This is a genomic window from Dyadobacter tibetensis Y620-1 (assembly GCF_000566685.1).
GTDB classification, from domain to species: domain Bacteria; phylum Bacteroidota; class Bacteroidia; order Cytophagales; family Spirosomataceae; genus Dyadobacter; species Dyadobacter tibetensis.
On sequence record NZ_AZQN01000009.1, the window covers coordinates 57,672 to 115,342 of the forward strand.

Annotated in this window: 49 protein-coding genes (2 of these 49 cut by a window edge); 22 read left to right on the forward strand and 27 right to left on the reverse strand. The window is 43.9% G+C overall.

Annotation, left to right across the window (positions count from 1 at the left end; all coding sequences use genetic code 11):
* Window positions 1-1,168: the 3' portion of a saccharopine dehydrogenase family protein gene (locus X939_RS0118945; RefSeq protein WP_025764857.1), read on the forward strand. Its footprint begins 44 nt before the window's first position; 1,168 of the gene's 1,212 nt are visible here — the last part of the coding sequence; its start codon lies beyond the left edge, outside the window; its stop codon occupies window positions 1,166-1,168.
* Window positions 1,169-1,249: 81 nt separating this feature from the next.
* Here X939_RS0118945 and miaA read toward each other — a convergent pair whose 3' ends face one another.
* A complete protein-coding gene (gene miaA, locus X939_RS0118950) occupies window positions 1,250-2,179 on the reverse strand; it encodes a tRNA (adenosine(37)-N6)-dimethylallyltransferase MiaA (RefSeq protein ID WP_025764858.1) in 930 nt (309 codons plus the stop codon).
* A 45-nt stretch (window positions 2,180-2,224) separates the two neighbouring features.
* On the opposite strand from miaA, the gene X939_RS0118955 reads away from it, so the two are divergent.
* On the forward strand, window positions 2,225-2,896 hold the full coding sequence (locus X939_RS0118955; RefSeq protein ID WP_025764859.1) for a DUF4230 domain-containing protein: 672 nt from the start codon (window positions 2,225-2,227) through the stop codon (window positions 2,894-2,896).
* A 116-nt stretch (window positions 2,897-3,012) separates the two neighbouring features.
* Complete coding sequence (locus X939_RS23705; protein WP_025764860.1) at window positions 3,013-3,609, forward strand: hypothetical protein; 597 nt, start codon at window positions 3,013-3,015, stop codon at window positions 3,607-3,609.
* Between the two features lie 91 nt (window positions 3,610-3,700).
* Here X939_RS23705 and ychF read toward each other — a convergent pair whose 3' ends face one another.
* Together ychF and X939_RS0118970 are read right to left on the reverse strand one after the other, a co-directional pair.
* Window positions 3,701-4,801, reverse strand: coding sequence for a redox-regulated ATPase YchF (gene ychF, locus X939_RS0118965; RefSeq protein ID WP_025764861.1), 1,101 nt, complete (start codon window positions 4,799-4,801; stop codon window positions 3,701-3,703).
* Window positions 4,802-4,980: 179 nt separating this feature from the next.
* Window positions 4,981-5,301: a DUF3276 family protein gene (locus tag X939_RS0118970; protein ID WP_374754303.1), complete on the reverse strand. Its 321-nt coding sequence runs from the start codon at window positions 5,299-5,301 to the stop codon at window positions 4,981-4,983.
* Between the two features lie 380 nt (window positions 5,302-5,681).
* Here X939_RS0118970 and X939_RS0118975 point away from each other — a divergent pair, with 380 nt between their 5' ends.
* Entirely contained in the window at window positions 5,682-6,131 is a 450-nt protein-coding gene (locus X939_RS0118975) for a septal ring lytic transglycosylase RlpA family protein (RefSeq protein ID WP_044200085.1), read from the forward strand.
* 5 nt (window positions 6,132-6,136) lie between these two features.
* A complete protein-coding gene (locus X939_RS0118980) occupies window positions 6,137-7,051 on the forward strand; it encodes a DUF58 domain-containing protein (RefSeq protein WP_025764864.1) in 915 nt (304 codons plus the stop codon).
* A 2-nt stretch (window positions 7,052-7,053) separates the two neighbouring features.
* Here X939_RS0118980 and radA read toward each other — a convergent pair whose 3' ends face one another.
* The gene (gene radA, locus X939_RS0118985) at window positions 7,054-8,421 is read right to left on the reverse strand and encodes a DNA repair protein RadA (protein ID WP_025764865.1); all 1,368 of its coding nucleotides are present in this window, start codon (window positions 8,419-8,421) and stop codon (window positions 7,054-7,056) included.
* A 156-nt stretch (window positions 8,422-8,577) separates the two neighbouring features.
* Between radA and X939_RS22650 the strand changes: the two genes are divergently transcribed.
* Window positions 8,578-9,294: a porin family protein gene (locus tag X939_RS22650; RefSeq protein ID WP_044200122.1), complete on the forward strand. Its 717-nt coding sequence runs from the start codon at window positions 8,578-8,580 to the stop codon at window positions 9,292-9,294.
* Window positions 9,295-9,390: 96 nt separating this feature from the next.
* Here the strand turns inward: X939_RS22650 and X939_RS22655 are convergent, their stop codons facing one another.
* A complete protein-coding gene (locus tag X939_RS22655) occupies window positions 9,391-9,789 on the reverse strand; it encodes a LytR/AlgR family response regulator transcription factor (RefSeq protein WP_025764867.1) in 399 nt (132 codons plus the stop codon).
* A gap of 360 nt (window positions 9,790-10,149) precedes the next feature.
* On the opposite strand from X939_RS22655, the gene pheS reads away from it, so the two are divergent.
* Window positions 10,150-11,190, forward strand: a complete 1,041-nt coding sequence (gene pheS, locus X939_RS0119000; RefSeq protein WP_044200087.1) for a phenylalanine--tRNA ligase subunit alpha — start codon at window positions 10,150-10,152, stop codon at window positions 11,188-11,190.
* Window positions 11,191-11,238: 48 nt separating this feature from the next.
* On the opposite strand, the gene X939_RS0119005 is transcribed toward pheS, so the two are convergent.
* From X939_RS0119005 to X939_RS0119020, 3 genes are all read right to left on the reverse strand, one after another.
* Window positions 11,239-11,970: an esterase family protein gene (locus X939_RS0119005; RefSeq protein WP_025764869.1), complete on the reverse strand. Its 732-nt coding sequence runs from the start codon at window positions 11,968-11,970 to the stop codon at window positions 11,239-11,241.
* Between the two features lie 33 nt (window positions 11,971-12,003).
* On the reverse strand, window positions 12,004-13,434 hold the full coding sequence (locus X939_RS0119010) for a circularly permuted type 2 ATP-grasp protein (protein WP_025764870.1): 1,431 nt from the start codon (window positions 13,432-13,434) through the stop codon (window positions 12,004-12,006).
* Window positions 13,435-13,937: 503 nt separating this feature from the next.
* Window positions 13,938-15,167 (reverse strand): metallophosphoesterase family protein, encoded by a 1,230-nt coding sequence (locus X939_RS0119020; RefSeq protein WP_025764871.1) that lies wholly within the window; start codon window positions 15,165-15,167, stop codon window positions 13,938-13,940.
* Between the two features lie 143 nt (window positions 15,168-15,310).
* Here X939_RS0119020 and X939_RS0119025 point away from each other — a divergent pair, with 143 nt between their 5' ends.
* Window positions 15,311-15,826 (forward strand): DinB family protein, encoded by a 516-nt coding sequence (locus X939_RS0119025; protein WP_025764872.1) that lies wholly within the window; start codon window positions 15,311-15,313, stop codon window positions 15,824-15,826.
* Window positions 15,827-15,880: 54 nt separating this feature from the next.
* On the opposite strand, the gene X939_RS0119030 is transcribed toward X939_RS0119025, so the two are convergent.
* Window positions 15,881-16,867 (reverse strand): glycosyltransferase family 2 protein, encoded by a 987-nt coding sequence (locus X939_RS0119030; protein ID WP_025764873.1) that lies wholly within the window; start codon window positions 16,865-16,867, stop codon window positions 15,881-15,883.
* A gap of 239 nt (window positions 16,868-17,106) precedes the next feature.
* On the opposite strand from X939_RS0119030, the gene pgeF reads away from it, so the two are divergent.
* Complete coding sequence (gene pgeF / locus X939_RS0119035) at window positions 17,107-17,871, forward strand: peptidoglycan editing factor PgeF (RefSeq protein ID WP_025764874.1); 765 nt, start codon at window positions 17,107-17,109, stop codon at window positions 17,869-17,871.
* A 3-nt stretch (window positions 17,872-17,874) separates the two neighbouring features.
* Here pgeF and X939_RS0119040 read toward each other — a convergent pair whose 3' ends face one another.
* From X939_RS0119040 to X939_RS0119055, 4 genes are all read right to left on the reverse strand, one after another.
* Complete coding sequence (locus tag X939_RS0119040) at window positions 17,875-19,575, reverse strand: lamin tail domain-containing protein (RefSeq protein WP_025764875.1); 1,701 nt, start codon at window positions 19,573-19,575, stop codon at window positions 17,875-17,877.
* Between the two features lie 108 nt (window positions 19,576-19,683).
* Entirely contained in the window at window positions 19,684-20,205 is a 522-nt protein-coding gene (locus tag X939_RS0119045) for a hypothetical protein (RefSeq protein WP_025764876.1), read from the reverse strand.
* Window positions 20,206-20,328: 123 nt separating this feature from the next.
* Window positions 20,329-20,859, reverse strand: a complete 531-nt coding sequence (locus X939_RS0119050) for an RNA methyltransferase (protein WP_025764877.1) — start codon at window positions 20,857-20,859, stop codon at window positions 20,329-20,331.
* A 131-nt stretch (window positions 20,860-20,990) separates the two neighbouring features.
* Window positions 20,991-21,611 (reverse strand): response regulator transcription factor, encoded by a 621-nt coding sequence (locus X939_RS0119055; protein WP_025764878.1) that lies wholly within the window; start codon window positions 21,609-21,611, stop codon window positions 20,991-20,993.
* A 503-nt stretch (window positions 21,612-22,114) separates the two neighbouring features.
* Here X939_RS0119055 and X939_RS0119060 point away from each other — a divergent pair.
* Window positions 22,115-22,930 (forward strand): GNAT family N-acetyltransferase, encoded by an 816-nt coding sequence (locus tag X939_RS0119060; RefSeq protein ID WP_198034460.1) that lies wholly within the window; start codon window positions 22,115-22,117, stop codon window positions 22,928-22,930.
* Between the two features lie 58 nt (window positions 22,931-22,988).
* Here the strand turns inward: X939_RS0119060 and X939_RS0119065 are convergent, their stop codons facing one another.
* Both X939_RS0119065 and wecB read right to left on the reverse strand, forming a co-directional pair.
* The gene (locus X939_RS0119065) at window positions 22,989-24,497 is read right to left on the reverse strand and encodes a lipopolysaccharide biosynthesis protein (protein ID WP_025764880.1); all 1,509 of its coding nucleotides are present in this window, start codon (window positions 24,495-24,497) and stop codon (window positions 22,989-22,991) included.
* Window positions 24,498-24,598: 101 nt separating this feature from the next.
* Window positions 24,599-25,708, reverse strand: coding sequence for a non-hydrolyzing UDP-N-acetylglucosamine 2-epimerase (gene wecB / locus X939_RS0119070; protein WP_310588079.1), 1,110 nt, complete (start codon window positions 25,706-25,708; stop codon window positions 24,599-24,601).
* Window positions 25,709-26,110: 402 nt separating this feature from the next.
* Here wecB and X939_RS0119075 point away from each other — a divergent pair, with 402 nt between their 5' ends.
* Complete coding sequence (locus tag X939_RS0119075) at window positions 26,111-26,992, forward strand: FkbM family methyltransferase (protein WP_025764882.1); 882 nt, start codon at window positions 26,111-26,113, stop codon at window positions 26,990-26,992.
* 92 nt (window positions 26,993-27,084) lie between these two features.
* Window positions 27,085-27,990: a glycosyltransferase family protein gene (locus tag X939_RS0119080; protein ID WP_044200090.1), complete on the forward strand. Its 906-nt coding sequence runs from the start codon at window positions 27,085-27,087 to the stop codon at window positions 27,988-27,990.
* A gap of 61 nt (window positions 27,991-28,051) precedes the next feature.
* Here the strand turns inward: X939_RS0119080 and X939_RS0119085 are convergent, their stop codons facing one another.
* Complete coding sequence (locus X939_RS0119085; RefSeq protein WP_025764884.1) at window positions 28,052-29,314, reverse strand: nucleotide sugar dehydrogenase; 1,263 nt, start codon at window positions 29,312-29,314, stop codon at window positions 28,052-28,054.
* A 257-nt stretch (window positions 29,315-29,571) separates the two neighbouring features.
* Between X939_RS0119085 and X939_RS0119090 the strand changes: the two genes are divergently transcribed.
* From X939_RS0119090 to X939_RS0119100, 3 genes are read left to right on the forward strand one after another with little or no spacing between them, the layout of a single operon-like run.
* On the forward strand, window positions 29,572-30,327 hold the full coding sequence (locus X939_RS0119090; RefSeq protein WP_229236110.1) for an FkbM family methyltransferase: 756 nt from the start codon (window positions 29,572-29,574) through the stop codon (window positions 30,325-30,327).
* The gene (locus X939_RS0119095) at window positions 30,324-31,568 is read left to right on the forward strand and encodes a glycosyltransferase family 4 protein (RefSeq protein WP_229236111.1); all 1,245 of its coding nucleotides are present in this window, start codon (window positions 30,324-30,326) and stop codon (window positions 31,566-31,568) included. Before X939_RS0119090 ends, X939_RS0119095 begins: the two co-directional genes overlap by 4 nt.
* Window positions 31,565-32,359, forward strand: a complete 795-nt coding sequence (locus X939_RS0119100; protein ID WP_044200094.1) for a glycosyltransferase family 2 protein — start codon at window positions 31,565-31,567, stop codon at window positions 32,357-32,359. The genes X939_RS0119095 and X939_RS0119100 overlap by 4 nt, the downstream gene beginning before the upstream one ends.
* Before the next feature lie 50 nt (window positions 32,360-32,409).
* Here the strand turns inward: X939_RS0119100 and X939_RS0119105 are convergent, their stop codons facing one another.
* The 8 genes from X939_RS0119105 to nirB all read right to left on the reverse strand — a co-directional run bounded on the left by X939_RS0119105 (window position 32,410) and on the right by nirB (window position 44,940).
* Window positions 32,410-33,720 (reverse strand): DUF4302 domain-containing protein, encoded by a 1,311-nt coding sequence (locus X939_RS0119105; RefSeq protein WP_025764888.1) that lies wholly within the window; start codon window positions 33,718-33,720, stop codon window positions 32,410-32,412.
* 27 nt (window positions 33,721-33,747) lie between these two features.
* On the reverse strand, window positions 33,748-34,680 hold the full coding sequence (locus X939_RS0119110) for a zinc-binding metallopeptidase (RefSeq protein ID WP_229236112.1): 933 nt from the start codon (window positions 34,678-34,680) through the stop codon (window positions 33,748-33,750).
* Window positions 34,681-34,710: 30 nt separating this feature from the next.
* Window positions 34,711-36,213 (reverse strand): RagB/SusD family nutrient uptake outer membrane protein, encoded by a 1,503-nt coding sequence (locus X939_RS0119115; RefSeq protein WP_229236113.1) that lies wholly within the window; start codon window positions 36,211-36,213, stop codon window positions 34,711-34,713.
* Window positions 36,214-36,216: 3 nt separating this feature from the next.
* The gene (locus X939_RS0119120; RefSeq protein WP_025764891.1) at window positions 36,217-39,591 is read right to left on the reverse strand and encodes a SusC/RagA family TonB-linked outer membrane protein; all 3,375 of its coding nucleotides are present in this window, start codon (window positions 39,589-39,591) and stop codon (window positions 36,217-36,219) included.
* A 204-nt stretch (window positions 39,592-39,795) separates the two neighbouring features.
* Complete coding sequence (locus X939_RS0119125) at window positions 39,796-40,464, reverse strand: response regulator transcription factor (protein ID WP_025764892.1); 669 nt, start codon at window positions 40,462-40,464, stop codon at window positions 39,796-39,798.
* A gap of 71 nt (window positions 40,465-40,535) precedes the next feature.
* Window positions 40,536-41,957 (reverse strand): ATP-binding protein, encoded by a 1,422-nt coding sequence (locus X939_RS0119130; RefSeq protein ID WP_025764893.1) that lies wholly within the window; start codon window positions 41,955-41,957, stop codon window positions 40,536-40,538.
* 55 nt (window positions 41,958-42,012) lie between these two features.
* Window positions 42,013-42,372: a nitrite reductase small subunit NirD gene (nirD, locus tag X939_RS0119135; RefSeq protein WP_025764894.1), complete on the reverse strand. Its 360-nt coding sequence runs from the start codon at window positions 42,370-42,372 to the stop codon at window positions 42,013-42,015.
* Between the two features lie 54 nt (window positions 42,373-42,426).
* Window positions 42,427-44,940 carry a nitrite reductase large subunit NirB gene (nirB, locus tag X939_RS0119140; protein WP_025764895.1) on the reverse strand — a complete coding sequence of 838 codons (2,514 nt, stop codon included), beginning with the start codon at window positions 44,938-44,940 and terminating at the stop codon, window positions 42,427-42,429.
* Between the two features lie 278 nt (window positions 44,941-45,218).
* Here nirB and cobA point away from each other — a divergent pair, with 278 nt between their 5' ends.
* The 7 genes from cobA (at window position 45,219) to X939_RS0119175 (ending at window position 54,782) form a co-directional block, all read left to right on the forward strand.
* Complete coding sequence (gene cobA / locus X939_RS0119145; RefSeq protein WP_025764896.1) at window positions 45,219-45,977, forward strand: uroporphyrinogen-III C-methyltransferase; 759 nt, start codon at window positions 45,219-45,221, stop codon at window positions 45,975-45,977.
* 107 nt (window positions 45,978-46,084) lie between these two features.
* Window positions 46,085-47,419 carry an alginate export family protein gene (locus tag X939_RS0119150; protein WP_025764897.1) on the forward strand — a complete coding sequence of 445 codons (1,335 nt, stop codon included), beginning with the start codon at window positions 46,085-46,087 and terminating at the stop codon, window positions 47,417-47,419.
* Window positions 47,420-47,467: 48 nt separating this feature from the next.
* Window positions 47,468-48,778, forward strand: coding sequence for a NarK family nitrate/nitrite MFS transporter (locus tag X939_RS0119155; protein ID WP_025764898.1), 1,311 nt, complete (start codon window positions 47,468-47,470; stop codon window positions 48,776-48,778).
* Between the two features lie 41 nt (window positions 48,779-48,819).
* Complete coding sequence (locus X939_RS0119160; protein WP_025764899.1) at window positions 48,820-52,362, forward strand: nitrate reductase; 3,543 nt, start codon at window positions 48,820-48,822, stop codon at window positions 52,360-52,362.
* Between the two features lie 11 nt (window positions 52,363-52,373).
* On the forward strand, window positions 52,374-53,840 hold the full coding sequence (locus X939_RS0119165; protein ID WP_025764900.1) for a rubredoxin: 1,467 nt from the start codon (window positions 52,374-52,376) through the stop codon (window positions 53,838-53,840).
* 40 nt (window positions 53,841-53,880) lie between these two features.
* Window positions 53,881-54,345: a nitrate reductase associated protein gene (locus tag X939_RS0119170; RefSeq protein WP_052353502.1), complete on the forward strand. Its 465-nt coding sequence runs from the start codon at window positions 53,881-53,883 to the stop codon at window positions 54,343-54,345.
* A gap of 251 nt (window positions 54,346-54,596) precedes the next feature.
* A complete protein-coding gene (locus tag X939_RS0119175; RefSeq protein WP_025764902.1) occupies window positions 54,597-54,782 on the forward strand; it encodes a hypothetical protein in 186 nt (61 codons plus the stop codon).
* 86 nt (window positions 54,783-54,868) lie between these two features.
* Here the strand turns inward: X939_RS0119175 and X939_RS0119180 are convergent, their stop codons facing one another.
* The 3 genes from X939_RS0119180 to X939_RS0119190 form a co-directional block, all read right to left on the reverse strand.
* Entirely contained in the window at window positions 54,869-55,888 is a 1,020-nt protein-coding gene (locus X939_RS0119180; protein WP_025764903.1) for an endonuclease/exonuclease/phosphatase family protein, read from the reverse strand.
* 73 nt (window positions 55,889-55,961) lie between these two features.
* On the reverse strand, window positions 55,962-57,428 hold the full coding sequence (locus tag X939_RS0119185) for a SusD/RagB family nutrient-binding outer membrane lipoprotein (RefSeq protein WP_025764904.1): 1,467 nt from the start codon (window positions 57,426-57,428) through the stop codon (window positions 55,962-55,964).
* Window positions 57,429-57,438: 10 nt separating this feature from the next.
* Window positions 57,439-57,671, reverse strand: partial view of a SusC/RagA family TonB-linked outer membrane protein gene (locus X939_RS0119190; RefSeq protein ID WP_025764905.1) — the 3' portion only. Its footprint extends 3,334 nt past the window's final position; only the last 233 of its 3,567 coding nucleotides appear in the window; its start codon lies beyond the right edge, outside the window; the stop codon is at window positions 57,439-57,441.

Consider the following 57,671-nt stretch of genomic DNA (forward strand, 5'->3'; position numbering starts at 1 on the left):
GGTAGCCCATAAATGTGCGATGAATAGCCAGGTTTTTACCGAAATTATGCTGGCGAGCCGTACCCAATCAAAGTGTGATAAAATTGCCGCGGAAATCAAGGAGATGCATGGAATTAGCATCCAGACTGGGCAGGTAGATGCTGATATTGTTGCGGAGACGGTTCAGCTGATCGAGAAGTTTCGCCCGGCGTTGCTCATCAATGTAGCTCTTCCGTACCAAGATCTCACCCTCATGGAGGCCTGCCTGGCTACTGGCATTCACTACATGGATACCGCCAACTATGAACCCAAAGACGTAGCTAAATTTGAATATAGCTGGCAGTGGGCATACCAGCAGCGCTTTCAGGAAGCTGGACTGATGGCTCTTCTAGGTTGTGGCTTCGATCCGGGCGTTACTCAGGTCTTTACCGCCTATGCCAATAAACATCATTTTGATGAAATGCACTATCTGGATATCATTGATTGTAATGCTGGGGATCATGGAAAAGCTTTTGCTACCAATTTCAACCCCGAGATAAATATCCGAGAAATTACTCAGCCAGGCAGGTATTGGGAAAATGGAGAGTGGGTAGAAATTCCCGCTATGTCAATTCATAAACCCATTGATTATCCTAATATCGGACCCAAGGAAAGCTATGTTTTGTACCATGAAGAACTCGAGTCTCTGGTAAAACATTTCCCGACCTTAAAACGTGCTCGCTTTTGGATGACTTTTGGACAGCAGTACATCACCCACCTCAATGTTTTAGAAAATGTGGGAATGACTAGTATTAAGCCTATCAAATTCCAAGGGATGGACATCGTCCCCCTGGAGTTTCTTAAAGCCGTATTACCCGCTCCGGATAGCTTAGGTGAAAACTATTCCGGCCAGACTTCCATCGGTTGTCAGATTAAAGGCATAGCCAATTCTGAGGAAAAAACATATTATGTATGGAATAATTGCCACCATGCCGACTGCTACAAAGAGGTACGCGCTCAGGCAGTTAGCTATACTACAGGGGTACCGGCTATGATTGGTGCCATGTTGATGCTGACCAATTCCGAATGGATGAAACCCGGAGTTTGGAACTGCGAGCAACTTAATCCAGATCCATTTATGGAACAACTTAATGTTCAAGGACTGCCCTGGAACGAAGTTATAAATGGCACCCTGCCTCACGAATACTAGAATTTTTTTATTATAAAAAAAACCTTTCCATCAGCACGACGCAAGTCTGTATGGAAAGGTTTTTTTTGTTGAAGCCAAAGTCTACCTGTCTCTCCCATCAGTCATGGCCGACTCAACAAAAGATTGTATTCCTTTCCAGTCATCGGGGTTGAAAAAGGTGAATGCCCCCTGATGTCTAAACCAGGTAAGTTGGCGTTTGGCGTAACGACGACTATTTTGTTTGAGTAACCGCACCATTTCAGAATAATCGTAGGCACCATCCAAATACTCATATACCTCCTTATAGCCCACCGTTTGGAGGGCATGCTGCGAGCGGTAAGCTTCCAGTGCCTTGGCTTCATCGACTAAACCGTTTTGAAGCATAATATCCATTCTTTGATCAATGCGTTGATATAATTCTGCCCTGTCTCGATCCAACGCTAGACAAATGGGGATAAAAGGACGTTTTTTATTAATTTTCTGTTGAAAAAAAGAAATAGGCTGCCCCACGGTATGGTATACCTCCAATGCACGAATTACCCTCTGCGGGTTATGAAATTCCTTAGTAAGGGCAAAGACCGGATCTATACTGCTAATTTCTTTTTGTAGAACTTCAAGACCTTCATCTCGCAGTCGTAAAGTTAATGCTTCCCGCAGTCCTACTGCAGGAGAGGGAAGTTCGTCAAGGCCTTCCAAAATTGCTTTGATATAAAAGCCAGAGCCTCCTACCATTACCACCGAATCGTATACAGCGAAAAGTTGCTCAAGTTTCTCCAGAGCCCCCCGTTCAAAATCTCCGGCACTATATTGATCCCAAATATGATGAGAGTTAATAAAATGATGAGGTACCGCAGCTAATTCCCCGGCTTCCGGTTTGGCAGTACCTATTTCTAACTCTTTAAAGAATTGTCGGGAGTCTGCCGATATTATCTCCGTTTGCAGGTGTTGGGCTAGCTTTATGGCCAATGTCGTTTTCCCCACTGCCGTTGGGCCCGCAATGGTGATCAGGTATTTTCCTTTTCTATTTGGCATTTTGCACTTTTTATTTCAACTTTATTCAACACAAAAATAAATATCATGGATGCTAATTCATTATTTTTTTTCATTCTCGCACTATTTATCGGTGCGGGAGGGGGTATATTATTGTACAACCGGATATTCGGGGCTAATTCTACCAAAGAAGTCTCTACAACGGAGTCCACGGTTTTGCTAGAAAGTATAGAAAAGGTCTTTAAAGTGGTAATGGCAGAAGGCTATTTTACCGAAATCTATAATTACCAACACGACAAGAATATCTGGAATCTGATAAAGGACAAGAAAAAAGCGCTGATAATTGCCAAAGCTAAGGTTTTAGTGGGCTATGATTTCGCTAAAATGCGATTCCATTTTTCGGAGGAGGATCGTAAAATGATCATCGATTACTTTCCTGACCCAGAAATACTATCTATGGATACCGATTACAAATTTTACGATATAGAACAAGGTTGGCTCAACCGTTTTCAGTCCGACGACTACACGGCCATCCTAAATGAGGCAAAACAAACGATGAACGAAAAAGCACTGGAAAGTGACCTTCCCCGTATTGCAACCAACCAGGTTCATCTGATGATGTTTCAGCTGGCAGCCACTATGAACTGGAAAATAGACCTCGAACTTCCTGAGGGTAATGAATCGCGACTCGGTGAGATAGGGAAATACCATCCTACTGATGCACGCATCAATAATTTAAAAATAGAGGACAATACCTGATCTTTTTATCTATTTTTAGTATAAATTGTAAAGCAGTCAACCTTTTGCCAGCGATTGGCGTATAATAATTCGACGAGTACACCTTATCACCTTTTTAAACCTAAATCAAAAACAGCATGTTAAAAAAATTATCGTATTTTCTCGCACTAGCATTTTTAATCAGCTTTATGGCCTGCAAGGGTGACCAGGGAGACGTTGGACCTCAAGGTGAACAAGGAGTTGCAGGGCCCGCCGGCCCAGCAGGTCCAGCAGGCCCTGCTGGGGAGGACGGCAGTGGCTCTATTCCCTTACTCCTGTCTACCGGAGTCGATTCCACCTTCGAGGATGGAAATTATTATCTGGAATTACAGGATCTGAACGCCGAAGCCATTAGTGTGCTGGACAAATCCGCCGTATTGGTATACATTAAAAGCGGAGGGGCTTATTGGCCTCTACCTGGCATCGTTCAGTTTGGTCAAAGCCTTAGCGACTTCAAATTCGTTTATGGAATCCAGAATACTACCTTCTTCGTTGACTTGTACCAGTATGACTGGTCCGAGCAACAGGAAACGCCTCCATTCCGGAAATTTCAGGATGTCCGCGTTATCATCATGCCTACTCAGGAACTAGCACGCCAGAATTTGGAAATAGACTTTAAGAATTACGAAGAGGTAGTGGAAAAACTCGGTTTAAATACTACTAATATCGGACGGTTGACCCGGAAGGTTAAATAAATACTGCGTAATAGCACCATAAAAAAGCTGGTCGGAAGAAATATCTTCCGACCAGCTTTTTATATATAACAGATATACCTAAAAATCCCCTTTATACATTAAAACGGAAATGCATGATATCCCCATCGGCAACTACGTATTCCTTACCTTCTACCGACATTTTACCAGCTTCTTTTACGCCGGCTTCATTTTTATACTTCTCAAAGTCGGCCAGTTTAATTACTTCTGCCCTAATAAATCCTTTTTCAAAATCAGAGTGAATAACACCAGCCGCCTTAGGGGCTTTCCAGCCTTTTTCGATGGTCCAGGCGCGAACTTCCTTCACCCCTGCAGTGAAATAGGTGATTAGGTTCAGCAGGCTGTAAGACGCTCTGATGAGTTTGCTCAAGCCCGACTCTTTTAGCCCATATTCAGATAAAAACATTTCATGTTCCTCTTCGTCTTCAATCTCAGCGATTTGAGATTCGATTGCGGCACAAAGAACAATCACTTCGGCCCCCTCATGCTTCACGGCTTCGCGTAGCTTCTCCGAATATTCATTTCCAGTAAGCATTGCCGATTCATCTACATTCGCAACATAGAGTACGGGCTTGGCAGTAAGTAACTGAATATCACCTATAGCAGCCTCTTTAAGCTCTGCATCTACCTCGAGACTTCGTGCATTTTGTCCCGATTCTAATACAGCTTTATATTGTTTAAGGACTTCGAGCTCCGATTTGGACTTTGCATCTCCCGTACGGGCTGCTTTTTCCAGTTTTTGCATTTTTTTCTCTACCGATTCCAAGTCTTTCAATTGAAGTTCGGCGTCGATAATTTCTTTGTCAAAAACTGGGTCCACCCGCCCTTCTACATGGACAACATTCTCATCCTGAAAACAGCGTACTACATGAACGATGGCATCTACTTCTCGAATATTGGCAAGAAATTTATTTCCTAATCCCGCACCCTGACTAGCACCTTTAACCAATCCAGCGATATCTACGAATTCCATTATGGTTGGAATGACTTTCTGAGGCTTTACCAGGGTCGTCAAAATTTCTAAACGTTCATCCGGAACGGTTACCACCCCTACGTTAGGCTCGATGGTACAAAAAGGATAGTTAGCAGCTTCGGCTATACCCGTTGAAATCGCATTAAATAGTGTTGACTTACCTACATTGGGTAGTCCAACAATCCCACATTGAAGACTCATTTATTGAAGCAAAAGATATTACAATTTATTTTATTGGTATGAAATACCATACCGAAAGGCAAAATTAATCAAAGTCGGGCAGTAATCCCCAGAATAATAAAGCTAAATGCAGGGGCAAAACCAAAAGCCTTCGGAGACTCTTCCAAAGGCCAATATTAGTCCGTAATTAAGCTAAATGATTAGTCCCATTTAAGGTCGGACTCTCCAATTATATTATATTCTTCCGGCTTCGATTCGAACTGAGTAAAGTCTACTTCCGGCATGAGCTCAGTCTTAACATGATCTACAGCATCCTTTAAAGCCTCTGCAAACTTATCGAAGTCCTCTTTATACAAAAACATTTTATGCTTTTCGTAAGTGAAGCCGTCTCCCTGAGGATGGCGTCGACTTTCGGTTATCGTCAAATAGTAATCATTTGACCTTGTCGACCGAACGTCAAAGAAGTAGGTCCGTTTTCCTGCCCTTACTCTTTTGGAGTAGATTTGCTCTCTGTCTTCCACTATTCTGGTTTTTTAAATAGGTTTTCGAACGCTAAAATATAAAGTTTATTGCTTTGAACAAAAAAAGCCTTGGATATTAGGCATATAAATTACCGAATGGAGCCTAAAGATGATAAGCGGTTGAGCACCCATTAAAAAACTGGATTTCTATCTCCTAAGCTCCATCATGCATAGCGGAGGCAGGGCTACTGAGGTCGGACACACCAGGTATTTACATTAAAATAGTACCAAATCAAGAATTATATAATAAATTTGCAGGATAGCCAATAATTTAAAGTGTTTTAGAGTTATTCTGTTTCCATTATAGCAAGTACCTATTTGAGCCGTACCAATGTATAAGCTCAAAGCATTTTAAAGATGTTTCACATAAATAGAACGCTATGTTTAAATTTCGCTTGTTTCTCTGTGTAGGTATCCTTACGATCTGGTCGTTACAGGAATCATCGGCACAGGTAATGCTTGGAGCCATCCAGAAAGGCAGAGCCTCTTATTATGCTCCATCATTTCACGGCAAAAAAACCGCCTTTGGCGAAACCTTTAAAACAACGGAGCTTTCAGCAGCTCACCCCACCTATCCTCTCAATACCATGTTGGAAGTCACCAACTTGGACAATAATGAAAAAGTAGTCGTACGGGTTAATGATCGAGGTCCATTTGCTAAAAGCAGAATCATTGACTTAAGTAAAGAAGCCGCAAAGTTACTCGGTATCGTATCCAAAGGCGTGGCCAACGTGGCGGTTCGAGTAGTAGGTATGGAAGGCATGATTTTCTTAGGCATGCACGAAGATGCTGATGTAAAGACCGGCAAAATAATCTCCTTAGCTCCCTAAAATATATGAAGCAGTTTAAGATGGATCTTAGCCAGATCAGAGCCTTTGGCAATCTGGAATTTCTGGCCCGACAGCTTGTCGAAGGATTCATCACGGGGTTGCACAAATCCCCTTTTCATGGATTTTCTGTGGAGTTTGCTGAGCATAAGCTATATAATGCAGGAGAGTCGACAAGATACATCGATTGGAAGGTATTGGCCAAAACGGACCGCTTGTATGTGAAGCGATACGAAGAGGAAACCAACTTGCGCTGTAACATTCTACTCGATGTTTCTTCGTCCATGTATTACCCTTTGGCCACCCACGGAAAATTAACCTTCAGTGTGATGGCAGCAGCAAGTCTTACCTACTTGCTTCAACGACAAAAGGATGCCGTGGGACTATGTACCTTCGCCGAAGATATACGGCTTCAAACTCCGGTGAAGTCTACTCCCTCCCATGCGCATACCCTGATGATGACCCTTGAAGAGCTGCTTAAAAATGAACCTGAACAACAAAAGACCTCAGTTGCAGCGGTCCTGCATCAGATTGCAGCAAAAATACATAAACGCTCGCTGGTAGTGATATTCAGTGATATGTTCGCCGATCCCAGCCAACAGGATGAGCTCTTTCCTGCCCTTCAGCACCTGCGTCACAAGCTTCATGAAGTACTACTGTTTCATGTAACGGACCGACGGACGGAGCGGAGCTTTGACTTTGAAAACCGCCCCTATGAGTTTGTAGATCTAGAAACCGGTGAGAAACTCAAACTACAGCCTCAGCAGATTCGACAACAATATCAGGAAACGGCCGATCGTTTTTATAACAACCTAAAACTCCGCTGTGGCCAATTTAAAATTGATTTTATAGAGGCGGACATCGCCGACGGCTTCGAACCGATCTTATCGGCCTACTTGGCGAAGCATGCCAAAATGCGCTAGTTTCAGCGAAATATCTCCATAAACAGCTGATCCAGATGAGCCACAGGTACGATTTCAATCTTGGCTCTTTTCAGATCTATCCCCTTGCTGTTGTATTTTGAAATGTACATTTTTTCGAAGCCCAGCTTTTCCGCTTCCGATACCCTACTCTCAATACGACTTACGGCTCTCACCTCCCCCCCGAGCCCCACTTCAGCAGCAAAACATACCGATGATGGCAAAAAACGATCTTCGTAAGAAGACACCAGTGATGCCACCACGGCCAGATCAATCGCTGGATCCTCTACCTTTAGTCCTCCGGCCACATTTAAGAATACATCTTGCATTCCCAAACGGAATCCCCCGCGCTTCTCCAGGACTGCCAGCAGCATCTGAAGCCGTTTGGCATCGAAACCAGTGCTGCTCCGCTGCGGTGTTCCATAATTGGCTACTGAAACAAGGGACTGGATTTCGATAAGCAGGGGACGGTTACCTTCCATCATAGACCCGATGGTAATGCCACTGACAGGCTCATCGCGCTGAGAAATCAAGATTTCCGAAGGATTACTTACCTGCCGAAGCCCGTCGCTGTTCATCTCATAAATTCCCAGTTCTGAGGTGCTACCAAACCTATTTTTCATAGTTCGTAAAATCCGGTAGGTCGTATGCCTATCCCCTTCAAATTGCAATACTGTATCGACCATATGCTCCAGCACTTTGGGTCCGGCCAGGGAGCCCTCCTTGGTAATATGGCCAATCAGAAATACAGGAATCCCTGTCTCTTTGGCAAATTTCATGAATTCGGCGGTACATTCCCTCACCTGAGAGACCGATCCTGCTCCCGATTCAATATAGGCCGATTGCATAGTTTGAATAGAATCTACAACCAGTACATCGGGTTTGAATTCTTCTATCTGTTTAAAAATGGACGCAGTCTGAGTTTCTGTGAGTATATAACAGTGATCGCTCTTAGAGGTCATTCTTTCGGCCCGCATCTTAATCTGTTGTTCGGACTCCTCTCCGGAAACATACAAAACACGCTTTTGCCCCAGGGTAAGTGCGATCTGCAACATCAGGGTAGACTTCCCAATACCGGGCTCCCCGCCTATAAGCACCAAAGAACCTTGCACTATACCTCCGCCCAAAACCCTATTTAACTCCTGATCAACGGTGATAATTCTTGGCTCATTTTCATAAATAATCTCGGCAATAGCCTTAGGCCTCCCCCCAAAACTGATGGACTTCCATGATACAGAAGTCAACTTATCTTCCTTTTCAATAACCTCCTGGACGAAGGTATTCCATTCGCTGCAGGAAGGGCAACGCCCTATCCATTTGGGTGAGTTATAGCCACATTCTTGGCAAAAATAGGCAGTTTTGGCTTTAGCCATAAGGGGTATTTGGTTTTGAGTTGTCTGAATAAAAGCGTGGATATCAAAAAAATGTTCAAATATGGAAAGCTTTTCGACGTTAACTCAATAAATATAGCCTTTTGGAATAATTTTAGTAGGCTATCTATGCCAGCATATCACCATTATCTATTAGCCATGAAAAAAAAACGTATTAACTTAACTGCTCTCCTACTTTTTCTGGCCCTTGCCCCGATGGCACAGGCACAAATGAAAGGATTTGCCTTTGGGATTAAAGGCGGTGTCAATCTGTCGCGGCTTACCATGGGCGATGTATTTACCACCAGATACGACGACAACGGGAATCCTTATCTTGGCTTTGACGGAAAAGAAGTAAAAGATAATTTAAAACAAAGTTTCGATACCCGAACCGGAGGAGTAGGTGGAATTTACGTCCGTTTTGGTAAAACATTATTCGTTCAGCCGGAGCTTCTCGTTTCTACCAAAGGGGGAAGTTTCGATATTATTAGAAATGATAACGACAACCCTACCACACAAAAGGTAAATATTAAATACAGCAATATTGATGTCCCATTACTTATAGGACTTAAAGGAGGCCCCTTTCGGGTATTGGCTGGACCCGTTACTTCCTTTCGTATTGGCGATAACCAAAAACTCTCTGAGGCTCTTCGGGAGTACTCTTCCAATTTTAATGATGCCCTCGCAGAGGCCACCTTTGGCTATCAGGTTGGAGTTGGGCTGGATATAGGTAATTTTAGCCTCGACGTCCGTAACGAAGGGTCCTTTACCAACCTTGCTTCATTTCAGGTAAATGGCGCCCCGGTCAATGGAGGCACCACTGTTAGGCAGAAGATCAATTCATGGCAGGTCACCTTAGGCATCAAACTATTGTAAAATACCGGGTTAAAAACGAAACAAGCAGCCTTCGATCCAAGCGATGGCTGCTGTTTTAATTAAATAACCCACTAATTTAATTTCACCCAAAAAAAATTATGCACTAATCCGCCACACTTTCCGGTCGAGCCAAGATGCAATTTCCTTGACTTTCCGACGGGCGACAATTACCTCCTTCCCCTCCACCAGTTTTAAGATGCGGTCATCGTCGGTGCGGCCAGTGATAAAGTTAGCGTTGACCACATATGATTTATGTACTCTCAAAAAATTGATTGCTAAGTTCTCGGAAAGGGCTTTCAATGTTTTGGAAACCAGAAACCGTTTCCCTCCGGTAGTATAGATAAACGAATAATTACCTTCTCCCTGAATAAAAATTATTGCCTCAGGAGAAATATACTGTGTATGCCCCATGATTTGAACCGCAATCGGTAACGAAGACTTACGGGAAGCTCTTGGAGCGACACGTCTATAAGCAGAAGTAGTATAATTTTCCATAACGTAATAAGGTTTATATTAGGAAGTTCGACATGTCAAATTTAATCAGGTTTCTGCTCGAATAAAAGCTGCAGCAGAGACTACAAAAATCACAACTCCTTTACAATCAACATTTTAACGATTTATTGGGAAGCAAATGAGGTAAGCACACCCAGTAAATCACGTAATTTTACGTATATCTATTTTGGCTAATTCTCTACCTGATTTTCATATTTGGCCGGAGATACCACCAATATTTTCCTTGGCATCACTGAAGTTTATTTATCTTTGCCAGTAAAAATTACTCCTTATTTGCCCCTAACGGAAAGAACTATAGGGTCAACATTTCAAAGTCGCTAAAAGAAATTAAATATAATTACCATGATTGCCGATCGCGTAAGAGAATACATCGTCGAAATAGAAAAGAGTAGTGTAAGTAATAAGGAAGAGCTCGAAGCTTTCCGGATGCGATTTATAAGCAAGAAAGGGGTTTTAACTGAACTATTTGATGGACTGAAATCGGCTCCTGCTGAAGACCGCCGTGCCTTGGGGCAGGAATTAAATGCCCTGAAAAACTTAGCGCAGGATAGGTTTAAGGAATTCAATGAGACCATCGAAAATGGTTCGGAAAAAGAATTAAGTGCAACCGTCGATTTATCTCTGCCAGTTACACCCGGAGAACAGGGGGCCCTTCACCCGCTTTCGATTGTTAAACGACGGATCATCGAAATATTCGAGCGCATGGGCTTTAATGTCTCTTATGGGCCAGAAATTGAAAAGGATTGGTATAACTTCAGCGCATTGAATTTTGCCGACAACCACCCTGCCAGAGAAATGCAGGATACTTTTTTTATATCCAAAAGCGAGGTGGCTACCAGAGAGGACGTGCTCCTTCGAACACATACCTCTAACGTACAGGTCAGACTTATGGAAAGGCAGAAACCACCAATCCGCTCCATTATGCCAGGAAGAGTGTTTCGAAATGAAGCAATCTCGGCCCGGGCCCATTGCGTTTTTCACCAGGTGGAAGGCCTATATATCGATCGTTCCGTTTCTTTTAAGGACCTAAAGGACACCCTTTATCATTTTGCCAAGGAAATGTTTGGAAAGGATACAAAGATAAGGCTGCGCCCCTCCTATTTTCCCTTCACGGAGCCTAGTGCGGAAATAGACGTATCCTGTTTCATTTGCGGGGGTTCTGGCTGTAATATCTGTAAGCATAGCGGTTGGGTAGAAATTGGTGGCTCGGGAATGGTAGATCCTAATGTACTGGAAAATTGCGGCATAGACAGCAATGAATATACAGGCTTCGCCTTTGGAATGGGTGTAGAACGTATCACCATGCTACGCTATGGCATTAATGACCTAAGGCTATTCACGGAAAATGATATCCGATTTATAAGACAGTTTCAGGGAGCCTGATCTAAAAACAAAAAACGTTTCAGATAACCTGAAGCGTTTTTTGTTTTTTTAAAATCTGGTACTTAAATAATGGTTTAAGATTCTATGCCAAGCGCCCCATTCATGGGCAAAATCGGGACCCCAATCATCCATTTCATGTCCTACCATCTTACCATTTAATACCTCCGATAAGGCTCGGGTATACTCCGGATGCTCGTGAGCACCGGAGCCTGTTATCAGGTGAATATGTCGGCTACTGCGATATAAGTTAAGGTGCGATTCAACCTTCAAATTGGGTAGGTAATGTATGGGTGAATTGAAATAGACATTAGTGTCATAGTATCCGTTAGTATACAGACTTAGATCATAACAACCACTCATCCCAATCACTCCTCCAAAGATATCTGGATGTTTGAAATAGAGGTTAGCAGCATGTAAAGCTCCGAAGGCAGCGCCTCCCGTTACAATCAAATTCTGAGGACTGGTCGTGTTCCTAATAAATGGCACCACCTCCTGGTAAATATAATCGTTGAAGGCCTGATGCCTTACCCCTTGCTCCTCGCCACTCATGTATGGGTTAAGCCAGCTTTCGCCATTAATACTATTCACGCAATAAACCTTCACCTTTCCCTGGTCAATATGCTGGCTGATACTATTGATAAGCCCCATCTGCTCATATTCCAGAAAGTGTGACTGCGCCGTAGGAATCAGCAAAAGCGCAAAACCATAATGACCATAAGTGGCAACTTCCATGTCCTTGTTCAGCAAGGGGCTAAACCAACTCGTTACCGTTTTTTCCATACTGTGTGTATATTTTTACATATTATTTAGCTCTTAGTACAAGACCCACGTATCCTTTCCTCCCCCTCCTTGTGATGAGTTCACCACTAGCGAACCCTTGGTCAGGGCCACACGGGTAAGTCCCCCCGGGATTACACTAATATTATCGCCATACAAAATATATGGACGCAAATCCACATGTCTGCCCTCGGCATGCCCATCGATCATACAAGGCACCCTAGAAAGGGAAATGGTGGGTTGAGCAATGTAGTTTCTAGGATTATTTTTTATCTTTTCCCTAAACAGATTATGCTCCTCCGTTGACGCTTTCGGCCCGATTAACATGCCATAGCCTCCCGCTTCATTTGCTTCTTTTACCACCAGCTGGTCAATATTTTCAAGAACGTAGTTAAGATCATCCTGTTCTCCACAAATGAATGTTTCCACATTCGGAATAATTGCCTCTTCTCCAAGATAATACTTGATTATTCTGGGGACATAAGCGTACACCACCTTATCATCTGCAACTCCCGTGCCAGGCGCATTTGCCAAAGCCACTCTCCCCTTTTTATAAACTTCAAATATACCTGGGATACCGATTAAGGAGTCAGGATTGAAGGCATTTTTATCGAGAAAGGTATCGTCGATCCGTCGATATATTACATCCACAATCTGTAAGCCTTTCGTTGTTTTCATTTTTACATATCCGTCAGAAACGACCAGGTCCCGGGCATCAACGAGTTCTACACCCATTTGTTGGGCCAGATAAGAATGTTCGAAATAGGCCGAATTGTATATACCCGGAGTCAGTACTGCTATTGTGGGGTTTGGGCGATCGGCTAAACTTTGCAACATTTGCAAAAGCCGTGTCGCATAGTCAGATACGGGTCTGACCCCAGTACGCGCAAGTACATCAGGGAATATCTGCTTGGAAAGCTCTCTGTTTTCCAGCATATAAGAAACCCCCGATGGGCAGCGCAAATTATCTTCCAGTACCATAAAGGTGCCATCGTTACCCTTAATCAGATCGGTACCGGTAATGTGACACCAGATTCCTTTTGGGGGCTTCAGCCCGACACAGGGCTTGAGAAAACACTTACTGGACTCAATTAAATCGCGAGGTACTATCCCGTCGTTAAGAATATTTTGGTCATTATAAACGTCATGGATAAACATATTCAGCGCTTTAATTCGCTGTTTGAGTCCTTTCTCTAGCCACTGCCACTCTGCATTAGCCAAAATACGCGGGATGATATCGATGGGCATAATGCGTTCGGTTCCCTCCCCTTCCGAATATACATTGAAGGTAATGCCCATAGACAAGAGCGCACGCTCAGTAGCCAGATGGCGGTTCGACAAATCTTCATGAGAAAGACTTTCGAACTTTTGCTTCAGATGTTCATAGCCTGGCCGGATGGCACCAGTTTCTGAAAACATTTCATCGTAAAAGCTGTCGGTATTATAGTCGCTAAATGAAAAATTCATACTATACAAAATTATTTTAATTATTAAGCTTAAACCTACAGAACAATATATGGCCAAAGTTTCGGAATACAAAATAAATTTACAGAACCCTGTAAAGACATTATTAATCCTATATAATATATAACAAAATTTAGCAAATAAAAAGTAGCTAGAATATTTAACAGGATCTCATTCCTTACAAACATCCTGAATAGGGGGAATCGATAAAATTTCCGTTTATTACCATGCTAATTTTGAAGGTATTTGTTATTTTCGCAATTAAAATATAAAAGATAGCAATATCATCATCGATTTATTAACGACTTTTACAACAAGCCCCATGAAATTACCTAGTTTCGCATATATCTTAACTTTTCTAATTCTGTTCCTTGTCCTAGTCGTATTTGCAGATACTTTTCTGTTTGTCCTAGGCACAATAGGGTTAATTGTAACTTTCGCAGCTCATTACAGAGAGGATGCACATGCTGCAGGGCATCACTGATACTGTGTCCTATTAAGATATATTAATCGGCCAGACTGGATAGGGATTCAATAAATTCCCATTCGAGCTGGCCGTTTTGTGCATTCAACACCCATTGCTCTTTAGCTACTAACTTATCATCTAAGTCGATGTATTGGGCCTCAAGTTGAGAACCTTGCAGGTTCAATAATACAAAGCCATTATAGCCTAGTCGGTGGCGCTTCACTACCGTTCGCACCCGGGTATCGTAGAATTGTATTTTCTCCCTTTCCGCCTCTTTGCCAGGCCATTCGATCTCTACTGGCATACCTCCATGACCAATACAGCGTCCATAGACTTCCGGGCCATTTTCTTGCTGGGTCTTATTATAGATAACCAACCGATGATCGTGCCCCCAAAACCAAATCAGCGGCCGGGCAGCATCACCCATCAATTCCTTAATTTGTTGGGCCGGTACAGGGTAAGCCTCCCTGAATGCGCTAAAGTATGGATGGTGGCTCAAAAGGACAATTCCCCGCCGGTCGGAAGCATCTCCTATACGCACTACATCTCTCAACCAATCTATCTGTTCCTTTCGCAAGTGGCAGTCTGGAGGTCTGATGATCTCAACGAAGGGGCGCTCAACGGAGGTATAGCCCGTGTCCAGACCTATGATACGCCAATACTGGTTTTCCAGACAGAAAAACCCGGCTTTTTGCGTATGCTTTACTTTTCCATCAGAAGCATACATCGCAGGCAATAGATGGCGAAAATAGGCCTTGCCATTGGAATACATCTCGTGATTACCAGGCAAAGCTAAACTTCCCGAACCCCCATAATACCAGGATGCATAGGGCGCTGTAAAATTTTCATACACCTCCTTCTCCGTCCCCACAAAATACACATCACCCAGGTGAATAGAATAATCGGGGCGTCGTTGGGCAACCAATTCAGCCACCCTATCCGACTCAATTGTGTCACTGGCCCAATCAGAAAGAAGAGCCAAAGTTACCAGTTCCGTTTTTGGTAGGGCCGGCAAGAGTGGATAGCATCCATTATCATCTCCTTTTGGATAACAAAGATAGGGGTGCCTTTGCCCGAATCGGCTGCGTAAATAATGCCAGGCAAAGCCGATAACATTAGTCTTAAAAAATTCTGATAATTTTCGGGTTACCGTACTCTCTTCTGAGGTTTTGCGGTCATAAATTTTTTGCTGGGCCTTTGCATGGTTTTCTACCTGATTGTGCCCTAGATCCAAATATGTTTCAACCTTCTCCTTAGCGTTTTTTTTCATAAAAGTTTTTATAATAAACAGAATCTACGACAGGTATCTACTCTTGTGAGGAATATACAGCTTTGTCTTTAATTCAACCATAGAACCTATTTTTTGACCCAGTTTTTCTGTAAATTAGCCTACCACACTAAAATCAAACCATCATGAAAAGTATAACCCTTATTTTACTTGCTGTGCTTTGGACTGGAACAAATATGGCCCAAAGTACTAAAGAGGCCCAAATAGCGAATTGGGAAAGAGCCAAAGCCTATACCATGGAATACCTTCAAGCTATGCCGGAGGCGGGTTATGCGCTTAAACCGACTCCAGAAATAAGGTCTTTTGGGGAACAAATGGCGCATCTGGCCGACGCAAACTATGCCTTCGCTTCTGGCGCTTCAGGTATGCAAAACCCTTCAAAAACCTCTTTAGAGAAGCAGGGGGAACTCTCAAAGGCTGCCTTAACCCAAAGCGTAGCAGAAAGTTATGACTTTGTATTAAAGGCTATTGAAAGTATGAATGATGCCGATTTTGACAAAAGCATCAAGTTGTTCGGAATGGATATTAATGCTGGATCGGCACTGGATAAGGCCTTCGAGCATCAGTCTCATCACCGTGGACAGTGTACCGTATACTTACGCCTTAACGGCACAAAACCTCCGCAGGAGAAGTTATTTTAATATTTAATAAGTGTCACGGGGGGGCAAATGTAAGTTACGCCCCCTCTTGACACATTATTTGCTGGCCTTCTCTCGAAGTTGATATACTCCTATGGCCAAAAAGCTATAAAACTTCATTAAGAAAGGGGGTACGATATGATCTCTAATGATTTCCCGACGAACCTTGGAAGTAGGCTTTGCCAATTGAATATATTTGAGCGCATATTTAACCTTCGGCCAGTAGCGATCCTTATATTCTTTTGAAAAAAGCAATTTATAATAGTAAGTAGCAATATTTTTCTTCAAACGGTCATCAAAGCGGTAGTCCAATTCCTTATTAATATTGGAATACATCTGAATACGATTAAAAAGAAAGTCAGCACCATAATGATTATCGGCAAAGCTTGCCCCTCCTCTGTTCTTTCGGTAAACTGACATCACTTCGTCGATATAACCTATTGGCCCTCGCTTAGCGAACATAATATTTCTGGGAATATCTCCACTCGTGGATAAATTAGTCCATTCAGGATCTGGATGTTTAGCAAAATCCTCCCGTCTGAACATCACACTTGAAGTGGCTATAAAACACAGTTCATCTTCTCCAACCAGGTCATCTACATTAAACTCGGATTTTTGAATCCAGTTGACCAGATGATTCGGAGCCGAAAAGTCGTCATATATTACTTCCGCATTATGAAAACAGGCTGAATAATGCGGATGGGCATCGAGCAGCTCTACTTGCTTCTGTAATTTATGTGGGGAAGTGAGGTAGTCATCACCATCAAATTGGGCTATATATTCCCCTTTCGCAGCAGCAAAAGTGGCTAAGGCGTTAAATTTGCCATTGAGCCCTAAATTCCTGTCATGAAGCAGCAGTCTAATCTTATCAGGATGTCGCTGCTGATACGCTATCAAAACCTCTCTTGTATTATCCTGAGACAGATCGTCCCCTACAATAATTTCAAAATCAAATGTAGTCTCCTGCATCAGGATTGAATCCAGTGTTTTGGCAATAAATTTACCGTGGTTATAAGTAACTACACATACACTTACCTTTAACATATTTTATAATTCGATGGTATTTTTTTTATTAAAAAGTATCTCTTTTCAATAACCAGCATTAATTTTGAGGTTGCTAGAAAAGGGAATACAACTTTTCAATATTTCGTGCTGCAAAGATACCGTATTTTAATAATTTGGCAGCTCCATTCCAAAGATCAACTTCGCTTTTCTGATGCCTGAAGTCAAGGTCTGCGATTGGAATAAATAAAATATCCCATCAAAAATTCTGAAAATATCAAATGAGCCCACAGGAACGCCCCATGTACCGAATTCCTAAAATTTTTCAGAATCAACCTGGGCTCATTGCGGCGGAGAGCACGCGGCATGGAGGTGTTAGCACCACTCCCTATAAGAGTCTGAACCTGGGAGGGCAGGGCGCCGACACCACCGAAAATATAATTGAGAACAACCTTCGCTTTTTTGGGGCATTAGAAGTTCCATTCAAGCAGGTGGCCAAGACACACCAGGTACACGGAAATCTCGTACTTTCTGTTAATGAGCCAGGAAGATATGAAGGTTATGACGCTTTAATCACCAATTGTCCGGAGATTCAATTGGCAGTTACCATAGCCGATTGCACACCCATTCTCCTATACGATCCGGCAAGCCGGTCTGTAGCGGCCATTCATGCCGGATGGCGTGGCACAGTGGGCAATATAGCTCTTCATACTATTGAAAATATGAAACAGCTATTTGGAACCCAACCAGATACTTGTCTGGCTTATATTGGAACCTGTATAGACTTTGATTCTTTCGAAGTAGGCCCGGAAGTAGCGCAACATTTTGACTCTGCCTTCCAGAAACCTGCAGATATGGAGGGAAAGTTTCTTGTTGATTTGAAGGAAGCCAACCGGGCTCAATTGATGCAAGCCGGGCTTCATTCGTCCCATATTGAAATCTCCCCCTACTCCACAGCAAAGCATCTTTTCGACTATTTTAGCTATCGTTTCGAAAAGGGCCAAACGGGCAGGATGTTGGCCACGATTGGTATGCGGACTTTGTAATCTCTAACGCCCCAAGACGAGCTTGCATTTGAAAGTCTGCCGATAGCCCGAAGCATTCCATACCTCAGAGACAATAAAATAGTAGCCGCCCGCCACTAGGTTACCCTGTTGATCGGTACCGTCCCAAACTAGGGTATCCTGACCACCTACCGAAAGGTTACTCGCTAAAATCTTGATTAATCTACCGTTTTGATTAAAAATTGAGACGTTTGCAAAATGACCTGGTCTCGTAAAACTAAAGCGTACCAGAGCAATATCATCGATCCCATCGCCATTGGGGCTGAATCCCTCGGGTTCTACCACGACCAGGTCCAGGGCTTCGGCCAGATAACGCTGACTATTAGCGTAACCTGGCGTACCAAATCCACTAGCACCGGAAGCAGACTGCCAGTTCCCGGGGGCGTTCGATGGTTTTTGTAGGTTTACTCTTTCCAGGGATACTCCCTTTTGTTTTGCCAGCAATGGATCATGCATAGACTGGGAATACAAGAGCCGATCTACAACTTTTCCCTGATCATTGAATAACACCACTCCTCCCGTATCGAGGGCATATGCAGGCAGCTGCGAAACATTCACATATCGCCTTCCCCCGACAAGGGGTTTTTCATCATAAGGATACTGCCGAAAAACCTTCAATCCATCGATACTGACGACCAGATAACCATAGGGAGGTATCAATAATGGATGACTTGTAATTAGCTTTTCATTTTCATTCCTTCCATTTCTAACGTTCCCTAACTTCCATCCCGACAGATTAACAAAATTGTTGGAATGATTGACCAGCTCCACATAATCGACTCCTTCAGCCAGAGAATTGAATAAAACCTCACTGATCAAGACCGCTCCTGAATCAACGATGACCGGCAATCCCAGACGAATGCTGGTCTCTGGCATCAGGTTACCAGCACAATCGGAAACATTACGGATCCTGAATTCTTCACCGATGCCTATCTGCAATTCCTTTGGCAGGCTAGCCTGCACAACTGAAAATTCAGGTCTTTGCAGGAGTATCGACCGTGCTGGCGATCCATCCATAACAAAAGAGCCATCAAATGATAGCTTTAGACTATCCAGCCTTTCGCTAAATACCATACGAACCGACTGCTGGTTGTAAAGGCCATAATATGCGAGCTGAGGCGATTGCCTATCGGAAAGCGAAACGACAATACTATTGATTTTTGAAGGAGTACCACCCAAAGGATCTACTGATGCCTGCCAATTCTCCCGATCAGTACAGGGGGCATGAATATCCTTAATTTCTAATGCATATCCACCCTGCCTCTTAGAAGGCTCCCACCAAGACGAAGAGTAGCTCACGGCGTATACCAGCTGATTTGTAGAAGAATATAATGCCAAGGAAGCCCCATCATTGGGAAGAGTCAGAGAAGACAATCCGCAAAGACGACCATAAGGAGTAAATAGAGACAAATTGTTTTTATGGCATAGTAGTATATAAGAACCAGCCGGCAACAGTGTATCGGGGAGAAGGATTTGCGTCTGCCCTATGGTTAACTTCCAGTTTTTTAGAGAAAGATCCGTCGAGCCCGTATTCAGCAGTTCCAGGTATTCGGCATTAGGTAGTCCGACAGGAGGAGATGGATCGGACATTATCTCAGTGATAAGAATCTGCCCATAGTAGTTCTGAAAGGTCCGGCCTGGAACAGCCTGGAGAACTAGCCAATAAATTAGCAAAAGATGCGTCATACCCTATAAGCTTTACGCCTAGCATACGCAGAAGTCCGCTAATAGGTAACGAAAAACCAGATATAGTTTACTGAAAGAGCCAGTGAGCTATATCTGGTTGTATCATATTTATGCTTGTCCTTCCTGCGCCTGATCGACAGTGGGTTCAGCAGGTGCCTGAGTCTCGGTAGCAGGAGTTTCTACTGGCTTGCGCACCGTACGAGGACGACCCACCCGCTTTTTGGCTACGGTTGTAGAGGCAGAAGTCGATCTCGGAGCACGGGGCTTACGGGGAGCTCTAGGCTTGGGAGCTGCTGCTGGCTTATCAGCCGTAATGCCCGTTTCCTGAGTCTTGGTTTCAGGAGCGGTTTGGACAGCCGGCGCTTTGTCCTTTACTGGCTGTTTGTCAGCTTTTTTTGCCTTTTCCTTTTTGGCTTTTACCTTTGACTTTACCGGCTTTACTTTTTTTTTTGATTTGGATTCCTTCTTTTTAACCTCATCCTTCTCAAGCTTGGCCACCTTTTTAGCCAATTTTTCTGCGGCTTTTTCTACAGACTTTTTAATCTTTTTAGAAGAAGTAGTGGCAGCAGATATTTTTTCAGATATCGAAGAAGCAATTTCGCTGGATAGTTTTTTAATTTTGGATTTCATAGGATTTTTATTGGTGAACGTACACAAGATACACAACTAAAGCTTGCCGGAAAACTTGAGTCCTTAGTTTAACCCACAAATTCCCGTCATTATTTCCAATATACCAAATATCTTGTATTATATTTATGTTATATTTTTTGAAACAAAACTCCACAAGACTATTCCTGCGCTAACTGAAACATTCAGAGAATGTTTGGTTCCAAATTGAGGAATTTCGAGACAACCATCACAGAGATCCATGATCTCATCCCTAACTCCTTCGACTTCATTTCCAAAAATGAAGGCGTATCGGTCACCAGGCCTGGGGTCGAATTGCTCCAGGGACAGACTGCCTTCTGCTTGTTCAATAGCGAATACGCGATATCCGGCATCCTTCAATTCCAAAATATATGGGGTAATATCGTTAATTTTTTCCCAATTTACGGCGTTTTCGGCCCCCAAGGCACTCCGGGTAATCTCGCGGTGAGGCGGATGCGGCGTATACCCACCCAGGATCAACTTCTCAGTACGAAAAGCATCACCAGTTCTAAAGAATGACCCCACATTGTTGAAACTGCGGATATTGTCTAATATTATCTGAAAAGGAAATTTAGTAACATCCTTAAAGTCCTCGACCGTAAGTCGATTCATCTCCTCCACCATCAATTTCCGCATATTAATAATATTTAAGCTAGTACTGCGATCAAGTATTTCCTTCCATATCAAAATGAAACGAAAGTATATAAAGATACCTGGCATGCGAACATAGCAAGCCAGGTATAAACTAAGTACCGAAATGGTTTCGGTTATTTGATTTTCGTAATCAATTCTACAATATTCTTTACTCCTAATTTTTCGAAAATTCGAGCTTTATAAGTACTTACTGTTGACAATTGAAGATTCAGTTTTTCCGCAATTTTGGCAGTTCCCAATCCTTCTTTAAGAAGATTCATCACATCTGTTTCGCGAGGCGATAAGGATACCACGGGGTCGGGCTGAAACTCCTTCGGATTGATAAGCCGATTGATGTTGATCTGCTGCATCTCTTCGCTCATATATTTCCGATTGGCCAGAACGCTTAGAACAGCCGCCTTAAATTCTTCCTCCGGAGCATCTTTGGACAGATAACCATCTGCACCGGCCTGAAGATACAGTAAGCCATATAATTGCTCGTCATAACTAGAGAACATCAAGATTTTTGTCTCTGGAGATTTTTGGCGTATGACTTCTACCATCTTGGTATTATTTCCGCCAGGGATATTAATATCCAAAATTAATAGATCGTAGAATCGACCTTCCATTGCTTGAAGGATGCCATCAAAATCGTTTACTCCTGTAATTTCGGCGTCTGGTATAAGAGACTGTAATAAGTGTTTGGTGCCGATGCGAACAACCGCATGATCTTCGGCAATTATAATGTGTTTCATGAAGTACTATTTAGTCCAAAATTAGGGAATACGGCAAATATCAAGTCAGATTCTTATTCTTCAGTTTTAAGAGCTAATTTAAAATAGCCCTGTATTCAAATTTCATTTTATAAAATTTCTGCCATATAATAATATCTTTCCCGACATTATTATTTAATATTCGCAAATATAACGATCAAAGTATGAATTGTAATTAGTCTGAGCGAATAAGTTCTAACGTGATCAAGAAATATACAAAAAACTTTCTGACGAAAAAACTCGTACAAAATCCAGAAATACCATTTTTATCTACCTGGTACCATAGACGAAAAAAATCATACTAAAGTAACTAATTAGCTATTAAAACCATTAAAAAAAAACTATACAATCCTGAGAAATGGAAAATTCATTATAAAAATGAGTTGGAGAAAGAACGTTTGCCTGCAAGTTTTGAACCTATCTTCTATCAGGAGTCCTATAAAATCCCCCAACAATTTAAGCACAAATTGTTTACTATTTCTCTTTTGCACCGAATAACCAATCGTATCCATGCGCGTATAAAGATCCAGGAAATGGAAGATGGAATATGGATATCTTTACCCGGTTTACCGTTTGGGGGACTAGAGAGCCAGTCAGTAGTCCCTTCGGAGGCCTTAAATTTTCTTATGGTTTCAGTTGAAAAATGGATTAAAGGTCAAGGTGGAAAAGCCATCGTTATTCGAATGCCCTCAAAGATTTATCCTACGGCCCCTTCTTTGAGACGAGTTGACTGGCCCATACTGGGATATGAAGCATCAGCACGGCTGGTTAATATACACATTCCCTTATCCAATTTTCCTTTCGAAGCAAGACTACACAAATCCGAACGGAGGAGGTTGCGTAAATGTTTAGCCTCAGGCTTTACTGCAAATATTCTACAGGATGTAGACATTGAATCCTGGTACAATTGGCTGGCTAAGCAGTGGGAAATCAAAGGGTATGCTCCTTCTGTTTCCTGTCAAAAACTCTGTAGTATCCTTAGCGAAGACCCAGATCGTTATTATTTTCACGAGATTGTACATAATAAGCAGCGCATCGCAACCGGACTACTGGTAAAAGCGCATGCCCAGGTATTTTACACCTTTCTTATGGCCGATCGAGCCGACTACCGGTCCTATAGCCCAATGGTAATGTTGTATGCCAGTATGTTTGAAACGGCTCGATTAGCGGGTGCAGCTTTTCTGGATTTAGGAACGAGTCTCGATCAGACTGGCCAATTCAAGGAATCTCTAGGGCATTTCAAAATGAACCTTGGAGGCCAGGTAACCCATAAAATAGAATGGAGAAAAATGCTGCTATAAATCAGAAAGTAGGTCCATACTATTTTGGAGCAACTAAAATCAGCATCCTATTAGCGGCTTATCGGAACCGTTTCGCCCATTTGTCTTGCACCACACCGACCAGCCCATTGATCTCCTCAGAAACTTGTAAGAGAATAATCAGAGTTGCGAAAACCAAGAGTATGATTATCGATTTCAAAAAAAGCACCAGCATGGCTAATCCTATGCTTTTTTCATAACTAGGTATCAACTGAGTCAGCCCAAACAGTACCAGCAAAATAACCAGAACCTGCATGGTCTTCCATGAAAAGGGTAGCACCTGAAATTTAAACCATACAAAACTCATTCTGGACAGGGAGTAAATTAGTGTGGTAACAGCGGTGGCTATGGCGGCACCGGTAAATCCATGTAATGGTATCAACCACAGGTTCAGGCCAAACCCGATCAAAGCAGAAATCACGATAAATAGGGTGGCAAATTTGTAATGCTTAGAATACAGAATGATTTCCGTATTAAGCCCAGTAGCAATATCGAATACTTTTACCAATGCTATGAACAGCACCACAAACTTCCCCTCTCCATAGGTATCTCCTTTGGGTATCAGGTAGAATATTTCATCGATACTGCTCCAGATCAAAAGAAAAAACAGCCCTCCTGCTATGAGCTGGTTTAAAGCGGATTTCCTGTTCATAATCCGCACCTGACCATAATCCCCTTTGAGCAGGGCTGAGGACAATAAGGGTATAGAGATTTGAGCAATTGCCTTCCTAGGTATTTCTATTACCCCTGCCATATATGTTGCAATGATAAATATCCCGGTGCTTATTAATCCTCTTTCCCCTGCTAACATGGAGCGATCGATAAATAGCATTAGATTAACGCCTAGTCCCCCTAGCAGTGTAAAGCTGCCATATCCTAATATTTGCTTTATCAGGGTTGAATTAAGGATTTTTCTGTCGGGGAAACGCCAATACCATTTACCCAATTTTTTAATATAAATACAAAGGAACACCACCGCAGCCCCATAGGAGGCTACCATTAAGTACATGAGTATATCAAAACTTAACCATCCCAAGCCGAAAATAAGGATCAGTAGCATATTAGCCATACGTAGATATACCTCCCGAATAAAACCTGGAACGGCAATCCTGGCATTATTTCTGCAATATGCCTCAAGGACGGCAATGTAGATCCAGAAGAAAGTCAGTGGAATCACCAGGATATGATACTTCAAAATCATTGGAGAACGGGCGGCATAATATGCCTGTATGGCATCCGAACATGCCAGGTAAATCCCCGCAAACAGAAATGCACCCACAAAGGGCAGGAATAATAACAGCGGTAGTATCCCGTGATGCTCCTGCTCATCATCCCGGAACAGCCCAAAAAATTTATCTGCGATGAAGGGAGTTCCTAAATGGGCAAACGCGGAAAAGAGAAGACTATTTTCGAAAAGTAGTCTGGACAAGGCCAATTGCTCAACCGATAAATACTTAGTGGAAACATACATCTGATTGATGATGCCTATACCAACGCCAATATAGGAACCCAACCCTGCCTTTAAACTTTGACGTACAACTATACCCACTATCGAGAAAAACTTTAAAAAAATATTATCGAATTCAGAAGCCCAAGCCCCTCTTATACTTAATTAATTCAGCAAATGTAATCTACATTAGCGGCATTCCCCTAATCTTTGTGATAGTGTTCAACAAGAATAGCTGCAATACGACCCGCTGCCTTCCCATCCCATAGAGGTGGTATACCTCCCTGTTTCACTTTACCAGACAAAATTTCACCCAGCAAAAAATCTAATGAATGCGGATCTAAATCTTCTAACAAATGATTGGTTCCCAACAAAATGGTAGCTGGCCGTTCTGTGTTGGACCTAAAAGTAATGCATGGAATTTTCAGATAGGTGGTTTCCTCCTGGATTCCTCCTGAATCAGTAATCACTGCCGCAGCATGATACATCAAATTCAGGCATTGCAGGTAGCCCTGAGGCTCCAGTATAACAAGGTCGGGAAGCGACTCTAATACTTCTAACAACCCAAATCTATTCAGATTCCCCCTCGTTCGTGGATGAATGGAGAAGATCACTGGTCTATGGCGAAGGGCCGTCTTTATGACTTCGATCAGGAGCAATAAGCTTTTGTAAATATCAACGTTTCCTGGCCGATGCATGGTGCAAAAAATATAGCCTTTGCTTTTGAGATCATATTGATCTATTAAATTCAGTTTAAGCGCCTGCTCCTGATAATGCATTAAGGTATCAATCATTACATTACCTACAAAATGTATTTTGTCTTTAGATATGCCTTCTACAGTCAAATTCGCTATAGCAGAGGTTTCGGATACGAATAGATGCTCCGCTACTCGATCGGTAAGGATTCTATTGATCTCTTCAGGCATCTTCCGATCTCCACTTCGTAACCCGGCTTCCACATGCACCACTGCAATTTGCTCCTTGGCTGCTACCAGAGCGCATGCTAAGGTAGAATTCACATCCCCTACCACGACCACAACGTCTGGCTTTTCGGCAAGCAAAACGCCCTCAAAGGCTATCATGATATTGGCGGTTTGAACTGCGTGGGAAGGACCTGAGACACCTAAATAATGGTCGGGACTGGGTAGGTCGAGCTGGTCAAAAAACACCTCCGACATCTGAACATCACTATGTTGCCCGGTATGTACGATTCTTGACTCCACGTGCTTATTTTGCAGAAAGGCCTTATGCAAAGGCGCTACCTTCATAAAATTAGGACGTGCCCCTATTACGGTTAAAATTTTCAATGTCATAGACCTTAAACCCTCATGCGGCAGTTCACATTATCCCGTAAACCAAAGCAACAGGTATGGTTGAATATGAAATATAGATTAAATATAAGAAACTAAGGTCATAATGCTACACTCTTCTTGTGGTTGACCTCCCCAAAGATTTATGGAAATAGCTTCGGACAGAATGTCTAGGAATAATTTATTCCTGATTTTTCCAGAATTAAAACAAACAACTTAGTGATGACTGAACTACTTTTGTAGCGAGCACAAAAAGTTGGATCCTTCTTGGAAAGATAACTAAATCGTCACCTACGTTTAGGCCTATTTTTCCATACTTCCCTGAAGGAAACTTAAAACCTAACCTGCTTAAAGGTAGGCTTCGGTTTCCGGGTGCTGGTAATTATAATTAAACGATTAATACCAATGAAATTAAAGACGATCAAAACGATTCTGAGCCACCCCTTTAATAGGAATCGAAAAATCCATGCACTGTTTACCTTTTTTAAAAGAGGAGTAGCGATCCGTCTTCATCAGGATGCTATGGTGTATCCCTTTATTTCAGGAACCAGATTAGTCGTTGAAAAGGGTATGTCCAGTGCCGAACTACAAATATACACCGGTCTCTATGACCACGAAGAAATGCTTTTTCTTATGCATTTTTTAAGGCCTGAAGACACATTTGTCGATATAGGAGCCAATGTTGGGGTTTATTCCGTGCTCGCTGCTGGTGTCGCAGGAGCTCATGTCATCTCCTTCGAGCCTATTCCTTCTACTTTCGCAAACCTAAAACGGAATATAGTTTATAACCAATTGCAGGACCGCTCGCAGTTGTTTAATATGGGAGTAGGTGATAAACCAGAAACTTTGGTTTTTTCCAATGCCCTAGATGCCGTCAATCACGTGATCACCGACAGTAACTATTCAGGCCCTGTGTCCAGGATTCCTGTTGATTCCTTAGATAATATGATGGTTACAGAATCTCCCAACTTCCTTAAGATTGATGTAGAAGGTTTTGAGGCAAACGTGATAAATGGAGCCATTCAAACGCTTCAGCGTCCAGAATTGCGGGTGATAATTATGGAGACCAACGGGCTTTCTGACCAGTACGAATACGGCCAAAACTATATTCATAACAAATTATTATCCTATGGTTTCAGACCATTTAATTATAATCCGTCCACAAGGGATATTATTCCTATAGAAACCCCCAACCCGGCTAACACCATCTATATTAAAGATCTTGATTTTGCTAAAGAACGTATTAAAACGGCTGTAAAAATCCCTGTAATAGGTAAAATGTTTTAAATAAATGCAAGCCGTCAATCCGGCAATAAACTATCGGCAGCATATGCCTCCATTTCCTGAGGGTGCTGTTGGATATTTCTAAATTCTTATTCATGACTATAGCATCAGATCTTGCCCCCATCCTACTATTCTGCTATAACCGTCCGCTGCATCTGGAAAAGACTCTGGAATCCTTGCAACAGAACACACTCGCTACCGGCTCTGATCTTATCATTTATTCGGACGGGCCAAAGCATGAAAAGGATAAGCCTCTGGTTGAGCAGGTAAGGCAAATACTCAGGCAGATCTCAGGTTTTAAGACGGTCGTGATTCATGAATCACCCGGCAATAACGGATTAGCGAATTCTGTGGTTCAGGGTGTTAGTGACACCATCTATCGATACAAAAAAGTAATCGTACTTGAAGACGATCTGATACTTTCTTCTGATTTCTTAAGTTTCATGAATCAAGCACTAAAGATCTACCAAGGAAGAAATGACATCTTCTCCGTAACGGGGTACTGCCCGCCCCTATCGCTTCCTTCCAGGTATAGTGCCGACCTGTTTATGGCCCCCCGAGCCAGCTCCTGGGGATGGGGAACCTGGCTCAACAGATGGGAAAAAGCCGACTGGAAGATGTCTGACTTTTCAAATTTTAAAAAAGACAAAAAAGCCATTAACAGATTTATCCAAGGTGGCGATGACCTCTGGCCCATGCTGATTAAGCAACAGAGCGGAGTAATTGATTCCTGGGCTATCCGGTGGACCTATGCCCAGTTTAAAAATGAGGCCTATGGCCTTTACCCTGTAAAATCAAAATTAAAAAACATTGGGACGGACGGTAGCGGAACCAACTTTAGTTATAAAACGGACTATTATGACAGTGAAATTAATCCGGAGCCGATCGGAATAGACCCTTTCCTGCTACCTGATCCTAGCGTAATTAAGGCCTTTAAAAAATATTACCAAGTGCCACTTTTACTCAAAATAAAGAATTTTATAAAATACAGAATTCTCTAGCCAAAACTCATTTGGAATATATATAGGCAATTCTCAATTAATTTTAATACCTAGATACCCCTTACAGCCTTGAGTCTACCATTTCTTTTGGAAGAATCGATTTAAGGTCAAATATTACAGAATTCGGATTGGTAAAAAGGGGGATTTCTAACTCCTGAAAAGCCTGATGAGATACGGCAAGGACAACGGCTTCATATTTCCCTTCTGGTCTTTCAATAAGCGAAAACCCGTATTCCTTCTGAACCTGTTCGGTGGACGCCCACGGATCATAGACTACCGCCTTCATTCCAAAATCTGTAAGTTCCCTGTATACGTCAACCACCCGCGTATTCCGAATGTCCGGGCAATTTTCTTTAAAGGTTATTCCCAGAATCAACACCCTGCTGCCTTCAATTCTATGGCCCTTTTTAATGAGGAGCTTCACAAGTTTATTGGCAACAAATACACCCATCAGGTCATTCACTCTACGCCCCGAAAGTATTACCTGGGGCGAATAGCCTAAAGACTCGGCCTTATAGGCCAGATAGTAGGGATCCACCCCTATGCAATGCCCCCCCACAAGGCCCGGCTTATATTTAAGAAAGTTCCATTTGGTAGCGGCTGCTTCCAATACTTCTGTAGTATCGATACCCATTCTATCGAAAATGAGCGCTAGTTCATTCATAAATGATATATTGACATCGCGCTGGGCATTTTCAATGGCTTTTGAGGCTTCAGCAACTTTGATGCTGGAAGCTAAATGAGTACCAGCCGTAATAATACTACCATAGAGGGCATCGACAAACAGTGCAATTTCTGGAGTGGAACCGGAGGTGACTTTTTTAATTTTGGTAAGGGTGTTGATCTTATCACCCGGGTTGATCCGTTCCGGAGAATATCCACAATAAAAATCTACATTAAAGCGCAAGCCACTATGATTCTCTAAAACCGGCACACAGTCTTCTTCTGTGCAGCCTGGGTATACGGTAGATTCATAAATCACTACATCGCCCTTCTTTAATACCAGCCCAATGGTCTGGCTCGCCTTAAGCAAGGGACCCAAATCTGGCTTTTTGTAGTTATCAATTGGGGTAGGCACGGTAACTATATAGACGTTACAAGCCTGCAAATCCCGAAGTTGACAGGTAAAGTGGAGCCGCGAAGCCGCAAGGTCTTCGGAAAGCACCTCCTGGGTCCTATCGTAATGACCACGGAGTTCCTCAACTCGTTCCTTATTGATGTCGAACCCAATAACGGGATAATATTTACTAAAGGCTACGGCAAGGGGGAGCCCCACATAGCCTAGTCCGATAATGGCTATTTTGGCTGATTCGGTTTCCGGCATGAATTTATTTTTTTCGGGCCTTAAAGCTAGACATATTAATTAGCAAGACAAAAATGCGCGTGAGTGAAGACCCTAGCCCGGCAGTAACTAAACCCGGCAAATGTATTAAATGCCTCTATTATCCAATAATTATGTCACATAAGAATTACCTTTGACCTCGGAAATTTATCTTGATGTAAAAATAAATTATGTATTGGCTGCGCTATTTACTCAAAGAACCATTTTATACCCTACAATCCAAAACTCACAGGCAGTTTTTGAAGCTCTGTTGGGCCTATGGAGACAAACCACGGTTTGCCGAAACGGAAGTAAAATTCGGTAGCTACAGCCTAAAGGTACCAGATACCATGTCCTTTTTATGGCAGTATAAGGAGATATTTGCAGATGAAAGTTATCGTTTTGATTCTGGGAACAAGCATCCTGTAATAATTGACTGTGGTGCCAATATAGGCATGAGTCTGTTATACTACCAGCGTCAGTTTCCCGATGCGGTGGTTACGGCTTTCGAGGCTTCACCCGCCATAGCGCAGTTACTTCGGGGCAACCTGGAACGTAACGGCATAAAAAATGTAAACCTGATTGAAAAGGCGGTCTGGACCGACACCGATGGGATTTGGTTCGCGAATGAGGCGGCCGATTCATCTTCCATGTTTTTAGGTGGCAATAAAATCCTGGTTCCCTCTCTTCGTCTAGCGGATTTTCTGAGCAGCCAGGAAAGAGTGGATTTCCTTAAAATGGATATTGAAGGCGCTGAGACTGAGGTCCTGAAAGATTGCCGATTCCAGCTGGGAAAGGTGGAGAATATTTTCGTGGAATTTCATTCCTATATCGGACAGACACAGTCCTTATCTACCATATTACAAATATTAGAAGAAAACGGATTTCGTTACCATATCGATACTGAACAGCACCGTAAAAGCCCCTTCGTCAATCACCGATACCGTAATAACGAGGTTATGGACTTACAGCTGAATATCTTTGGTTACAAGCCTAAATCATCCAGAAAAAATTGATAAATGTAGTTCATATAAGTACATTCCACCGGGAAGGTGGGGCAGCCATTGCCGCCTTAAGACTTAACCATGCCTTGGCCAAATTGGGCGTTAAATCTGATATGCTCGTTCACCAGTCCGATAAGGAGGAAGAGGGAGTGACTCCTTTTGCCCAGACAAATTTGGAAAAAAAATGGCGCTGGCTGCACTTTGTAGGGGAGCGACTGGCATACTTGCCCCACGAAAAAGACAAGACTGTGCGCTTTGCTTTTTCCCCTGCCCTCATCGGCACCGATATTAGCCAGCATCCCCTCATCCAAACTGCCGACATCATCCATCTGCACTGGTTCAATTTTGGTTTTCTGAGCCTGAATGGCATGAAAAAATTATTTGAACTGAACAAGCCTATCGTCTGGACCTTGCATGATATGTGGGCATTTACCGGTGGCTGTCATTATAGCCGAGGCTGTGAGCGGTTTACAACACATTGCAGCGACTGCCCTTATCTGTCAGACCCCGGAAAATACGATCTATCTTTTAGTCAGTTCGAATTTAAGCGAAAGCTATATGGAACCACTCCATTGACTTTTATAACACCCAGTAAATGGCTGGGACAACTGGTTCAAACTTCCATGCTTAGCCAGTCAAAAAGATGTGAGGTGATACCCAATTGTATAGACACATCCCAATTTATACCCCTCGACAAACGTCAGGTTAGAATACAGCTAGGCCTGCCCGACACTCAAAAATACCTGCTATTTTCGGGTGCGAATACGGCGGATCCTCGTAAAGGCTTTCGCTTTCTTAAGGAGGCAATTCAGCAAATTAAAAGACGGGACTTATCTTTACTTATTTTTGGCAAGGGAAGTCAGGAAGACTTTCATGACCTGGACTTACCGGTTCATTTTTTAGGAAAAATCAGCTCGGTGGCCACCATGGTGCAAGCCTATAATGCTGCAGACCTTATTGTGGTGCCATCTCTGGAAGACAATTTGCCTAATACTATTATGGAAGGAATGTCCTGTGGCACTCCTACGGTAGGGTTTAACACAGGAGGCATTTCAGATATGATCGACCATTTGCAAAATGGATATCTTGCCACAAGCCGATCCGCAAAAGACCTGGCCCTTGGAATAGAGGCCGTTTTGGAAGGGAATGTTACCGGAATCATGGGTCAGAATGCCCGCAAGAAAGTAGTTGAGAATTATGCAGAAAACCAAATAGCCGGGCAACATCTGAACTTATACCAGACGCTGTTATGAAACAAACAGAAGCACCGCCCCGACCCATACTGACCATTATTACCATTACTTATCAGGCGGAAAGATTCCTGGAGCGTACCTTAAAAAGCATAGACGCATCCATGGAAATGGTACAGAATAAGGGGGCAATTGAATATTTAATTATAGACGGAGGCTCTACAGATGGCACCTTGTCCATCGCCCAGCGTTACAGTCATCTGATAACTACCCTATGTTCTGAACCCGACCGTGGACTATACGATGCAATGAATAAGGGCCAGGAAAGGGCCGTTGGGACCTACCTTTGGTTTATGAATGCTGGAGATGAGATTTTCGACAGCCATACGCTGGCACGTTTAATGACGACTCTGGAATCAGAAGCTGATGTATATTACAGCGACGCTATGTTTGTAAGAGAAAACGGAAGCGAGGTTGGTCTACGCAGTGAATGCACCCCCCATAAGCTGCCTACTGACCTTAACTGGCGGGACTTTACGCTGGGGATGAAGGTATGCCATCAGGCTTTTATCGCACGGAAGCGAGTCACCAGCACCTATCCTATTGATAATTTGAGCGCCGACATAGATTGGGAGATCAAATGTCTGAAAAGATCAAAAAAAACAGAATATATCCCTCAGCCTTTATGCCGTTATCTGATCGGGGGGCTGTCGGTACAGAATCACCGTCGCTCGCTGGTCGATCGCTTTTATGTGCTTACCCGACATTTCGGACTACTCCCTACCCTATGGAATCATGTGCGAATCCTGGTTCGGGGGATCATATTTTCCAATAAAAAAAGAAAGTATTGGTAACAAAAAGGGGTCAGGTTTTTTTCCCGACCCAATCCCAATATATTTTACATTTAGCGAACCCAACTGATCCATCCTTTGGCATCCTTGGCACTCACCATATCGTAACGATCAGCAGAGAGTTCGATCAGATAGAAACCACTGGTATCGTAAAGATAATTGCGCGAGTCCACAGCAGGTCCGTTCGTGGGATAGGTTCCGGCTACTCCCAGTCCGGAAAACACTACTCGACCGTCAGACGTAAATGTTGGCGTTTTTACTGCATCCAAATAGGCCAGTGAGAGGCCTGTTTCACCTGAGAATACGGGGGCAAACCCATCATAGTTTGATCCATATCCAGGCCAATACAAATAAAAGTAATAAGTAGCGGCACCACTTGTCAGACTTTTAACCTTCAGTGCATCGTCAACTCCATTTATATGAAACCCCTCCTCCGACACCCAATAGGTATCTTCACTCAAGGCAGTATTATACCAACGTTTGGCCGCATCAACATCTACCTTCAGTGGCTTGGTAGCATCACGAATCACCGTCTTAGAACCTCCAGCCGTGAGCCCCAAACTCAGGGTGGCCGGGTCCCAGGTAATTCCTGAAAATCCATCAATAGTTGTAGACCCCTGTACAAAGGCCGAAAGAAAAGAAACTCCTGTGGAGCTATAATAATACTCTGTCGTAAAGGATTTTACATTGGTTCCATCGAGCCAGCTTAAGGTTACCGTTCGCGCGGTCTGGTTTACTGCTATTTCGTATTCAATTCCACCAACCGTCATCCGTTTGAAATAGGTTAGGTATTTTCCAATATTGCTAAAAATAAAACTCTTAGCCAGTTCACCCTTCTCATAGGCCACCGCTTCTTCCTGGCTGGCTTTTACCAAAACTAATCGGGTTTTATTCTTTGTCCCGATCAACAACATCTGGTCAGGATTATCAGGATTGGGCTGAAACGAAAATTCGTAGTCAGAGATTAAACCTTCCCCATTATTGCCTCCATTGACACTCCCCGAGGGGTCGGCTAACAGATGCAGATAGGAATAAGTATCGAAGATCAGGGAGGGGCTTTGCATAGCCTTTAGACGAAAACTGCTCTCTTTCATTACTGAGGCAGTTTCCATGTTAAAATCGGAATACATCTGAACCCGATTTTGATCATTAAATTTAAAATAAAAACTATATACGCCTCCAGCTCCAGGATAAATAATTCCCTTCCACCCATTGGCAGCACCCGACAACTGCTTCTGATAATCGGCCAAGGCAGCATTCACTCTTTCGTCGGCTGTTTGTTCGAATACCGATTCCTCTTCAGCACAGGACCATAGCCCAAATGCCAGAAGAAAGATAAGATAATGGAGATAAGAAATTTTCATAAATAAATATTTTTAAACAGGTTGAGTTTACAAAAGAGGTTTCAATGCCGCCCTTGTTCTGACCTGCAAAGCGTAAAAATCGATTCCCCAAGCCGTTTTGAAATAACTTACCACCAGGGCTTCCTTCCGTCTGAGACTTGCCTGGGCTTGGGCCTTAGTGGTGCCATTTTCACTAGTCCCTTCCGGAATAGAATTAATGATATTTTCCCATCCGCTTTTGCCCTCTACCAACATAATAGAGACCGTTTCTACGAAATCCTCATCGAAGGCGGAGCTTGCATAGGAAGTGATAAAACCATCGCGTCTGGCGTCAGCATTGCTGACATTGATCCAGTTTTCTCCTTGATACAGGCCCTTGGTAACAGTTTTAAACTCTACAGGATATAAAATATTCTGATGGAAAATATGGGCAAATTCATGATGAAGGGTATGAACAAATTCCTTGACCACCACCGAATCCCGAGCGGGAATATAGGTAGGATCACCCTTTGTGCGGAAGTTATTCACATCGAATACAACAATCTTCCGCCCTCCTTCCGCCTGTCCGAGAACCACGGCGCCATTGGACAAATATTGTACACTACCCGACAGCACAAAAAGCTTTGGGGAATATTTATTGAAGAAAACTAGTCCCGCCTGGTCGATATAGGGCTTTATCCAAGCGCTCCTTATCACCTTCGACAGAGGTAGTATCTTAAGCTCATCGGGAGGAACCAATTTCTTGGATACATCATTAAATTCAAACTGATCCCATCTATATTTTACAGCAATATTATAAGGGACAGTCAGACTATCGAACAGCCAATTATCGATGGCAGTGGGCACCACCACATCGCCACCCAGTCCCGAGATCGCCTCTACATCGCCTAAGCTTTCTTCCTTGCAGGCATTTAAAGTGCCCAAGGAAACAGCCAATGTTAGTAGCATTAATACCTTGTTGATTCCTGGATTAAAGAACATATCTTTTATATTTGATTTCAGAAACATCTCCTACCGTTCATTTTGTTTAATACCCGACTGAACTACAGATTGTGGCAATTGTAACTGACGCCTTGGATCGTCTACGCCTACGGAAATCAGCTGCCCCTCAAAGGTGGCGTGTTCTACCGGAATACCGTAGCGTAACATATCGAACCAGCGCATGCCTTCCTGAACAAATTCCAGCCTACGCAAATCGACGATACTATAGAACAATCCGGCCAGGTTATTTTGAGTATTATTACTTAAACCATAATAGGCTCTCACCTTGGCAAGGGTAACCGCATGAGTGGTCGCATTATAATTACGAATACGTTTGCTGAGGTACAAATTGATGTCGGCAAGCGCGGCTGCGCTATTATTTTGGAAGAGATAGGCCTCTGCCCTGTTAAAAAGAACCTCTTCGGCCGTGAACAAAGGGACCATAACATATACATCTCCAATTTCAGCATTCACCGACTGCTTTACAAAATACTCGGACAACTTAGGGATTAGTAAATTGCCGTCACCTTGTGTATATAATGGAAATGCCCAGGCAGCGGAGGTCCCAGTTAGTCCGCTAACGGCCGATATTTCATTCCATTTCGCATTGGTAAGACCATAACGATAGCGTGCGACGAAACGTCCATAAATTGAATTCGTTTCGACGAGCAACAGATTGGCATTTTCAGATGCTTTGGCATAGCGCTTGTACAGAGCCTCTGGCGAAAGTGGTAAATACTCGGTGTTCCAAGGACGTAAGTTTGCCCCTATATCTCCGGAAGGAAAAACGGCGTTGGCATATTGTATTACCTTGGCATGGTCACCTTTTACCAAATAAAACCGACAGGCAAAAGCATTGGCTGCAGCTATATTGAAATGGTATTTAGGAACGGTATAGGCATAATCCCGAATTAAAGGGAGCCCTTCCAACAAATCTTTTTCGATCATCTCATATACATAGGCTACCGTTTTCCGGTCATATTGCTTATTTACCTCTTCCTCAGGCTCGGTAACATAGGGAATACCGATATCGGTACTGGCAGTTTGAGGATCGTAAAATTTAGAATAAAAACTTACCAGCATAAAATGAGCATAGGCACGAGCCAGCAGGGCTTCGCCTTTCTGAGTATTGAACTCCTCAGGATTCGGAGCCTCCCGGCAGATTTGAAGGGCCAGATTGGCCGCAGCAATCGCGCGGTACGCCTTAGACCAGTACATATCTGGAGAGTCTTCCTTATCAACTGAAGCGTTGACTACTTCGAACAAATACGACCCCCTATTCACACGATCATCCTCTCCTACCCCTTTGTCGGAAGCATTGTCGCTCATAGCCTCGCTAAAGGCTACATAGCTACCCTGAGGATAGGCCGTGGTGAGAAGCTGGGCTACCTGATCCGGAGTCTTCAGAGTCGCCCGGGTACTATCCGGTTCGGTGCCTAAGAAATCATTGCATCCACACAGAATCACTAGCGAAAGCAGGGGAAACAGTTTCTGAAAATATTTTTTCTTCTTCATTTGTAGTACTATCATCATCGATTACAGGGTAAACTTAATGGCTACAGTGAATTGTTTTTGTATAGGCTGTGCTACACCTCCGGTATTAAAAAACTCGGGATCCTGCCCCTTGAGTTTTTTATCGGAATAGATCAGCCACGGATTGATTGCCGAAATTTGTACAGAAGCAGCTTTCATCCCGAATCGCTGTACTGTAGCCAGAGGTATTTTATAAGCTAATGATACCGATTTCAGCCGAACAAAATCTCCCCGAGCCACGCGTTCTGTAGAGTAGTTATAAGTAGTATAGGGATAGGTACCGGCCAGGAATTGATTTTGCAAGATATCGGAGATGGCGGGAATATTAGTAAACTGCTCGTCTCCGGGAGTCTCCCACCGATCGTTAAATTCCCTTGGCATACCGTCCAAATCGCTATAGGCCGACCTGGAATTGCTACCTGGTTTATAGAGGTTATTCAACCGGATCTTATTGCCATATTGTCCCGTCAAAAAGACCGTTGCTGTAAAATCTCTAAAGGTCAAACTATTGCTCAAACCACCTGTCAACGGTGGGTCCACTGGGCCCTCATATTTTAGATAGGCTATGCTCTGATCCTGCAGATATACGTCAGTGCTTACTTCTCCATCTTCGTTCAGGAAGGCCGGAACTCCTGTTCTGGGATCTAAACCTTTAAACTGAACGGAATAGAGCCCACGAACTGGTCGGCCTTGGAGATTGGCCCCTTCAGCTTGCACTACTTCATAAATATTTGGCTCATTATCGACACGGGTGATGAGCGTGTGCGCATAACCCGCAGTAAGTCTCGATTTTAATGACCAGTCTCTAGTTTTAAAAAGTACCGCATCCAAACTCAGGTCGATTCCCTTAGACTCCATATCGGCATAATTGGCTACCTTAAATGTCTGACCGCCAATACCAGAAGTACGAATTTTATCAATCAGATCGAAGCTCTTACGTTGATACAAGTCCAGGCTCATATTGAAACGGTTGGCTAAGAAGCCTACATCTATTCCCAGATTGGCACTGTAAAGTTTTTCCCAGGTGAGCTCCAGATTGGCCAGGGACTCCAGGTCAATGGCCGACTCCTTTTCATCCAGGAAGGGTCGATTGGTGATCAAACTACGAAGAAGTACCGCTGAATTGGTCGCCGGTCCTGTGCTGGCGGTAAGTCCATAGCTACCTCTGATTTTGGCATAGCTGATCCAAGCCAAATCTTTAATAAATTCCTCCCGATCCAGATTCCATGATCCGGCCACGGTCCAGGTAGGTAGCCACCGGCCTATTGACGATTTCCCAAAACGGTTGGAGCCATCGTAACGGGTGTAGGCTGTAAAATTGTACTTGTCGTTATAAGTATAGCCCAAACTAGCATAGAAGGCGGCGAAGCGGTCATACTCCTGGGACATTCCATAATACTGAAAATTACTCTCTATAGTCTGTTTCAGAATTTGGTAGTCCACAAAGGGCACACCGCCCTGATCGTATTGATATCCATATCCCGTAAAATTGGAATTTTTCCGATCCGTAAATTTTATCTCCTGCCCTAACAATGCGTTTACAGCATGTTTTTCACCATATACGTTATTATAGCGCAAATTATTCCGGACATTATAAAAGGTCAACTCATCGTTTTTGGTATTATAAAATCCTCCCCTAGGCAATACCACCACCGGGTAGGCATCGGGATCATCTGGATCGCTGTATAAGAATTTATTCTTCAGCGCTATAGTGGAATTTCCTGCTGCACGGTAAGCGTTGGCCATATTAGAATTTTCGGTAATCTGATGCTCCTGCCCCGTCTTGATATAGCGTAATGCGCCAATAAAGTCATATTCAATATGAGGGGTAATTTTATAGTTCAGATCCCCTTGAAGTCGGATGTCCACCAGATTGATATCAATGGTATTGTTTCTCAGCTCATCAATGATATTAAATGGGGCATAATTCCTTCGGAAATATTCTAACTCTCCCTTATCGTCATAAGCCGTGAGCGTACGACTGGTATTGAGTGCGTAACTGAAGGGATTGATATCAAAATCTCTGCTCTGAGTACCCTCGACAGGGTTGCTCTGCCGGCTCAGTGAACCGGGGGCCTTTTGCTTCCGAACGGACGATAAGGTGGAAAAACCTACCGAAACCTTGTCCGATAACTTATAATTGTTCCTAAAATTGAGCGTATAACGACTTACCTTATCGGCAATGGTCCATCCATTATCATTCAGAAAACTCGTAGAAAAATATGATCGGGATCGATCGGAGCCAAAGGAAATGCTTAGAGAATGCTCCTGCAGGAAATTATTGCGAAATAGCAGATCATACCAATCGGTATTGGCATTGGCAAAGCGAAGCAGGTATTTGTTCTTGGCTTCTACGGTATTGGGGATTCCAAAACTACCATCGTCCGTACCATTTAGCAAGCTATAATATTTGCCATAGACCCCATAATCAGAGTTGTCAAGAATGTTGGAATTGAGGTACCCCTTCCGTTCCAGCTCTCCCAGCACGGACATTTGCTGGGCGGAATTCATAATATTAAAGTTTCGGTATGAAGGCTTTAGCTGGGTGCTGAAATTGCCCGAATAACTTATTTCTGGCTTTCCTGCCTTCCCTTGTTTTGTGGTAATGACGATTACTCCATTCATAGCCCTTGCTCCATACAAAGCCGCCGCTGCTGCATCTTTAAGGATGTCGAATGTTTCAATATCATTGGGATTAAGTCCCGCAACAGATGAGCCTAATAAGGTGGTTGGATCTCCACTCGAAAGTTGCTCATTAGATATGTTGACAATATCTTCCAAGACCACCCCATCCACTACCCATAATGGTTTGTTATCTCCGTTAAGGGAAGTGGCTCCCCGGATACGCACCTTAGGAGCAGCTCCGAATGTACCGGAGACATTCTGAACAGAGACGCCGGCAGCCCGCCCCTCTAACATACGACTAACGTCAGGCAGGCCTTCTATCTTTACATCTTCTGACTTCAGGGTAACGGCCGATCCTGTGAATTTGTCCTTATCGATTTGTTGAAAACCCGTAATGACCACATCCTGCAGGCCTACGGCATCTTCTTTTAACACGATTGTAATCGTATTGCTGGCCCTCACCTCCTGGGTAACAAAGCCTACCATGGATATTACCAGAGTCGATCCCGGATTTACATTTGGAAGTACGAACTCTCCATTTGGGTCTGTAACAGTACCGGTCTTAGTCCCTTTTACCTGGACCGTAGCCCCGATCAGCGCCTCTCCAGCGACTGTCTGTACTTTACCCCGAACCTCTACAATCCCTCCGACGCCCGCCACCTGGATGGAAAATAATAGAAAAATTAAAAATAAAGCAGGGAAAAGAGCCCTCAGCGTTGCAAACCAAGCGCGAACACGATAATAATCCTTCATAGGTTAGCGTAAATGTATGTCGTCAATGAAAAAAAGAATATGCAGTTCCTGAAAGCATCACTACACAATATCTAAATAAAATCGGAAAATACCATTCACTTGTTTCGGAATTGAACTATAAAGGCAAAGAAATTATTGGTTACTTGAAAAATTACACCAAGCCGATCCCAGGCGAGACTATAAAATGTGAAGATTTTAGCGGAACTAGGGTTTTTCTCGGAGTGCTAAAATTATTAACTCGGCAGTGTTCTTTACCTCCGCCTTTTTCATAATGCTAGCCCGTTGGTTGGCAACTGTATTGACACTGATGTCGAAGCGAGCAGCTATTTCCTTGCTGCTCAATCCCTCTACTAAACATTCCAGAATTTGTCGTTCCCGGGCAGTAATTATCCCCCAAACATTTCTATGGTCGGAAATCGGAGGTGAATCCAGAGCCGTACGATTAGAACTGGGCTGAACCAGGGTTTGAATGATAATGGAAGAGACATTAGGAGGGAAATATAATTCTCCAGCGGCTACCGATCGTACAGCCTTCAGTATTTCTGCACGGCTGGTATCTTTTTGCAGATATCCGGCAGCTCCATTATGGACGGCAGCCAAAATATAATCGGCCTGATTATGCATGCTGAAAATTAAAACTTTTACTTTTGGGTACCCAGGCATTATCTTTTGAAGCACATCTATTCCCGACATATGTGGCATGGTAAGATCCAGCAACATCACATCGGGTCGTAATTGCTGAAGGGCATCCTCTACCTCATCTCCATCGGCAGCCTCTCCTACGATCTCCAGATCGCTTTCATCTTCTAATAGGGTAATAATGCCCTGGCGCACCACAGCATGGTCATCTACTATTAATAAGCGTATCGCCATATGGATAGTCCATTGAAAAGTGTTATAAAACTCCTAAAGTAAAATATACATTGTATTTCCAAAGGCAATCCCTATAAATTTATATTAATCATTATTTTACTTCCAATGCCAAGAGATGATTCAATCTGAATGATCCCGTTTATCAAATGGCTCCTCGTCTGCATGTTCTCAAGGCCATTGCGTCCAAGTCCATAGGGCCTATCAGGCATTGGAGCCTCCGTATCGAACCCCTGCCCATTATCCTGAATGGTAAGAGAAACTTCTTTTCCTATCTTCTGGAGTCTGACTATGATCTCAGAAGCTCTGGCATGTTTTACAGCATTATTCAATGCCTCCTGTGCAATTCGATAGAGGGCAATTTCCGTGTTTGCCGGAAGTTCGATACGTCCTTCTTCGCCTTGATAATCAATGGGTACTCCTGCTGAGTCCATCGTTTGTTTGCAAAGCACTTTTATGGCCGACCCTATCCCGAAGTCACTCAATACGGAAGGCATTAAATTGAAGGATACCTGTCGAGTAGCCTGGATGGTTTCCTGGATGAGCTGTACAAGCTGCCCAAAGCGCTTTTGTTGTTTCTCATCATGAAATTGAAGTTCCTGCAAACGTTCTGAATGGAGCTTCAAGCCGGTCAGCATTTGCCCTATGCCGTCATGAAGTTCCAAAGCAAAACGCTTTCGCTCCTCTTCTTGTCCTTCGATTAGTGCTGCCGCCCGCACCCTTTCTTCATTCAGTTGCCACTGGTATTTTTCTTGCTCCACACGCGCCAGGTTCTCCTGCGCGCGTAAGAGCTCCAGATTAGTCGCCTTTAATTTTTGATTGGCAATATTTAAATTCTCCTCCGATTCGGTCAGCATTCTTATAACCCGGCGAGTAGTATTCACCACGGGTCTAAAAATCAATAAACCTTCCGCCAAAAGCACCAGAACGGTCATCAGATCCAAAATCCATTCGATCCGTTCCAAGTTATTAAGGCGGGCAAAACTTTCCTGGTCAAACTGATAAACAATCTCATTCATCTTTGCCAGATAGACCGTCTCATTCTTCAGTATAGCGTCCAGGCTAGTGCCCCTACTTCCAGGAGTACCTTCCTGAATCTGCACAAAATGATAATATAAAGAATCGAATGCCGGCTGTAGCTCCCGAAACATACGATCCAAAGGTTCGCTTTTCCAGGTTACCAGCATTCCATCCACTTCCAATCTCCTATTGGCCAATTGTTCGTGACTATCCTTCCAGAGCTTCAGGGATTTTTCAAAGGCCACAGAATCGGCAGTCGTCAGACCCTGATGCCTGGCTATGGTAAGCTTGGTAAGGCGTTGACTTAGCATCCGCTGCCTTCCCGCGACATTCACAATCCGCCCATCATGATTGAGACTACTAATGGTTTTCCTTATCAAAAAAAGCCCACTAATGGTGAGAAATGCAATGACAAAAAGGGCAACAATATAAAACCGGGTCAGACTTTCAGCTACCCGTTTGTCAAGTTTTTCCATATTCTAAAGATCCCAACGAGCCGCCTTACCGTGGAGCAACGGAATAGGGAAGCTCCTAATCCTGCATGCCTATAAATACCTTTCCCTCTTGTACCTGCACCGGAAAGGTAGCTATTTGAAGGGTCCCATCATTAATTCCCGCTCCGGTTCTTAAAGAAAAGGTTTTTTTATGAAAGGGACAAGCTACCTTAGGTTCATCGTTTTCACAACCGGTCATGCCCCTCGATAATGCCATTTGTTGTTTGTGAGGACACTGGTTGTCCGTAGCGTACCATTCGCCGCGGCGACTTAGATTGAAAATGGCGATCTGCTTACCGTTGATTAAGGCACAGGCTCCGCCTTCAGAGGGAACATCATCAATATGACAAGCATAGTGCCATATAATTCGTTCGGTTACGTGAGATACATTATTCATGATTCAAGGGAGTAAAGTAATTCAATATTTTTTTTACAATATGATATTTTCAGTTCACTGCCAATCCTTCACCTTTATCTGTCCACGCATTTCCTCGAAGGCTACGCTAGGATCCTTTTGATCGGCATTGACGAAATGCGTAAAACGTTTTCGAAGTTCTGGGGTTTCGACCACCTCTTTCCATTCACAGTGAAACCGATTCACCAATTCCTGCATCTCTCGCTCCCATTGCTCCCCCATTTCGAGCAAGTCATCGACAACGACGGCCCTGAGATAGTTAATACCGCCTTCCATCTTGTTAAGCCATGTAGCCGTACGTGTTAATGGATCGGCCGTCTGAATATAAAACATTAGAAATCGATCGATGAGTCTCAAGCAGGTTTCCTTATCTACATCGGTTGCCAGTAGCTGTGCATGCTGGGGTTTTGACCCGCCATTACCACATACATATAGATTCCAGCCCTTTTCAGTGGCTATAATTCCAAAATCCTTACTCTGTGCTTCTGCACATTCCCTTACGCAACCCGACACGGCCGATTTTAACTTATGAGGAGAGCGTAAGCCCTTATAGCGCTCTTCCACTTCGATAGCAAACGATACCGAGTCCTGAACGCCAAACCTGCACCAGGTAGAACCTACGCAACTTTTAACTGTCCGCAAGGATTTTCCATAAGCGTGCCCACTCTCGAAACCTGCGTCTATTAATATTTCCCATATCTGGGGCAAATCACTCACATGGGCTCCGAATAAGTCGATACGTTGCCCTCCGGTAATTTTGGTATACAGACCAAAACGTTGAGCAACCTGTCCGATTACGATAAGCTTTTCAGGAGTAATTTCTCCACCCGGAATTCGTGGCACTACGGAGTAAGTGCCTCCCTTTTGAATATTGGCAAGGAATCGGTCATTAGAATCCTGAATGGTAGCGCGATCACTATGGAGGATATTTTCGTTCCATAAACTCGCCAGAATAGAACCCACCAATGGTTTACAAACCTCACAACCATGCCCTTTGCCAAAGAGATCTATGGTGGCTCCAAAGGTTTTTACCTGATTAATTTTCATCAAATCCAGAAGCTCCTGGCGGGAATGACCAAAATGCTCACAAATGACCTTACGTAAATAAATACCTTGTTTCTTTAAGACGCCCTGAATCAAATCGTTGACCATAGGAACACAACCTCCACAACCCGTTCCTGCTTTACAACTTTTCTTGAGTGCGTCGATGGTCGTATTTCCATTTTCTACCTCACTACAAATCATTCCCTTGCTTACAGCTTCACAAGAGCAGATGAGTGCATCATCGGGAAAATTCATTACCCCAGCACCTGTTTCCTCCGAACCCCTGTTTCCTAATATCAGATCTTCAGGATCGGGAGGCAGAATGGTTTTGCTTTTGGTGGTCTGAAGGAGCATATTATACTGACTGGCGTCGCCTACCAAAATCCCACCAAGCAATTCCCTACCATCACTAGAAATATTAATTCGCTTGTATATACCCTTGGCTTTATTTTCAAAGCGAACGGTTCTGCAGTCTGGCTCCTTCACAAAGGGGTCTCCAAAACTGGCCACATCTGTCCCTATTAACTTTAGCTTAGTAGACATATCGAATGGCAGGAAGGCTTTTTCAGCACCTAATAGCTGGCTTACGACGACCTCCGCCATCTCATAGCCCGGCGCAATAAGTCCATAGATCATCTGATGCACCAAAGCACATTCACCGATGGCAAAAATAGCGGGATCCGCCGTCCGCAATCGATCATCTACCAGAATGCCACCTCGAGGGTGGGTTTCCAAGCCAGCAATTTTGGCCAGCTCGTCACGAGGCCTAATCCCAGCCGAGATTACCAGCATATCGATTGGTAACTGACTACCGTCTTTAAATATCAGCCCCTCGATACTCTCCTGACCTAGAATGCTATCGGTAGCCATAGAGAGGTGAATCTGCAATCCGAGCGACTCAAGCTGGGCCTGTAGCACCTCCGAGCCTGCTTCGTCTATTTGCCGCGGCATCAGTCGAGGGGCGAACTCTACCACATGGGCCTCTTCCATGCCAAGATCAAGCAGTGCCTTGGCAGCCTCTAAGCCCAATAGTCCTCCTCCCAACACCGCTGCTTTCCGAGCATGATGTGCGTGTTCACTTATCAATTCCAGATCTTCAATGGTCCGGTAGACGAAAACACCCTTTTTTTCTACCCCTGGGATAGGAGGGACAAAGGCCGCTGACCCTGTTGCAAATATCAAATAATCGTAGCCAACAACGATACCATGATGGGACCGTACCGTCTTCTGCACCCGATCTATATCTACTACAGGATCGGAAAGATAAAGGGTAATTCCTTGTTGGGCATACCATTCGACCGAAGCTAAAGAAAGATCGTCTGCCGATGCACCGTCAAAATAAGAACTCAGGTGTACCCGGTCATATGCCGGGCGGGGCTCCTCACCAAACACGGTTACCGTAAAATTCTGTTCCGTATGATTCTTGGAGAATAATTTTTCGCAGAATTTATAGCCAACCATCCCATTGCCTATAACTACGATTCTTGTATTTGCACGTGCTTCCATAGTTATTTGATACTATATGTTTTGTAAAACTAAAAGCAATATTATAACTTTTCTTATTTTATAGCCATTTAACACTACTAATCATCGAGCCAAAATTAAAACGTCTTTTTTGTAAAACCTAATTTATTATTTGTCTATTTCGTCATTTTAAAACATATTTTTCTGCAAAACCATTGTTTTAAAGAATTTTGCTATTAATTTTGACCACAGATAACAGATAGTTATAAATTACCATACATAGTACATTTCACAGATATCAACTATAACCTATAGTACCTATGAAACCAAGACTAACCCTGGTAGGAGCCGGTCCCGGCGATGCAACACTCATCACGCTTAAAGGTATTCAGGCCCTGGAGCAGGCTGATGTAGTACTCTATGATGAACTGGCCTCTAGCGAGCTGTTACAGTACGCTCCCAGGAACGCTTTTAAAATGTATGTCGGCAAAAAAATGGGCACAGAGGGATTCAGTCAGATAGAGATCAACCAACATATTGTACGTCTTGCAAAAAAACGTGGACATGTAGTACGGCTGAAAGGTGGAGATCCATTCGTATTTGGCAGGGGACACGAAGAGCTATCCTATGCCGAGCAGCATCAGATCCCTACAACGGTTGTTCCGGGTATTTCTAGTTGTATTTCAGTACCGGAAGCGGCAGGAATACCGGTTACCAGGAGGGGCTATAGCCGAAGTTTTTGGGTTATTACGGGCACAACCCAGGACGGAGAACTTTGCGATGATCTATATCTGGCCGCTCAATCGAAAGCCACCGTGGTGGTTCTGATGGGGCTTCATAAAATCAAGGAGATTTGTGCGATATACCAAAAATTCGGCAGAGGACATCTGCCGGTGGCTGTTATACAGAATGGCACCAAGGAAAGCCAGAAATTGGCCATTGGGCAAGTCTGGGAAATCAACCGATTGGTACAGGAAAAAGGAATTGGCGCACCCGCCGTCATGATATTTGGAGAAGTAGTAACCTTACAGCCTAGCTACATGATCGAATATTTAAACCAGCAATCACTGCTGGCTTAGTCCTATTCGTCATTAGCCAGAATGAGCAAGGATATACTATACATATGCTCTAATCACAAACAAGGGCCGCACCCCGGATTTTATTCTCACTCTAAAAAAGATGCCTTATGAAATCAACTCTCCTACTATTAATTAGCATGCTACTAATGGCTAAAGGCTATGCTCAACTAAGTATCGATGGGCAACTGCGAACCCGTTCCGAACTACTAAATGGCCAGTCGGCTCCCTTGCCGAAAGGTAGTAAACCGGCATTTTTTACCTCCCAACGCACACGCCTAAAAGTCGACTATATCAGTTCTCGTATACAATTCCGAGCAACACTTCAGGATGTGCGGGTATGGGGACAGGACGCCTCTACGAATAATAGAGTTTCCCCCAGCACCAGCAATGGACTTATGATGCATGAGGCCTGGGCCAGTGTGGGTTTCCTGGATACTACCCAAACGAAAAAAGGTCTCGATTTAAGACTAAAGATCGGACGTCAAGAGTTGATTTATGACGACAGCAGACTTTTGGGTAATCTGGACTGGTTGCAACAGGGGCGGCGCCATGATGCAGCAGTGCTACAATATACTCAACCGGGACTCCAGCTCCACTTAGGTGCTGCGTATAACCAAAACCGTGAGAATCGATCAGGAAGCTTATATGACGGAATTCCCGTAGGATACGCGGCAGGAACCAATGGAATCGGCACCATGTATAAGTCCATGCAATTTATATATGTCAATCGGAAACTTCCGAGAGGCTACCTTTCATTTCTGGCCCTGAAGGACGATTTTCAGAAATACGAATTGACCAGCACCACTGATAAAATTTGGAAAGAAGGAACTTGGAGTCGAATAACCTTTGGCCCATACCTCCAAACCCACCTCACTAACACCTGGCAACTAAATGCCAGTGCAAACCTGCAAACGGGAAGAGACAAGACGGGCAAAGAACTCCTGGCTTACTTCTATTCCTTGAAGGCTACCGCTGCCCTTTCCAAGTATTTTAATATAGGTCCCGGGTTTGACTACAGCTCAGGCAGCACAGCAGGCAATAGTCGCAATCATAGTTTCGACCCCCTATACGGGACACCACATAAATTCTGGGGGCATATGGACTACTTCTATACGGCTTCTTCCTTCGGCAACGGTGGGCTCTCGGACCTATACATTCATAGCAGTCTGAAAACTGGAAAAAAGTGGGGCTTAACCGCTGATATCCATCGTTTCAACAGTGCAGCTGTCGTGATGAATGAAACTGAACAGCGGCCCAGCCATTTGGGAACTGAACTGGATTTCACAGCGCAATTTGATCTGGCTAAAAACATAGGCATTCAGGCCGGCTATGCTACTTTTTTTTCCTCTTCCACATTAGCCGAACTGAAGGGTATTTCCAACCCTAAAAAACGATCAGATTGGGCCTATATCATGATCAACATTAACCCGAGTTTCCTTTAACAGCTTTCTATTTTACTTATTCTTATTCACTCTATAAACGAAAACACCATGAACAAGCCCCTTGAAAAATTAAACATCTTTAGTTTTAAAGGTGTTCAAATGCGCACCTTCCATCTTTCCTGGATGGCCTTTTTTCTATGCTTCTTTGGCTGGTTCGGTCTGGCTCCTCTCATGTCGGTAATTAAAGTCGACTTAGGTCTTACTAAAGACCAGATTGGCAATATTATTATTGCTTCCGTTGCGGCCACGGTAGTCGCCAGAGTTTTGATTGGGAAACTATGCGACACCTGGGGCCCTCGCAAAACGTATTCAGCCTTAATGGCCTTTAGTGCCATACCTGTACTTGGAGTCGGCTTGGTACATACATATGAGAGTTTCTTGCTATTCAGGCTGGCCATAGGAGTAATAGGCGCCTCATTTGTCGTCACCCAATACCATACTTCAGTAATGTTCAGTAAAAATATCGTTGGTACAGCTAATGCAGTGGCAGGGGGCTGGGGCAATCTGGGAGGCGGCGTAACCAATATGGTCATGCCTTTGGTATTCGCAGGCTTTGTCGGCCTGGGCTATCTGCCTACTCAGGCATGGCGATTAGCTATGATCATACCCGGCCTGATGCTCCTCGTATTTGCTGTACTCTACTTTTATTATACGAAAGATACTCCAGAGGGCAATTTTGACGATTTAGAAATAGATCCGAAAGCATCACCCAAAACCAAAGGCAGCTTACTCACCGCAGCCAAGGATATCAGAACATGGGCTTTATTCCTAGCTTATGCTGCATGTTTTGGCATAGAAATTACCTTTGACAATGTAGCAGCCCTATATTTCTTCGATCGATTCGATACCAGCCTGGCCATGGCGGGCATGTTAGCGGGAACATTCGGGCTAATGAACCTCTTTGCCAGAGCTTTAGGGGGTATTTTTGCCGATAAAATTGGCAGGAAATATGGTATGATTGGTAAGGGGCGATTGCTGGCGCTATTCCTTGCAATGGAAGGTATTGGCATCGCTATGTTCGCCCAGAGCAACAGTCTGGTAGGTGCAGTGCTCATGATGCTCGGCTTTGCCATGTTTCTAAAAATGGCGAATGGTGTCACCTATGCCATTGTTCCTTTTATCAATCAAAAAGCGATCGGGTCGGTCAGTGGTATTGTCGGTGCAGGGGGTAATGTCGGTGCAGTAATGGCCGGATTTCTGTTTAAGTCCAGCAGCATCAGTTATGCCCAAGCCTTTATGTATATAGGAGCCGCCATAGCCGTAGTAGCCGCATTGGTAGCACTCATCGATTTCAATAAGACACGCAGCGAAATAGCAGTGGGTAGTGGTGAACTGGAAACAGTAAAAGTACCCCGTTAGTACGCACCAACAAGCTTTTTCAACTAAACCGTAAATTTCCTATGAACTCAGCAAAACCTCAACCCTCGACCTGTTGCTATTGCGGCGTAGGCTGCGGAGTGCTCGTACAGCAAGAAGCTCAAGGTCAGCTATCCCTGAAGGGCGACGAAAGTCACCCTTCTAATAAGGGCATGCTTTGTTCAAAGGGAATGAATCTCCATTATACGGTAATGGATCAGTCGGACAGGATCTTATATCCCCGCATGCGCTACCACCGGAGCTTACCTATGCAAAGAGTCTCCTGGGAAGATGCGCTTTCACGGACTGCGGCCGTTTTCAAAACCCTGATCAAAAAGCATGGTCCCGACAGCGTAGCGTTTTACGTGTCGGGACAGTGCCTGACCGAAGAATACTATCTGGTCAATAAGCTGATAAAAGGCTTTATTGGTTCTAATAATATAGATACCAATTCCAGATTATGCATGAGTTCGGCCGTGGTGGGCTACAAACTGTCATTGGGAGAAGATTCCGTACCTGTCTGCTACGACGATTTGGAGTTGGCCGATGTACTGTTGGTAACAGGGGCAAATCCGGCATGGTGCCACCCCATATTATGGAGGCGTATTGAGGCCCACAAGGCCGCCAACCCTCATGTGAAAATAATTTGTGTAGATCCACGAACTACCGACACGGCACGCTCGGCAGACCTTCACCTTCCTATCAGGCCGGGTACTGACGTACTTTTCAACCATGCCATCGCCAAAATCTTAATAGACCAGGGCTATGCAGACATGTCGTTTATCGACCGGCATACAGATGGTTTTGAGGCACTTCAACAAATTCTGGCAGACCTATCTGTGGCCTCTGCGGCCGAGGCTTGCGGCGTTACGGAGGCAGATCTTCGACAGACTGCCGAGTGGATAGGGCAGTCCACGGGCTTTATTTCATTATGGACGATGGGGCTCAATCAGTCTGTGGTTGGAGTGAATAAAAATCTATCCCTGATCAACTTGCATCTGATTACCGGACGGATAGGCACAGCCGGCAACGGCCCCTTTTCACTTACCGGGCAGCCAAATGCGATGGGGGGAAGGGAAACGGGCGGGCTTGCCAATATCCTGCCGGCACATCGAGATGTAACCAACCCCAGCCATCGCAAGCAAATGGAAGATTTTTGGGAAAGCCCCGTAAAAATAAGTGATCGACCCGGGCTAACGGCCACCCAGATTATGGAAGCACTCCATGATGGTCGTTTGAAGGCCTTATGGGTAATCAATACCAATCCGCTGGTAAGCATGCCCGACATTGGTTTCGTAGAAAAAGCCATGAATCATTCCAGCTTCGTGGTCGTACAGGATATTTCGGAACGGTCGGACACAGTCGCTTACGCCGATGTGGTGCTTCCGGCAGCAGGGTGGCTGGAGAAAGAAGGCACTATGACCAACGCAGAAAGGAGAATAACCTACCTTCCCAAAATTTTAAAAGCCCCGGGAGAAGCCCTTCCAGACGTAGAAATCATCTGGCGTTTTGCTCAAAAAATGGGTTTTGAAAAGGCATTTAGATATGAAAAAGCAGAGGAAGTGTATCTGGAATATGCCCGTACTACAAAAGGTACCAGCATAGATATTACGGGCGTAAATTATCAACTATTAAAGGAAAGAAGAAGTATACAATGGCCATTTCCAGAAAGCGGTGCAAGCCTTCCCGTTCTGGGCACTGCCCGGCTATTTACTGACCATCAATTTTACACCGATAACAAAAGGGCCAAAATTCATGGCGTGCCGGTAGGGAATGCTTCAGAACCAACCGATGGCAATTTTCCTCTAGTATTAACGACCGGGCGTATCCGCGATCAGTGGCATACCATGACCAAAACGGGAAGGGTAGCCAGGCTTAACAGGCATATTTCGGAACCATTTTTACAGATTAACCCTATAGATGCAAAGCAACGTGGTATAGAAGAAGGTGCCCTGGTACTCATTACTGGTAGAAGGGGAAACGCACGAGTAAAGGCTCAGCTAACAGAGGACGTGCGTCCTGGACTTTGCTTTCTTCCCATGCATTGGGGTAAAATGGCAGGAGGTAATTTTAGCAGGGCTAACAACCTAACCAACAGCCTGACGGACCCCCGATCGGGAGAGCCTGATTTTAAGTACACGGCTGTTGAGGTGGAATTGTACCAAAAACCTGTTGAAAAAATTGTAATCATAGGGGCAGGCTCGGGTGGATTAGGCTTTATCAATCACTACCGCAGCCTGAACCGTACGGACGAAATCGTAGTGTTTTCTAAGGAAATATATCCTTTTTACAATCGAGTTATGCTCCCGGACTATCTAAGCGGAGAACAAAGCTGGGATCAGCTTGTGAAGCTTCGGGAAGATCAGTTCCAACTGTCAGGAATCACCGTTTATAAAGGCAGAGAAGTTCGGCATATCGACAGACAGCGCAAGCTCATCTATGACAGCGAAGGCATGGAACACAGCTATGATAAATTGATTCTAGCTACGGGGAGCAAGGCTTTTATACCTAAAGGAGTGCCCCGTATGCCCGGCATTTTTAATATGCGTTCGAGACTGGACGCCGACACTTTATTGCCCTTTCTAAAAACAGAAAATCCACATGCGGTAATCGTTGGAGGAGGCATTCTAGGCCTGGAACTGGCGGCTTCCTTGAGTAAAACCCACTGTGCTGTAACCGTCATTCAACGCAGTGGGCGATTGATGGAACGGCAGCTAGACCCGGTAGCCAGCGAACTCCTCTATCAGGAGCTTATTGAGAGAGGCATAGAAATATTTTTCAACGATGAAGTCGCCACTTTCCAGGGGACCAACAGACTGGAAGGATTACGTTTAAAATCGGGAAGAAAAATTTCCTGTCATGCGGCCATACTCGCTATTGGCACGGTGCCTGTTACCGATCTGGCCAGGCAAGCCGGTCTGGAAATCCAAAGAGGAGTCCTCGTCAACGATTATCTGCAGACTTCGGATCCCAGCATCTTTGCCGTTGGAGAAATTGCCGAATGGAAAGGACAGATGTGGGGCATCACCCTCGCCGCCGAACAACAGGCAGAGGCAGCGTCATATTTTATCGCCGGAAATATGGCAAAACCTTACCAGGGCAGTACCTCTATGAATATCCTAAAAATAGAAGGTCTACAAGTATGCAGTATAGGTATGGTAGAAGTACCTGCCAACGACCCCACTTACGAAGAAATTATATTCATCGATAAATCGAAACGCTATTATAAAAAATGTCTCGTTCATGCCGACAAGCTAGTAGGCGCAACCCTGATCGGCGATAAAAATGAATTTTTGACCTTTAAGGAACTCATCTCTGAGGGGATAGAACTCTCCGAAAAGCGACTGCAGCTTTTGCGATCTAGTCAGAACGCGGAGGCAGTATTGGGGAAAATAGTATGCTCCTGTAATAATGTAGGAATGGGCAATCTGGAGAAGGCTATTGCCAGTGGCTGTCTGGATTTTAAGACCTTATGCACCACAACGGGAGCTGGCACCGGCTGTGGTTCCTGCCGCCCGGAAGTCAAATCTATTCTGGATAATATGTCGGAAAAAGAAATGGCAGAAATCACCCTTTCCAACCCTTAATTCATTTGCATATGCGCGACTACTTTATTTTTAAGATCAATCTTCCAGGAGGAATCGTATCGCCCGGCACTTTGTACCATATACTTAAACAGGCTTACCAGCTAGGCGTTCGGTATGTACGGGTGGGGTCCAGGCAAGAGCTGTATCTCGAAATTCATAATGACGAGGTACGACTTTTAGAAAAAGAACTAAAAAAAATGGATTTGCATTATGAAATAAATACCAACCGCACTCCAAACATCATCAGTTCATATTGTGGGGAGGAAGTTTTTAGAACAGGCCAATGGTTGGGTCCGCAGGAATACCATACCATACTGGACAGTCTGGACTATAGCCCGACTATGAAGATCAATATTTCGGATAGCAACCAGAGTTTCACGCCCTTTTTCACTGGCAATCTCAATTTCATTTCCTCTCAAATTCCGCATTACTGGCATTTATATTTGCGAAAACGACAGCAAAATACCCTTCACAAATGGCCCGAACTGATTTATACCAATCATATTGGCCAGGTGGCGGCAGAGCTGGAAGAAATATTAAGTAAAAACCCTGACCTCACCCCAGAGAATTTACAGCCCCTGGTGCAGCAGAGCAAACCCTATATCGCCCTTCCCCCGGGGGTAGATTTGCAACTTCCTGCCTTCTCACTTCCCTATTATGAGGGTTTTAATCGCTACGAGTCCCGTACCTGGCTAGGGCTCTATCAGCGCGACGAGCAGTTTCCTATCGCCTTCCTGATGGACCTCTGCGACCTGTGTCTGCGTAGCCGTATTGGGGAAATTTGCACTACACCCTGGCGTTCCTTGATTATTAAAGGTATAGAAGATCAATATAGGACTCAATGGAGTACGATTCTGGCAAAACACCATATCAACATGAGGCATTCGGCCAGTGAGCTCGCCTGGCAGACAGAGGAATACGCACCCGAAGCTAATCTTCTCAAAAAACGGATTTTAAGATATATGGAACGGGAAGACACCCGTACTTTCGGCCTGTGTTTCGGTATACAGACCCGCCCAAAATCTGAAGTCTTCGGCTCCGTTTTAATACGCAAGCGAATGAAAGTACGGATTGGCCCCTGGGCTCTATTTCCCGTATATGATATTTTCCATACCGACCAGTTTAACCCGAACAATCGATCGTTGATCCCCTTTGAATTGGGGTTATGGAAGGCCCAGCTTCCCGGTCAAATCGAGAAACTCTGCCGCCGATTTAACAATCAACGTTCTTATGACGAACAGAATAGGATGGTTCAGCAGCCTGCCATGGAAGAAGTGCTTCCCATACATACGGTCTTCGAATGCCCTGAATGCCTCAGCCATTATGACCCTCTACATGGTGATCCTCTTCAAGGGATCGACCCCCATACTGCTTTTACAGATTTACCGGTAGAATATTCCTGTTTGCTTTGCGGCGGCTCGAAAGATGAAATGACCGTAAAGCAGATCGCAGCCAATAACTCTTACGGTTCTAATTAGTTGCTACTACAACCCACTTCCATATTCAACTCCCCAGACCATGCCCCAGCCTATTTACTTCGATTTTGAAACCGATTTTGTGAGTACCCTGCGCTGCATTCCTATGATTGTTCGGTACAAATTAGATCGATGTCTGATTAAACTTCAATTGTCTCATTGGGCAAAATTCAGCAGGGAAGACAAAGAACTGATGGCAGCCCTTCCTTGCGAATCAGCTATGGAGATCGGTCAGTATGCGGTTTTGGTTCAATCTCTTGTTACAAAAACGGGAGCACCCAAAGCCAATAGTCTAACGCATGTGGAGGCGAGCTGGGAAGACTTAAACCACATACCTACCAGCGTACGAAAAAAAGCAAAAGAATACAATAGCATCTGCCCTACCCTGGTTCAGTGGCAGAGCCTAACCGAATTAGAACGTTTCGCTTTAGTAAAATTAAGCCAATCGGGACATGAAGCTGCCAACTTCCCTAAGGCCCTTCAAGAGTTTGCTATCTATTGCAGGTAGAACAAATATCAGTCTAGAATTTTAGGAGGGAAGGATCTTCAGGCACAAATCAAAATATTTTCTACAAATATTTAGAACCAATACTTACTCAATAGCGAAGTATATTCCTTACACTTCAATAATAATTACATTCACCCCATTTCTGCCGCAGGACACCCCATAAGTTTTATGACAGAGATCATGCTATCTATATTTGTAATGTTCAACAGACAAATAATTTGTCATTCCTTTACACATTAACTAATTAAAAAATGAAGACCAGCGAAGATACGATTGAAGAACTAGAAAGATTACTAGCAGCATACATCGAGGAAATTGACCGGTCCAACCTGCAGTCTCTTTCCGCACAAATGTATACCACGCAATCTATTAATTTTGTAAGGTGGGTAAAAGGAGACTATGTGCCCAAAGGACGGGTAAGCAAAGCAATGGCATAATCCCCCCTCATTTCTCAACGAAAGATATACGCAATAAGCCCACCGGACAGAATCCAGTGGGCTTATTATTTTACCATTCTTTTCCCTTACAAGGATTTTTTCGAACGGAGGTCCTTTTTAGTGAAGCGGGCCATTACGGGCAGATGATCACTGATCAGCCTCATGGTATCGGCATCGAAGAACGTTACCACTTTGGCCCCCCCATCCAATATTTCCGCCTGCATATTTCTATTCACTAAAATATAATCCAGCCTTCTGCTAGGAGAGTTGGCCGGGTGCGAGAGAACTTCAGGGCTTATGGTATCGACAAAAATATTTTTCAAATCGGTTTTCGATGTCACCAAGCTTATTTCTTCGCTATCGGGAGTAGCATTCAAATCGCCTGCCAGCACCATATTCTTCTCAGGATCGAGCAGTAGGTGCTTATTAAAATTTTCTGTTAGCAAGGCCAGTTGTCCCTTTCGCATCGCAATATCGCGGGCAGACCGCCCAGCCTTCAGATGAACACCGGTAAGCAGGAAAGAATAATTGTCAGCCGGAAAGATATCGATTGACCACATGCGGGTATTGAGTTGATTCTGTGTTTCCGGCTTTCCTTCCTCATTCAAATATCCGGGAAGAGCGGTAGTAGCGGAGCCATAACCATTGATGATACCCATTGGAAATCGACTCATTACCACCACATTCATATACCAGTTAGGACTGGGAATATCGGCAAAGTACCGGTAGCCCATTTCCGACAAGGAGTCCTTTGCTAGTTTCTGCAGAAATTTGGCGCTCTCAAATTCCTGAAAAACCAGCACGTCGGCGTTAGCCTTTCGTAGCGACTGCATGAGCAAACCTACCCGTTCCGGCATATTCTGAGGGGGGTTATTCTCTCTTTCATTATCAATATAGGGGTCATCAAACCCATCTACAAAATGCTCCACATTCCACGAGAGTATTTTGAACGTAGAATCGCCAGGATAAGAATAATCCAAGGGTTTAATAATAGCGCTACCTGTCCCTATAGCCTGAGCCTGTTGCTTCGATGGGATTTGGATCGTTTTTTGGGCACATGAAGCCCCTATTAAGCATAAGCAAAATGCTTGTATTAAATTCTTCATAACTAAAAATTACTCATTAAATTGAGGAGACAGAAAATGGCTAAGGTCCGAGGGCGAACCTTAGCCTCGTTATTTATTTAAACCACCAGCTTCCAGAAAGTAATACGTCTCCCTGATCAAGATATACTTGAACGGCCTGCTTATAATTTACTGCGTTAATAGATTTTATGAGGGGCGGGTACACCATTCTTTTCATGATTTGATCGGTAGCCATAGCAGATCCTACATGAAAGACGGGGTATTTTACCCTTTTATAATTGATCCATCCATCGTAGCCTTGATAGTAGAAATTTATGAATTGCTCGCGTAATACTTGCTTCAAAGCCGCATCATAGTCTTTTGCCAGCTGTACGGAGGGCTTGGCCAGATGAGTCTTAACCCCTGCTTCGTCCACACCCCACCACAAACAACTCGACCGGATTCCTGCTTCATAATGGGCCTCGGCATCGCCATCTACATAGCCCCTGAGTATAGCCTCAGCAATGAAGAGCTCGACCTCTGCCCGAGACAGGAGCACCGAAGGAGCACGCACGCCCCTTAAACCGGTATAAGGGGCCGCCAGACCGCTGAATTCACGGATAATATCCGGGCTTTCTCCTGAAGGAACACCCATAAAGATGGGCTCTCCCTGAGCGTCTACATTAACGGGATTTCCATTTTTATCCTTTCCCAGTGCTGCCATAAATGGACGACGGGGATCCAGGGTATTATGTAGCTCCTGAGCAAATGTTTCGGCCAAGGCCACCGATTCTGCCGTACCGGTAGCTATGGTACTTTGCAAACCAAAACGACCGTCATAGATAATAGCACAAGTCTCATCATCTTTTAATATCAACTCCCCCTCTTGGATCAGAGTTGCTATCTTGCTCTTAACTGAAGGATCAACGGCCACCATCTTCATATACATACGTAACTTTAGGCTATTGGCTAATTTTCTCCACTTGCCCATATTGCCCATGTAAAAAGCATCTCCTCCCCGAACGAAATTCCCGGTAGGGCGCACCTGCATCAGGGATAAGGCCTGATCGAGTTTATCCAGATTGGTACGGTACACTGATTCCTGATCGTCAAATTTGGGAGTAAAATTAAGCTGATCACCTTGCATGGCATCGGTATATGGTATCGGCCCGAAAACATCCGTTAAATAAGTAGTAAGATAGGCTTCCAAGACCAGGCCAGCACCTAAATAGTCGTCAAGCTGTTCGTTTTGGGCCCTTAACTTTAGATCGTGCAAATCGTAGAGCGTCCCATAGATATTATCGTAAACCTCCTCCGAGTCTGACCCTTTAAAATCGTAACGGTGACGTTGATCGATCAAGGAAGTATTGGTCCAGTATTGGCCGATATAATTGCCGATATCACCAAAACCCCGAGAACGAGTACCCGCGTCGTATATGGCCTGGGTTAGCAGGGATGCTGCATTGATATTGGTCATACGGGTGGGGTCGGTATTGATTTCCTGGAAATCGTTGCACGCACCCAGGCTTAGAGCCAGGATACTGAGTAGTGTCCAAACACCTTTTTTTGTATGATTTTTCATTTTCTAGGTCTTAAAAATTTATATTCAAATCGATTCCTATCGTACGCATGGAAGGAGAGCCTACTGCTTCTAAGCCAGGTGTTAAAGCTCCGTTATTAACTACGGATAGTTCAGGGTCATAGGAAGGGAATTTGGTCCAGATAAACAGCTCATTACCATACACTCCCACCTGGGCACCTTTCATTCCCCAGAAAGATGGGATATTATAGGCAATTCTGAGATTCCTTAATTTCAAAGAAGTGG

Excerpts from the sequence above, each read along its gene's own strand:
- miaA (WP_025764858.1), bottom strand. The coding sequence starts at position 2,179 with ATGCCAAATAGAAAAGGAAAATACCTGATCACCATTGCGGGCCCAACG.
- X939_RS0118955 (WP_025764859.1), top strand. The coding sequence starts at position 2,225 with ATGGATGCTAATTCATTATTTTTTTTCATTCTCGCACTATTTATCGGT.
- X939_RS23705 (WP_025764860.1), top strand. The coding sequence starts at position 3,013 with ATGTTAAAAAAATTATCGTATTTTCTCGCACTAGCATTTTTAATCAGC.
- ychF (WP_025764861.1), bottom strand. The coding sequence starts at position 4,801 with ATGAGTCTTCAATGTGGGATTGTTGGACTACCCAATGTAGGTAAGTCA.
- X939_RS0118975 (WP_044200085.1), top strand. The coding sequence starts at position 5,682 with ATGTTTAAATTTCGCTTGTTTCTCTGTGTAGGTATCCTTACGATCTGG.
- X939_RS0118980 (WP_025764864.1), top strand. The coding sequence starts at position 6,137 with ATGAAGCAGTTTAAGATGGATCTTAGCCAGATCAGAGCCTTTGGCAAT.
- radA (WP_025764865.1), bottom strand. The coding sequence starts at position 8,421 with ATGGCTAAAGCCAAAACTGCCTATTTTTGCCAAGAATGTGGCTATAAC.
- X939_RS22650 (WP_044200122.1), top strand. The coding sequence starts at position 8,578 with ATGAAAAAAAAACGTATTAACTTAACTGCTCTCCTACTTTTTCTGGCC.
- X939_RS22655 (WP_025764867.1), bottom strand. The coding sequence starts at position 9,789 with ATGGAAAATTATACTACTTCTGCTTATAGACGTGTCGCTCCAAGAGCT.
- pheS (WP_044200087.1), top strand. The coding sequence starts at position 10,150 with ATGATTGCCGATCGCGTAAGAGAATACATCGTCGAAATAGAAAAGAGT.
- X939_RS0119005 (WP_025764869.1), bottom strand. The coding sequence starts at position 11,970 with ATGGAAAAAACGGTAACGAGTTGGTTTAGCCCCTTGCTGAACAAGGAC.
- X939_RS0119010 (WP_025764870.1), bottom strand. The coding sequence starts at position 13,434 with ATGAATTTTTCATTTAGCGACTATAATACCGACAGCTTTTACGATGAA.
- X939_RS0119020 (WP_025764871.1), bottom strand. The coding sequence starts at position 15,167 with ATGAAAAAAAACGCTAAGGAGAAGGTTGAAACATATTTGGATCTAGGG.
- X939_RS0119025 (WP_025764872.1), top strand. The coding sequence starts at position 15,311 with ATGAAAAGTATAACCCTTATTTTACTTGCTGTGCTTTGGACTGGAACA.
- X939_RS0119030 (WP_025764873.1), bottom strand. The coding sequence starts at position 16,867 with ATGTTAAAGGTAAGTGTATGTGTAGTTACTTATAACCACGGTAAATTT.
- pgeF (WP_025764874.1), top strand. The coding sequence starts at position 17,107 with ATGAGCCCACAGGAACGCCCCATGTACCGAATTCCTAAAATTTTTCAG.
- X939_RS0119040 (WP_025764875.1), bottom strand. The coding sequence starts at position 19,575 with ATGACGCATCTTTTGCTAATTTATTGGCTAGTTCTCCAGGCTGTTCCA.
- X939_RS0119045 (WP_025764876.1), bottom strand. The coding sequence starts at position 20,205 with ATGAAATCCAAAATTAAAAAACTATCCAGCGAAATTGCTTCTTCGATA.
- X939_RS0119050 (WP_025764877.1), bottom strand. The coding sequence starts at position 20,859 with ATGCGGAAATTGATGGTGGAGGAGATGAATCGACTTACGGTCGAGGAC.
- X939_RS0119055 (WP_025764878.1), bottom strand. The coding sequence starts at position 21,611 with ATGAAACACATTATAATTGCCGAAGATCATGCGGTTGTTCGCATCGGC.
- wecB (WP_310588079.1), bottom strand. The coding sequence starts at position 25,708 with ATGACATTGAAAATTTTAACCGTAATAGGGGCACGTCCTAATTTTATG.
- X939_RS0119075 (WP_025764882.1), top strand. The coding sequence starts at position 26,111 with ATGAAATTAAAGACGATCAAAACGATTCTGAGCCACCCCTTTAATAGG.
- X939_RS0119080 (WP_044200090.1), top strand. The coding sequence starts at position 27,085 with ATGACTATAGCATCAGATCTTGCCCCCATCCTACTATTCTGCTATAAC.
- X939_RS0119085 (WP_025764884.1), bottom strand. The coding sequence starts at position 29,314 with ATGCCGGAAACCGAATCAGCCAAAATAGCCATTATCGGACTAGGCTAT.
- X939_RS0119100 (WP_044200094.1), top strand. The coding sequence starts at position 31,565 with ATGAAACAAACAGAAGCACCGCCCCGACCCATACTGACCATTATTACC.
- X939_RS0119105 (WP_025764888.1), bottom strand. The coding sequence starts at position 33,720 with ATGAAAATTTCTTATCTCCATTATCTTATCTTTCTTCTGGCATTTGGG.
- X939_RS0119110 (WP_229236112.1), bottom strand. The coding sequence starts at position 34,680 with ATGTTCTTTAATCCAGGAATCAACAAGGTATTAATGCTACTAACATTG.
- X939_RS0119115 (WP_229236113.1), bottom strand. The coding sequence starts at position 36,213 with ATGATGATAGTACTACAAATGAAGAAGAAAAAATATTTTCAGAAACTG.
- X939_RS0119120 (WP_025764891.1), bottom strand. The coding sequence starts at position 39,591 with ATGAAGGATTATTATCGTGTTCGCGCTTGGTTTGCAACGCTGAGGGCT.
- X939_RS0119125 (WP_025764892.1), bottom strand. The coding sequence starts at position 40,464 with ATGGCGATACGCTTATTAATAGTAGATGACCATGCTGTGGTGCGCCAG.
- X939_RS0119130 (WP_025764893.1), bottom strand. The coding sequence starts at position 41,957 with ATGGAAAAACTTGACAAACGGGTAGCTGAAAGTCTGACCCGGTTTTAT.
- nirD (WP_025764894.1), bottom strand. The coding sequence starts at position 42,372 with ATGAATAATGTATCTCACGTAACCGAACGAATTATATGGCACTATGCT.
- nirB (WP_025764895.1), bottom strand. The coding sequence starts at position 44,940 with ATGGAAGCACGTGCAAATACAAGAATCGTAGTTATAGGCAATGGGATG.
- cobA (WP_025764896.1), top strand. The coding sequence starts at position 45,219 with ATGAAACCAAGACTAACCCTGGTAGGAGCCGGTCCCGGCGATGCAACA.
- X939_RS0119150 (WP_025764897.1), top strand. The coding sequence starts at position 46,085 with ATGAAATCAACTCTCCTACTATTAATTAGCATGCTACTAATGGCTAAA.
- X939_RS0119155 (WP_025764898.1), top strand. The coding sequence starts at position 47,468 with ATGAACAAGCCCCTTGAAAAATTAAACATCTTTAGTTTTAAAGGTGTT.
- X939_RS0119160 (WP_025764899.1), top strand. The coding sequence starts at position 48,820 with ATGAACTCAGCAAAACCTCAACCCTCGACCTGTTGCTATTGCGGCGTA.
- X939_RS0119165 (WP_025764900.1), top strand. The coding sequence starts at position 52,374 with ATGCGCGACTACTTTATTTTTAAGATCAATCTTCCAGGAGGAATCGTA.
- X939_RS0119170 (WP_052353502.1), top strand. The coding sequence starts at position 53,881 with ATGCCCCAGCCTATTTACTTCGATTTTGAAACCGATTTTGTGAGTACC.
- X939_RS0119175 (WP_025764902.1), top strand. The coding sequence starts at position 54,597 with ATGAAGACCAGCGAAGATACGATTGAAGAACTAGAAAGATTACTAGCA.
- X939_RS0119180 (WP_025764903.1), bottom strand. The coding sequence starts at position 55,888 with ATGAAGAATTTAATACAAGCATTTTGCTTATGCTTAATAGGGGCTTCA.
- X939_RS0119185 (WP_025764904.1), bottom strand. The coding sequence starts at position 57,428 with ATGAAAAATCATACAAAAAAAGGTGTTTGGACACTACTCAGTATCCTG.